This window comes from Mycobacterium sp. ITM-2016-00318 (assembly GCF_002968285.2).
GTDB lineage: Bacteria > Actinomycetota > Actinomycetes > Mycobacteriales > Mycobacteriaceae > Mycobacterium.
In genome coordinates, this window is record NZ_CP134400.1 from 518,636 (window position 1) to 574,467 (window position 55,832).

Consider the following 55,832-nt stretch of genomic DNA (forward strand, 5'->3'; position numbering starts at 1 on the left):
GTCGCGCCGACCGGTGGCGAGCCGGGCGACTTCAACTCCGCCGGTGGGCATTTCCAGGTTCCCGGCCACAGCGGGCATCCGGCCAGCGGCGACCTCACGTCGCTGCAGGTGCGTGAAGACGGCACCGCGCAGGTGGTCACGACCACCGACGCTTTCACCGCGGAGGATCTGCAGGCGGGCGCCAAGACGTCGATCATCATTCACGAGAAGGCCGACAACTTCGCCAACATCCCGGCGGAGCGTTACCAGCAGACCAACGGCACCCCGCCCCCTGACCAGACGACGCTCGCCACCGGCGATGCCGGAAAGCGGGTCGCGTGCGGTGTTATCGGCACCGGTTAGCAGTCGAATAGATTTCGCCGGGTCACCCCGGCCGACCGTTGGCGTCGAATGGGAGTTCGCTCTCGTCGACGCCGTCACCCGCGACCTGAGCAACGAGGCGGCCGCGGTGATCGCCGAGATCGGCGAAAACCCGCGCGTGCACAAGGAATTGCTGCGCAACACCGTCGAGATCGTCACCGGGATCTGCGACAACGCAGGGCAGGCGATGGAGGACCTGCGGACCACGCTCCTGCCTGCGAGAGACGTCGTGCGCGGCCGCGGCATGGAATTGTTCTGCGCGGGCACCCACCCGTTCGCGAAATGGTCTGCCCAGAAGCTCACCGACGCACCGCGCTACGCCGAACTGATCAAGCGCACTCAGTGGTGGGGTCGCCAGATGCTGATCTGGGGCGTGCACGTGCATGTCGGGATCTCGTCGGCACACAAGGTGATGCCGATCGTCACCTCGTTGCTCAACCACTACCCGCACCTGCTGGCACTGTCCTCGTCGTCGCCTTACTGGGACGGCGAGGACACCGGGTACGCGAGCAACCGCGCGATGATGTTCCAGCAGCTGCCGACCGCAGGGCTGCCGTTCCACTTCCAGAATTGGGCGCAGTGGGAGGGCTTCGTCCACGACCAGAAGAAGACCGGCATCATCGACCACATGAACGAGATCCGGTGGGACATCAGGCCTTCGCCCCACCTCGGCACCGTGGAGGTGCGCATCTTCGACGGTGTGTCCAACCTGCGCGAGCTCGGTGCGCTGACCGCGCTGACGCACTGCCTCATTGTCGATCTGGACCGCAAGCTCGACGCAGGCGAACAGCTGCCGACGATGCCGCCGTGGCACGTGCAGGAGAACAAGTGGCGCGCTGCGCGCTATGGACTCGACGCGGTGATCATCCTCGACGCCGACAGCAACGAGCGGCTGGTCACCGACGACCTCGACGAGCTGCTGAACCGGCTCGAACCGGTCGCCGAATCGTTGGGCTGCAGCGACGAATTGGCCAATGTCGCCGACATCTATGGTCACGGTGCGTCATATCAGCGGCAGCGGCGTGTCGCCGAGGACAACGACGGCGATCTGCGTGCCGTCGTCGACGCGTTGATCGGCGAGTTGGACATCTGATCGTGGCGACCATTCCGATGTTTCCGCTCGAGCGGGCGATGCTGCCCGGCGAGGAACTGCCGCTGCGGATCTTCGAACCCAGGTACGCCGAACTGGTGGCCGACTGCCTCGCGATGGACGACCCGGCCTTCGGGGTCGTGCTGATCGAAGCGGGCCGTGAGGTGGGCGGCGGCGACGCGCGCAGCGATGTCGGGACATTGGCCCACATCACCGAGGTCGCCGACTTCGGGGACGGCCGCTACCGCCTGAACTGCGTTATGGCCGAACGCATCCAGGTGCTGGAATGGCAACCCGACAACCCGTATCCGCGAGCCGCGATCGAGGTATGGCCCGACGAGCCGGGCGAAGACGTCGGCGCCGACGCCATCCGCGATATCGAGGACCGCATGATCGCCCTGTTCGAGCGGATCGCTGGCGCCCGCGGCGCGGAGGTCAACGGGCGCGACATCGTGGCAGGCGCGGACGCGGCACCCGACGCGGCAATGTGGTTGTACGCGTTGACCGCCCGGCTACCGATGGGCCAGGCCGACCGGTACTCGGTGCTGGCCGCGCCGACCGTCGCCGCGCGGCTTGCGGCACTGCGCGAGGCCGTCGAGACCGTCAGGGCGCTCGTCGAATTCCAGCTGTCCGGCGACTAGCCGGGTCAGCCAGGCGCCGCACCGGCGGCGACATTGAGCGTTGCCTCTACGAAAGCCGTTCGCGGCGTTGTGTCGTCGTCGGTCGTGCGGTTGTATCGGCCCATCAGATCGGCGGCGGGAATGCTCATCGCATCCCAGCCGTGATCGGTGAACCAGTCGATCGCCTCGGTGCGGTCCTCGATGAACCACAGATCGGCCACATCCGGTGTGTCGTCTTCAACGCTGGCTTCCTGCCGTACCTGCCGCATCCGTTCGCGGCGGCTGGCCAGATACTCAGGGTCGAAGAAGCCGGCGCCGAAGGCCTCGATGCCGATTCGACTGCCCTTGGCGCTCAGACCGGTGATGCGCTCGAACAACAGGTCCTGTCCGGCGGCAGAAAGATAGGGCAGCAGACCCTCTGCGGCCCATGCCGTCGGCTCATCCGGGTCGAAACCCGCTTCCAGCAACGCCTTCGGCCAGTCCTGCCGGAGGTCGACGGGCACCGGCACATACCGGGCCGCGGGTTTCACGTTGCGGCTCCGCAGCGTCTCGGTCTTGAACGCGAGCACCTTCGGCTGATCGATCTCGTAGACCGTGGTGCCGTCGTTCCACGGCAGCCGCCACGCCCTGGCGTCGAGTCCGGCCGCGAGGATGACGGCCTGCTCGATACCCCGCGCCCCCGCCGCGATGAAGAATTCGTCGAACCATTTGGTGCGCGATGCGGCGTAACCGGCGATCGAACGGATCCGCTCGGCGATATGACGTTGCGGCAACTGCCATCCGCGCGCGATGGCCGCCTCGACGAACATCTCGGCGAAGGGGTCGGTGAACAACGGGCACTCCGACGTCGACTCCTGGGACCGCGCCCACGCCACGCCGAGGGCCGTCGCACCGGCACCTTCGGTGATGTCCCAGGAATCGTTGTCAGTTCTGGTCATTCGGTCCTCGCCTTCGGTGTCTTTTTGCTCGGCTCGCACTAGCTCCGGTCCTCGCTCGTTCCTCGTCCCCTGCCCTGCGGGCGTGGGCCCAGCGCACCTCACTCGCGCTCGCCTTCGGCGTAGGTCTGCAGTTCGTCTTTGGTCAGCATGTCTCTCAGGTTCTGTTCCCGGTATGCCAACTGTCCCACCCGATTGGCGACCACCGGCGCGGTGATCACGGCGAACATGCCGGTGAGGATCAGCATGCCGACATCCACATTGCCACGCAGCCGGACGGCGGCGCCGACCAACACCAACAGCAGTCCGAGCACCTGCGGTTTGGTGGCCGCATGCATGCGCGACAGGGTGTCCGGGAAGCGCACCACGCCGATCGCAGCGGTGAGCGCCAGCGCCGACCCGCTCAGCACGAGCACGGCGGCAGCGACGTCGGAGATGCTCATCGCGGATACCTGCTCTTGGGCCTGCTTATGTCGGGAACGCGGAACCGCGCGACGCTCACAGAGCCGACGAAGCCGATCAATGCCAGTGCGGTGAGGCCGTAGGTGACCGTGGTGTCCAAACTGAACGCCGCCCAGGTTCCTATCGCGCACATCGCCACCGCCACCAGAGTGTCCAGCGCAACGAGGCGATCCAGTGTGCTCGGTCCGGCGAGGATCCGGAACATCACGATCGCCGCGGCCGCGGTCAGCATCACCGCGGCGATGATCCAAACGGTGTTCACGCCTCGCCTCCCGCTCGTCTTCGGGTAATCACGTCGTCTCCTTGCTCACTGACGGCTGCCAGTCCTCGTCACGCTCGAACGCCGCCACGAGCAGTCGCTGGGTCAGCATGACCTGGCGGTAGAAGCGGGCCACGGCCTTCTCGCTGCCGACATCGAGGACGTGCATGTAGATCAGCCGTCGCTCCTGGTCGATCTCGAGGACGATCGATCCGGGCACCAGGTTGAAGATGTTGACGGCCAGCACGAGAACCAGATCCGACTTGATCGCCAGATGGGCGCGCAGCACCGCGGTGAGGGGCGGCGGCCCCGGCTTGATGGACAGCCACGCCACCTGAATGGACGACAGCACCAACTGCGAGGCGACGACGAGCAACAGCCACAGCAACGACAGCGGATGAAGCCGGCCCTCGACGGGCACCACAGGAAGGGGCAACATCAACGTGATCATCACGGCGATCGCCAGCCCGCCGACGATGTTGGCAAGAGAAAGGCTGCCCCACAACAGCACCCACACCAGCATCAGCCAGCAGAGCACCCACAGCCGAAGTGCGTGACGTCTCACGGCTTCACCTCTGACAGCACCGCGGAGATGTACCGGTCGCGGTCGATCACTTCGGCGGCGGTGCGATCGGTATAGCCGATGATGGGTCCCGCGAGCACGGTCAGCATGAGCCCGACCGCGATGAGCGCGCCCGTCGGCAACAGCATGCCGACCGGCATCCGCCCGACATCGTGGCGGTCGATCACGGCGATGTCGGTGTTCTCATCGAGCAACGCCGAGGGAGCGGACGCCGCGAGATCGCCTTCCGGGGCGTCGGCGCGGGCCCGCCAGAACGCCAGCGTCCAGACGCGGGCCATCACGTACAGCGTCAGCAGACTGGTCACCACGCTGCCGCCCACCAGCAACCACGCCAGCACTCCGCCGTCGGTGGCGCCCGCCTCCAAGAGCGCGACCTTCCCGATGAACCCCGAAAACGGTGGAATACCACCGAGGTTGAGGGCGGGGACCACGAAGACGAACGCGAGAAGCGGGCTTGCGGCGGCCAGACCACCCAGGCGCTGCAGTGTGGCGGCACCCGCCTGTCGTTCGATCAGGCCTACCACCAGGAACAGGGTCGTCTGCACCAGGATGTGGTGGGCCACATAGTAGATCGCACCCGACAACCCGAGTTCGTTGGACAGCGCGACGCCGAACACCATGTAGCCGATGTGACTGACGAGCGTGAAGGACAACAGCCTCTTGATATCGCTCTGGGCGATGGCGCCGAGAATGCCGACGAGCATGGTGAGCAGGGCGGCGACCATCATGATGCGATCCAGCCCGGCGCCGGGGAACAGCAACGTGTGCGCCCGGATGATCGCGTACACACCGACTTTCGTCAGCAGCCCGGCGAACACCGCGGTGACCGGGGCGGGCGCGGTCGGATACGAGTCGGGCAGCCAGGCCGACAGTGGGAACACCGCCGCCTTGATGCCGAAGGCGACGAGCAGCACCGCGAACAGGGCGCTGCGAGTGCCGTCCGGCACGCCGTCCAGCCGGGTGGCCAGCTCGGCCATGTTGAGCGTGCCGGTTGCGGCGTACACCAGCGCGATGCCAATCAAGAAGATCATCGACGACACCATCGAGACCATCACGTAGCCGATGCCTGCGCGAACCCGCTCGGTGCTGGCGCCGATGGTCAGCAGTACGAAGCTCGCCGCCAGCAGCACTTCGAAACCGACGAACAGGTTGAACAGGTCGCCTGCCAGAAACGCGTTACAGACGCCCGCGGACAGGACGAGATACGTGGGCAGGAAGATCGACACGGGTTGGCGTTCGTCGCCGTCCCTTATGCCCTGGCCGATGGCGTAGCACACGACGGCCAGCAACACGATCGACGAGACGACCATCATCATCGCCGAAAGTCCGTCCACCACAAGGGTGATGCCCAGCGGGCCCATGCCGGGCACACTCTGCGCCCACCCGCCGACGTGCACGGCGATGGTGCCGTCGCGGTCGGTCAGGTACAGCAGCGCCGCGCACACCGCCACGACCGCCACCAGCACGGCGAGCGTGATGGCCCGCTGCAGGCGTGGGCGACGCCCGGCGAACATGGTCGCCGCCGCGCCCAGCAGTGGGATCAGGACGGGCAGCGGCGTCAACACCGCAGCCGGGGTCACCGCGACCCCTCAAGCCCGGGCAGCGCATCCAGCTCATCGGGCTCCTCGGTGTCGCGCGCCGCGACCGGCTGTGGGCGCGGTTCGTCGAAGGCGACGGCCTCTTCGTCGGACATCTGCGAGACGCGGGTGTCCTCCGCGTCGTTGCCGACGTCCTCCTGGGTGGTCAGCCGGTATGTCCGGTAGATCAACGACAGCACGAACGCCGCGATGCCCATGCTGATCACAATCGCGGTGAGGATCATCCCCTGCGCCAACGGGTCGGCCGTTCCGGTCTGGCCGTCACTGACCCGGCCTCGCACCGGTGGATTACCCGTCGGTCCGCCGACGGCGAGGATCAACAAGTTGACGGCGTTGCCGATGAGCAACAGGCCGAGCAACATTCGGGTCAGGTTGCGCTCCAGAAGCAGATAGACACCGACGCTGGTCAGCCCGCCGATCAGCAGCAGTGGAACGAGGTAGGCGGTCATCGTGACGCCACCGCCAGCGGTCGCTGTTCGGCTATGTTCACGTCGACCCGGGCGCCGAGGCTACGCAGCACGTCGAGTACGAGGCCGACGACGATCAGGTACACACCGAGGTCGAAGAACAGCGCCGTCACCAGCTTGACGGTGCCCAGCGCCGGAATGTCGAACTGCAGCACCGCCGACGACAGCACGGGCGCACCGAGCAACAGCGAGGCCACCGCGGTACCGGCGGAGAGGCCCAGCCCTACGCCGAGGATCTTGCCCGCGTCGAGGGGCAGTGTCTCGCCGAGTTCATAGCGTCCGCCCGCGAGATAGCGCAGGACGAGGGCGAGTCCGGCGGTCAACCCGCCCGCGAAGCCGCCGCCTGGTGTGTTGTGTCCTGCGAAGAAGAAGTACGCCGACAACACCATGATGAGCGGGAAGATCATCCGCGTCGCGACCTCGAGCACCAACGACCGGTGCCGCGGATCACGCAGTTGGCTGCCGCGCAGCCAGGTGATGTCACCGGCCACCGGGCTCGTGGCTATCACCTGCACCGGTCCGATGTCGGGCTGGCCGGCGTCCGCGACACGAGGCGCCGTGCCGAAGCGTCTGTGCCGGAACACCATTGACGCCACCCCGGTCGCCGCGACCATCAGCACCGAGATCTCGCCGAGGGTGTCCCATGCCCGGATGTCGACCAGCAGCACATTGACGGTGTTGGCGCCTTGTCCGCGGTAGTAGGCGGCGTCGGGCAGCAGTGTGGCGATGGGCACGCCGGTGCGGGCGGCCATCGCGAACACCGCCACTGTGGTGACGCTGGCGCCGACGGCCAGCGCGAGCGCAACCCGGGGCAGCCGGTGCTTTTCGACGTTGGTGCGATCGGACTCCGCGGGCAGCGTCCGCAGCACCAGCACGAAGATGACCAACGTCAGCGTTTCGACCAGGAATTGCGTCAGCGCGAGGTCGGGTGCGCCGTGGAACGCGAAGATGGTGCCGCAGCCGTAGCCCGTGACGCCGACCAGCAGCACCGCCGCGAGCCGGTTGCGCATCACCGTCGTACCCACTGCGGCGGTCAGCGTCAGCACCCCGACGATGACTTGCAGCGGCGAACCCCATAGCGCGAACTCCGGCCGGTCGCGGGCACCGAGCATCAGCGCCGCCGCAGGCACCACAGCGAGTGTCGCGAGAATCACCGATTGGGTAGCCGGGATCGAACCGCGCTGCGTGGCGCCCGTCAGCCGGACCGAAAGCACGTCTAAGCCCCGAATCACCGCGTCGTAGATGCGGTCGGCGTTGCCGAGAGGTAGGTACACCAGCGGGGTTCGCCGAAGCCGGGACCGGCCGAAGAACGCCGCGGTGCCGATCGCGAGAACGAGCGCCGACAGCAGCAACGGCAGGTTGAAGCCGTGCCAGAGCGCCAGCTGGTAGTCCGCGTCGCCGCCGACGGTGTCGGCGTAGGGGTCCAGCACGCTGTCCAGCGGCGCGGGCCACAGTCCGAGGAACAGGCCCACCGCGGCCAGAATGGCCGGTGGCGCAAGGAATGTCGCGGGGGCGGCGTGCATCTCCGCGACACGCCTACTCGGCTCGGATCTGCCCTTCTTGGCGAAGGCGCCCCAGAGGAACCTGAGGCTGTAGACCGTGGTGAAGACCGAGCCCGCGACTATCGCCGCCAACACGAACGGCGCGGTATGACCGAGAGATTGACTGTGCAAGAGCGTTTCGAAATCGGCTTCCTTTGCGACGAAGCCGAGGAACGGGGGTAGGGACGCCATGCTGGCCGTCGCGCCGACGGCGATGATTCCCAGCGGCTTGTTGGCGTGGCCGAGCCAGGCCAGCCTGCGGATGTCACGGGTGCCGGTGGTGTGGTCGATGATGCCGACGACCATGAACAGCGCGGCCTTGAACATGGCGTGCGCACAGAGCAGCGCGAGCCCGGCGAGCATCAGGTCGCTTCCGCCCGCGCCGACCATCACCGTGATGAAGCCCAGCTGGCTCACGGTGCCGAACGCGAGAATCAGCTTCAGGTCGTATTCGCGTATCGCCCGCCAGCCGGCCAGCAGGACGGTAACCACGCCGAGCGTCACCACCATCGGCCGCCAGGGCGGCGAGTCCGCGAAGCCGGGAGCCATCCGCGCGACGAGGTAGACGCCCGCCTTGACCATCGCCGCGGCGTGCAGGTACGCGCTGACGGGGGTCGGGGCGGCCATCGCGCCCGGCAGCCAGAAGTGCATCGGCACGATCGCCGACTTGGCCAGCGCACCGACCAGAACCAGCACGACGGCAACCGACACTGCAACCCCGCTCGGCGGTGCCGCGATGAGTTCACTCAACAGGTACGTGCCCGAGACGGTGCCGAGTATGACGATTCCGACGAGCATCGCGAGCCCGCCTGTGGTGGTGACCAGCAGCGCCTGTATCGCCGCCTTGCGGCTGCTCGTGCGTTCGGCGTAGTGCCCGACCAACAGGAAGGACAGCACGGTGGTGAGCTCCCAGAACACGTAGAGCACCAGCATGTTGTCGCTGACCACCAGGCCGAACATGGCGCCGGAGAACGCGACCAACTCAGCGGCGAAGCTCGGAAGCCGCTTCTCCGTTCTCCCGTCGTGGTGACCGAAGTAGTCGGCGCAGTAGAAAAGCACCAGCGCGCCGATGCCGAGCACCAGCACGCTCATGATCGCCGCGAGCGCGTCGAAGCGCAGCGTGATGTCCATCGACAGTTCAGGCACCCACGACACGTCGACGCTGTGGGCGTGCCCGCGAGCCGGCCAGTTCAGCGCCATCCACACCAGCGAGCCCAGCGGCACGAGCGCCAGCGGATAGAACGCCCGTCTGTCCCATCGGTACACCAACAGGGGAGCCGACGCGGCGGCGACCGCATGGGCGAACAAGACGACGAGCAAGGCACTCCGATCGAGATTTTGGTCGGGGTGTCAGCCGGGGACGGCTTTGGTTGAACCCCAGTCTACGTGGGCGGATATCGCTACCATCCCGCGTCGTGGACGCATGCGATGTGGTAGTGGTCGGCGCGGGGCCGACCGGCCTGATGCTCGCCACCGAACTCGCATTGGGAGGCGCGACGGTTCGGCTGCTCGACGAGCGCACCGACATGCCGAACATCACCAGGGCGTTCGCCGTGCACGCCCGCACGCTGGAGCTGCTCGATGCGCGCGGAATGGCCGACGATCTGCTGATGCGCGGGGTGCCCGTCTACGAAATAGCGCCGCCGGGCGGGGTCGCGATGAACCTGCGCGAACTGCCGACACGGTTCGGGATGCTGCTCGTCGTCCCGCAGAGCGGCACCGAGCACGTGCTGGGAGCCAGGGTCGACGACATGGGCGTACTGGTGACGCGCGGCGCCGAGGTGATCGGGCTGACGCAGGACGATGACGGGATCACCGTGGCGTGCGCCGACGGCTCATCCGTGCGAACGCGCTACGTCGTCGGATGCGACGGAGCGCACAGCACCGTCCGGCGGCTGGCCGGAATCGGGTTCGAAGGCAAGCAGTACCAGACCCACATCCTGCTCGCCGACGTGCAACTGACCCGGGCGCCGGAGGGGACGCTGACCGGTGTCACCAACGAGCGCGGTGCCGTGCTGATGATCCCGTTCGGCGACGGCTGGTTCCGCGCGATCGCGTGGGACCGGCTGCGCGAGCAGGCGCCGCTGACCGAGCCGGTCACCGTCGACGAGATCCGCGACTCGTTTCACCGCATCGCGGGCGAGGACTACGGCATGACGGACACGCGATGGAGCTCGCGGTTCCTGTCCGAGCGCAAGCAGGCTGAGCGCTATCGCGCGGGCCGGGTCTTCATCGCGGGCGACGCCGCGCACGTGCACTCCCCGCTGGGTGGGCAGGGCATGAACACCGGCATCGGCGACGCGATGAACCTCGGCTGGAAGCTGGCTGCCGAGGTCCGCGACGTTGCGCCGCCCTGGCTGCTGGACAGCTATCAGACAGAACGCCTTCCGGTCGGTGCCGCGGTGTTACGGCTGACCGACGCGTTCAACCAGCTGGTGTTGGGCCGGTCGAGGGTGCAACGGATGGTGCAGGGCCTGGCGATCGGAACCATCACCCGGGTACCGGCGGGCCGCAGGTTCATGGCGGGCCGGCTGAGCCAGATCGGCATCAACTATCCGCGGGCTTCCCGCGACGACCACCCGATGGTCGGCAGGCGGATGCCCGACGTCGACTGCGGCGGCAGCCGGCTCTACGAGCTGCTGCGTGAGGGCCGGTTCGTGCTGGCGACGACCGACGAGGTCGACGTCGACCGCGCCGACGTCGTGCATGCCACCCCTCACGACGGTGCGCTGCCCGCGGCAGTTCTGGTGCGGCCCGACGGCTATGTCGCGTGGGCCGATGACCAGCCGCCGACGGCGTCGCACGCCGCGGCCGCGATCGCGCACTGGCGGCTACCGGCTCAGAAGTGACTGACGCGCCGGGCAGGCAGTCGCGAACCGGATCGGCAGCGCGTGGCCGACGACGCCGATGCCCGCGCCGAGGATCGGCCACACCGGCCAGAAGTACCACGCCCCAGCGGTCAGGCCGACGGCCAGCCACACCGTCAGCACGATGACGACCATCGCCAGGTAGCCGGCCAGGTGGAGGTGGACACCGCGGCGCGCGGCGGCGCGGCGTGCCTCGCGGCGGCGGGGGTCGTCGCGGCGAAGCTGTGCCAGCGGGAGGTCGGCGACGATGGCGCGAAGTTCGGCGGTGGTGTGCGCGGCGAACGCGGCCTGCAGCCGGCTCTCGAATTCGGCCATCTCGAGGTAGCCCTGCGCGAGGGCGGAGCCGAGTTGGTCTGCCGTCCTCTCCCGTTCGCGGTCTCCTGCGCGGACGGCTGGAGCGAATGGGGCGGTCATGCGGTGCTCCCGATGATCTAGACACTGACTAGTTCCGCTTTCGACTATGCGCTCTCAACTTGTCACTGTCAAGATATTTCGCGTTGTCGGTTTCGGCGCGCTGATCGACGCTGAGCGTGTACCAGCGCGCCGAAATCGCAGTCAGCGGCCGGCAGAGAATGCGCGCAGCGCCTCGACCTGAACAGGGTCCAGTGACGGGCGCACGGTGTCGCGCGCCTTCGCCACATCGGCTGCCGTCACGTCGGCGGCGTCGATCGAGCGTCGCATCGCCGTCAACGCCGCTTCCCGAAGAAGCGCGACGCAGTCGGCGGCGCTGTAGCCGTCCAGCTCGTCCGCGAGCGCGTCGAGGTCGACGTCGTCGCTCAGCGGAATCGACTTACCCGCCGTGCGCAGGATGTCGCGGCGCGCGTCCGCGTCGGGCGGCTCCACGAACACCAGCTTCTCCAGCCGGCCTGGCCGCAGCAGCGCCGGGTCGATCAGGTCCGGCCGGTTCGTCGCGCCGACAACGACGACATTGCGCAGCGGCTCGATACCGTCGAGCTCCGTCAGCAGCGACGCCACCACCCGGTCTGTGACACCCGAATCGAAGCTCTGCCCGCGCCGAGGCGCGAGCGCATCGAGCTCGTCGAGGAACACCAGAGACGGCGCCGAGTCGCGGGCCCGGCGGAACAGGTCGCGCACCGCCTTCTCCGACGAGCCGACCCACTTGTCCATCAACTCGGCGCCCTTGACCGCGTGCACAGACAGCCGGCCCGAACTGGCCAGCGCCCGCACCACGAACGTCTTACCGCAACCGGGTGGCCCGTACAGCAGCACGCCGCGCGGCGGCTCGACACCGAGCCGCTCGAACGTCTCGGGATGCTGCAGCGGCCACAGCACGGCCTCGGTCAGGGCCTGCTTGGTGTCGGCCATGTCGCCGACGTCGTCGAGCGTGATCGAACCGACGGCCACCTCTTCGGTGGCCGAGCGCGACAGCGGCCGGATAACGCCAAGCGCGCCGGTCAGGTCCACCTGGGTCAGCGTCGGCGGTTTGTCATCCTCACTGGCTCGCGCTGCCGCCCGCAAGGCCGCCTCCCGCACCAGGGCGGCAAGGTCGGCGATGACGAAACCCGGTGTGCGTTCGGCGATTTCGTCGAGGGCAAGATCGTCGACGGGCACGTTGCGCAGCAACACCTCTAGCAGCTGTTTGCGGGTCGCGGCGTCGGGCAGGCTCAGGCCGAGTTCGCGGTCGCACAGGTCGGGCGCCCGCAACCGGACATCGGCGGCCTCGGGCACCGCCGACGTCGCGACGAACGCGACGCCGGGTGTCGCGACCGCGTTGCGCAGTTCGGTGAGGATGAGTGTGGCGACCGGCTCCGCCGTCTCGGGCAGCAGCGCGTCGATGTCGGTGATCAGCAGCACGCCGCCGCCGTCGCGCACGCTCGCCACCGCCGACGCCACACTGCTGAGCCGGTCCTCAGCGCGCAGCGCACCCACCTCGGGTCCGTCCAACTCGACGAGTCGGCGGCCCGCGCACACGGTACGGACCATGGTCGCCTTGCCGACACCGGCAGGCCCGGACACCAGCACGCCGAGATTGGCTGTGGCGCCGAGGGTCTTCAACAGGTCGGGTTCGTCGAGAGCGAGCTTGAGCCATTCGGTGAGGCGGCTCGCCTGCGCGTGTGCCCCCTTGAGGTCGTCGAAACTGATAGCGGGCGCGGGAGCCTGCTCGGGGGTGATCATGACGTGTTGGCCCGACGTCGGCTGCGGTGACGGAGTCACTCCGTCGCCCCAGCTGACAACCGAATTCGGCTGCACGCTAACAGGTCCGACCGGATCAACACCGGTCACCGTCAGCAGCTCGGACGTCCAGGTGATGCCGACCGCCGACGCAAGAGCGCTGCTCGCCGCGGACGACGGGATGTCGGGGCCGAGTTCGCGCGGAAGAAGCGACACCGTGTCGCCGACCGTCATCACCTTCCCCAGCAGCGCCTGCCGCAAGGTCGCCGACGAGATCGACCGGGTGGCCAGGTTCGACCCGCGCACCGTCACCGAGCGCGCGCCGTACACCGTGACAGGAGCGACGAGCACCGTGGTGTTCTCCCGCAGCCCGGCGTTGGACAGCGTGACGTCGTCGAGCAGTGCGGTGCCCGCGGGCGTGCCATCCGGTGCGACGGCCGCGACCGCCGCGGTGGTCCGCGAACCCGTCAGCGCGATGGCATCCCACTCCCTGATGCCCAGCGCAGCAATGGCTTCCGGGTGTAAGCGGACCACCCCGCGCCGCGCATCGAGCGCAGAGGTGTTCAGTCGCGCGGTGAGGGTGAGATGGTGTCGGGGCGCCCGGCGGTCGGCGACGTCCAGCCCGGTCACGTCAGGGGCCCGGCGGTCTGCGGAGGCCGAGTCGGGCCATCGATCGACGCTGTCCGCGCGGCTGGGACCGGCGAATGGCCCGTCGGGCCTGGCGCTGCGCCTTGGGCTTGTCGTCCCATACCTCGGGGTGTTTGGACAACCATGCGGTCGTGCGCACCGCGAACGGGATATGGATGAGGTAGGCGAGGATGATCAGCAGGATCACGATGTAGCCGTAAAGAATTGACGCGGCGACGAGGACAGCCAGCAGCGCCAGCAGCGGAACCACCATGTTCTGCGAGATCGAGAACGTGTGGATCTTGCGCATCGGGATCGTGCTGACAGCCAGCAGCGACACACCGATCATCCAGATCACCACGGCGGGCTCCGACGTCCACCAGCCGTCGCCGAACTGCATCTTGGCCGCCAGCGGGCCGATCGCGCCGATAGCGCCCGCCGGCGCGGGCATGCCAACGAAGAACTGGTTGGTGTAGGCGGGTTTGTCCTCGGCGAGCATGGTGTTGTAGCGCGCGAGCCGCAGCACGATACAGACCGCGTAGAGCAGGACGACGATCCAGCCGATCCGCGAATGCGACAGCAGCGTGCCGTAGATGATGAAGGCCGGTGCGACACCGAAATTCACCGCGTCGGCCAGCGAGTCGATCTCCTCGCCCATCTTCGAGGTTGCCTTGAGCAGCCGCGCGATGCGGCCGTCGAGGGCATCGAGAATGGCGGCCACCGCGAGGAACGCCATCGCCTCGGTCGGCCGGTCGTCGAGCGCGAACTTCACCGCGGAAAGGCCGAGGCAGATCGCCGCGACGGTCATCGCGCTCGGCAGCATGCGCACGCTCAGGACGGGGCGCTTGACGCGTGGCTTCATCGCGGCAACTCCGCAAGGATCGTCTCGCCGCCGACGGCCCGCTGGCCGGGCAGCACAAGCACCTCGGAACCCTCGGGCAGGTAGGTGTCCAGCCGCGACCCGTATCGAATCAGGCCATAGGTTTTTCCGATCGTCACTTTCTCGCCGGGCTTGATGTCGCAGACGATGCGCCGGGCCACCAGGCCCGCGATCTGCACGGCTATCACCTCACGACCCTCGGGCGTGCGGATCAGCACGCTGTTGCGCTCGTTGTCCTGGCTGGCCGCCGCGAGCTCGGCGGACTTGTACAGACCTGGCCGGTGCACGACGGACACCACCTCGCCGCTGATCGGGATGCGCTGCACATGGGCGTCGAAGATGGAGAGGAAGATGCTGATCCGCTGCAGCGGACGTTCGGGCAGGTTCAGCTCTGCGGGCGGCACCGCTTCCTCGACAAGGCAGATCAGCCCGTCGGCGGGCGCGACGATGACGCCGGGGCGGGTGGGCGGCACCCTCGGCGGGTGGCGGAAGAACGCGGCGTTGACGCCCGCGGCCACCAGACCGGCGCGGCGCAGCCACCGGTTGCGGCGACCCGCCGCGGCAACCGCCAGACCTGCGCCGACGAACGGCAGTCCGGCGGGGTGCATCGGGGGAATCGTGGTCTTCGCGAGGGCCACCAGTCGCGCGGGGCCTGATCGGAGGTCGGGGCGTCTGGCCATCGTGTCGCGATTCTACGGGTGGCTGGCTATCCCGTGGCTAGGTCCCAAACCTGCACAGGGGAGCCGGACGCCAGCTCGGCGACCTCCTCGCCGATCTCCAGCAGGCAGTTCGCCGAGGCCAGCCAGCGCAGGTGATGCGACGCGGGCGGCCCGTAGCTGGTGACCTCGCCCTTGGCGACGTCGAGCACGCCGCGGCGGAACTGACGCTTGCCGCGCGGCGAGGTCAGGTCCTCCTTGAGTTCGGCGGTCAGCCGTCGACGCGCAGGCGCAGGCAGCCCCATCGCGGCGCGCAGGGGGGTCCTGATGAAGACCTCGAACGACACCAGGGCGCTCACCGGATTGCCCGGCAGCGTGATGATCGGGGTCTCCCCGATCCGTCCGGCGCCCTGCGGCATGCCGGGTTGCATCGCCACCTTGACGAACTCCACCTCCCCGCCTAGTGCGTCCTTGACCACCTCGTAGGCACCCGCGCTCACCCCGCCGGTGGTGACGATCAGGTCCGCCTCGCCGGCATGGCCATCCAGTACCGCGCGGAATTCCTCGACGTCGTCGCTGGACATCGGTGCCGTGGTCACCGATGCGCCCGCGTCCGTGGCGGCGGCGGCCAGCATCACGGCGTTCGACTCGTAGATCTGTCCCGGTTTCAGCGCAGTGCCGGGTGCGACGAGTTCCGACCCCGTCGACAGCACCAGAACCCGTTGCCGCGGAACGACGGTCAGCTCGCCGAAGCCGAGTGCGGCGGCAAGCCCGAGCGCGGCCGGTGTCACGACCTGACCGGCCCGCAGCACGGTGGTGCCCGCTTCGACGTCCTCACCCGCGTGCCGGATGTGTTGTCCGGTCCTGGCCGCCGCTCGGATCGACACGGTGTCCGTCGCGCCGTCGGTGGCCTCGACGGGGACGACGGCGGTGGCTCCCGCCGGTAGCGGCGCGCCGGTCATGATCCGGTGTGCGGTACCGCCTTTCAGCGTCAGCGCATCAGTTCGGCCGGCAGGGATGTCCTCGGCGACGGGAAGCTGCACGGGGTGGTCGTCACTGGCTTCCGCGATGTCCTCGGCGACCACGGCGTAGCCGTCCATCGCCGAGTTGTCGAAGTTTGGCAGCGACAGCGGGGCCACCACATCCTCGGCGAGGACCAGTCCGAGCGTGTCGGCGAGCGGCACCGACACCGGCGAGCGCGACGTGATCAGAGCGGCCACGACGCTCTGGTGCTCTTCGACCGATCGCATCAGACGGGATAGGTGACGCCGGTCAACTCTTCCGACATCGTCCACAGCCGCCGCTGCAGTTCCTCGTTGCGCGATTGTGCGCTCGAGGCAACCACTTTCGGGCTGCCCTTGACCTCGCCGAGGCCGTCGGGGCCGTAGTACTGGCCGCCTTGCGCACCGGGATCCGTAGCGGCGCGCAGCGTAGGAAGCGCGCCCTTGTCGGCGGGCTGGGTGCCGATCTTCCACACGAAGTTCGGGATGAAGTCGGGCAGGTAGCGCATCAACTCGGTGTCGGAGAAGCCGGGATGGGCGGCGAGTGCGACGGTCGGCACGCCCTTGAGCTTCAGCCGCCGCTGCAGGTCGTAGGTGAACATCAGGTTGGCGAGCTTGCTCTGGCCGTACGCCTCGACACGGTTGTACTTGCGCTGAAGATGCGGGTCTTCGAAGTGGATGCGGGCCATTAGGCGGTGTCCGACGCTGCTGACCGTGACCACGCGGGACCCGTCGACCGACAGCATGTTGTCCAGAAGCAGGCCCGTCAGCGCGAAGTGGCCGAGGTGGTTGGTGCCGAACTGCATCTCGAAGCCGTCTTTGGTGGTCTCGCGCGTCGGCACGTACATCACGCCTGCGTTGTTGATCAGCAGGTCGATGCGGGGGTGTGCGGCGCGCAGTTCATCCGCCGCCTTGCGGACGCTGTCGAGCGACGACAGATCCAGCTCCTGGAGGGCGACGACGGCATTCGGGCTGGCGGCCTTGATCCGGTCGACGGCTTCTTTGCCTTTGTCGAGGTTGCGCACGGCGAGCACGACGTGCGCGCCCTTGTCGGCGAGGATGGCTGCGGTGTCGTAGCCGAGGCCGGAGTTGGCGCCGGTGACGATGGCGATCCGGCCGGACTGGTCTGGTACATCGGCGGCGGTCCACTTCTGGCTCATGATCAGCACACTACTGCGGGACGGTTACCGTCGTTCTCAGTGTCAGGGTGAGGTTGCCGCTTCTGGCGGTGGTTGGATCCTGATCACCTGGTGTCTGGCTCGTAGCGTCGGTGCCGCCTTCTGGTTGGCGTTCATGCGTTTTGTCGGCATCAGGTGTGAAGGACCGGCCGGCGTGACTTGATAGGAGCGTGGCGTCGCCCCCACTGAGATGTGTCCGCCGACCGGCCCAACCGTCACCTCTCAATGAAGGAGGCAACCACCATGGTTGTTGTTGGAGCCGATGTTCACAAGCGAACCCATACGTTCGTCGCGGTCGATGAAGTGGGACGCAAACTGTGCGAGAAGGTCGTCGATGCCACGACCGAGGGGCATCGTCAAGCGGTGCGCTGGGCTCGCGCTCAGTTTGGTGCCGAGTTGGTCTGGGCGGTCGAGGACTGTCGGCATCTGTCGGCCCGCCTTGAGCGGGATCTGTTGGCTTCGGGCCAGAAGGTGGTTCGGGTGCCGCCGAAGTTGATGGCCTTGACACGTAAGTCTGCGCGGACTCGGGGCAAGTCCGATCCGATTGATGCGTTGGCGGTGGCGCGTGCCTACCTGCGGGAACCGGATTTGCCGGTCGCCTCTCATGATGAGGTTTCACGGGAGCTGAAGTTGCTTGTTGATCGTCGGGAAGACCTGGTGGCGCAACGAACTGCGACGATCAACCGGTTGTTATGGCGCATTCACGAACTCGATCCGTCACGGGCACCGAAACGGGCGTCGCTCGACCGCGCCAAACATCGCCAGCTGCTCGGCAACTGGCTGGACAGCCAGCCCGGCCTGGTCGCCGAGCTGGCCCGCGATGAGCTCGCCGACATCACTCGCCTGACTCAGAGCATCAACACGTTAGCCAAGCGGATCGGCGAACGCATCCGTGTCGCCGCTGCGGCGCTGCTGGCGATGCCCGGTTGCGGGGAGCTGACTGCAGCCAAAATCATCGGTGAAACCGCCGGCGTCATGCGCTTTAAGAGCGAGGCGGCTTTCGCCCGACACAGCGGCGTGGCACCCATCCCGGTGTGGTCGGGAAACACTGCAGGACGAGTCCGGATGACCCGTTCGGGCAACCGCCAACTCAACGCCGCCCTCCACCGCATCGCCGTGACTCAGATCCGCCTCGAGGGCTTGGGCCAGACCTACTACCGCCACCGCCTCGCCCACGGCGATTCCAGCACCGAGGCTCTGCGATGCCTTAAACGCCGACTCGCCCGCGTGGTGTTTCACCACCTCCACACCGACCACAACAACCGACATCAGCCATGCCAACCGGCAGCGGCTTGACATAGGAGAAACCCATGTCGGACTTGGTTGATCCCGCCAACCCGCCGAGCCGCAAGGCACCGCTGGTGTGGGCGATCGGTGCGGCGATCCCGTGGCTGGTGCTCGCTGTCGCCCAGGCGGTGTGGTTCGCGATCGAGAGCAGCCCGGCCTGGGCGCACATTCTCGCGGGTGCGGTCACCCTGCTGGGTGTGGTGGTGTTCGTCGGCGTGGTCCCGCTCTGGCGCTACCGGGTGCACCGCTGGGACATCAGTCCGCAGGCGGTCTACACCCGGACGGGCTGGCTGGTGCAGGAGCGCAGGATCGCACCGGTCTCCCGGGTGCAGACCGTTGACACGTACCGCGGTCCGCTGGACCGGCTGTTCGGGTTGGCCAACGTCACGGTGACGACGGCGTCGTCGGCCGGCGCGGTTCGCATCGTGGCTCTTGACGCGCCGGTGGCCGACCGGGTGGTGTCGCAGCTCACCGACATCGCCGCGATCGGCGCCGAGGACGCGACGTGACCTCACCGGAGCTGCTGTGGCATCGGCTCAGCCCGCGAATGTTGTTGGTACACCCAGTACATGAGGTGCTGCGGCAGATTCCGCTGCTCGTCGGCGCGGTGGTGCTCGGCTCGGCGACGGGCAACTCGTGGTGGACCTTCGCCGCGCTCGCGGTGACGATAGGTGTCGGCGTGCTGCGGTGGTTCACCACCACCTACCGCATCGAGCCCGACGAGGTGCAGCTGCGCACCGGCGTCCTGCAGCGCAAGGTGGTGTCGGTGCCGCGCAACAGGATTCGCTCGGTGCAGACCGACGCCCGGCTCCTGCACCAGCTACTGGGGTTGACGGTGCTCCGGGTCAGCACCGGGCAGCAGGCGACGGCTGGAGAGTTCGCGCTGGACGCGGTGCGCGCCGAGGAGGTGCCTCGGCTTCGGTCCATCCTGCTCGCCGACTCGCTGGCACCCGCCGACGAGGCGGCCGGTCCGCAGCAATCACCGGGTCAACTGCTGGCCCGCTGGCACCCGTCCTGGCTGCGCTACAGCCCGCTGAGCTTCACCGGGCTGGCGATGATCCTCGCCGCAGTGGGCGTGGTCTACCAGGCGGGCCTCGGTGCGGTGCTCGAGCATTCGCGCCTCGCCGAGTCAGGGCGCGACGCTGCACAGCGGTTCGGTGTGGTCGCAAGCGTCGCCGCCGTCGTCGCGGTCGTGGTATTCGCCTCGGTGGCGCTGTCGGTGCTGCGGTCGCTGCTGACCTTCGGGAACCTGATGCTGCGACGCGACGCGGAAGTCCTGCACCTGACCCACGGTCTGCTGCGCAAGCGTGAGCACACCTTCGACATGCGCAGGCTGCGTGGTGGCACCCTGCGCCAGCCGCTGCTCGTCCGGCTGCTCGGCGGGGCACGGCTGGACGCGGTGATGACAGGTGTCGCCGGAGCGGGCGAAGCGTCGCTTCTCCTGCCGCCATGCCCCGCGCGCACAGCCGAATCCGTGCTGACCGATCTGATCTGCGACGCGAACGCGGTAGGCGGACCTGTGCGCGGCCACGGGCGGGCGGCAGCGCGCAGACGCTGGACGCGCGGACTGGCGCTGCCTGCTGCCCTCGCCGTCGGCGTGGCAATCGCATCGGTGTTCGTTGCGGTGCCGGCATGGGTGTGGCTCTTGGTGGCGGCGCTGGCGGTGTGCTGCGCACTGCTGGCAGCCGACCGGGTGCGCGCGCTGGGGCACCGGGTCGACGGACGGTGGCTGGTCGCGCGGACCGGTAGCTTGGAACGCCGTCGCGACTGTATCGCCGCAGAAGGCATCATCGGATGGACCGTTCGGCAGACGTTCCTCCAGCGCCGGGCACACGTGGCGACCCTCATCGCGGCGACCGCGGCGGGCACCAAGCACTATCAGGTCATCGACGTGCCTGCCGAACTCAGCTGGACGATTGCGGGCACCGCCTCACCGTGGGTCGCCGACAGTCAGTGGGCGCGCCGCTAGCAAGGCGTTTATCGTCGCACCATGGCGGTCGGTGGCGTGCTCTTCGACATCGATGGCGTCCTGGTGACCTCATGGCAGCCGATCGAGGGCGCAGCCGAGACGCTTCGCGTGCTGGCGGACAACCAGATCGCCCGTTCGTATCTGACCAACACCACCACGCGCACGCGTAAGCAGATCGCCCGACTGCTGACCGACGCGGGGATGGACGTGGCCGCCGACGAGGTGATCACCGCCGCCGCGCTGACCGCGGAGTATGTCCGCGGCCAGTATCCCGACGCCCGGTGCTTCCTCGTCAACAGCGGTCAGATCGCCGAGGACATGCCGGGCATCGACATCGTCTACGCAAGCGACCACGGCCAGGGCGAACCCGCGCCGGAAACCCCCGACGTGATCCTGCTCGGGGGCGCGGGCCCCGAGTACAACCACCTGACGCTGAGCCGGGTCTACGACTGGATGGCTCAGGGCATACCCGTCGTCGCCATGCACCGCAGCACGTCGTGGAACACCACGGAGGGGCTGCGCATCGACACCGGCATGTACCTGATCGGGATGGAGGAGACATCGGGGCGCAAGGCCAACGCCGTCGGTAAACCCGCACCCGCCGGTTTCCTCGCTGCCGCAACGCGTCTCGGTGTCGATCCCGACGAGATGTACATGATCGGCGACGACCTCAACAACGACGTGCTGGCCGCCCAGGTGGTCGGCATGACCGGCGTGCTCGTACGCACCGGCAAGTTCCGGCAGGACACCCTCGACCGGTGGGCCGCCGACGAGTTCGCGATGCAGCCAAGCCACGTCATCGACTCGGTGGCCGACCTGCCTGGGGTGCTGGGTCTCTGATCCACCGAGTCTGCTGACAGATCGCGATGTCGCCTCAGATGACGATCTCCCCGCAGACTCGATGAGTTTGGCGGCCGCGGACGGTCTGCACTGTCATGAACGAAGACAAGCTGAGTGTCCGCGCCACCGTCAATGCACCCGCCGGCACCGTGTTCGAGGTGCTGGCCGACCCGGCCACGCATGCAGCGATCGACGGCACCGGTTGGGTGCGCGAATCGCTCGACGGCAAGCCCGTCACCGAAGCCGGCCAGATCTTCCGGATGGGCATGCATCACGACAACCACCCGGAGGGCTACTACGAGATGGCCAACCGGGTCGAGGTGTTCGACCCGCCGCGCGTGATCGCATGGCAGCCTGGTCAGGGCCCCGACGACGCCGACCTCGATTTCGGCGGCTGGTTCTGGCGCTACGACCTGAAACCGGTCGGCGACGGCCGCACCGATGTCACGCTGACCTATGACTGGTCGGCGGTGCCGTCGCAGGTGCGCGAGCACATCTCGTTCCCGCCGTTCGAGCCGTCGCATCTCCACAACTCGCTACGCCACCTGGCCGATATCGCAGAAGCGCGTTAGGTCCGCAGCTCCCGCACGGCCTCGATGCGGGCCTTGAGCTGTTCGCTCGTCGCGGCCGCGATCGGCGGGCCGCCGCAGATGCGGCGCAGTTCCTTGTGGATCCAGCCGTGCGGCTTACCGGTCCGATGGTGGGCGACCGAGACGAGCGCGTTGAGCTGGCTGCGCAGCTCGCGCAGCTGGCCGTGTGTCGAGACCCGCGGCACCTCACCCGAAGCGGTGCGCTTGGAGATCTGGTCTTCCTGCCTGCGCCGCAACAGGTCTCGCATCGCGTCGGCGTCCAGCAGGCCGGGTATGCCGAGATAGTCGGCCTCCTCGTCGCTTCCCGCTGGTGTCGCCGTCCCGAACGATGACCCGTCGAAGATGACCTGATCCAGTTCGGCGTCGGCGCCAAGCGATTCGAACCCGGCGTCCTCGTCGGCCTCGGACTTCTCCCGCTTCGCATCGGCGAGCGCCTCATCGTCGAAACCATGCCCCTCGCGGTGCGGCTTGCCGAGGACGTGGTCGCGCTGGGCCTCCATCTCGCTGGCCAGATCCAGCAGCGCAGGCACCGACGGCAGGAAGATGCTCGCCGTCTCGCCGGGTCGCCGCGACCGCACGTAACGGCCGATCGCCTGCGCGAAGAACAGCGGTGTCGACGCGCTGGTGGCGTAGACGCCGACCGCCAGTCGCGGCACGTCGACGCCTTCGGACACCATCCGGACCGCCACCAGCCACCGGCCGGTTCCCGCGGCGTACTCCGCGATCCGCGCCGAGGAGCCGGGATCGTCGGACAGCACGAGCGTCGGTTTCTCGCCGGTCAACTCGGTGAGCACGGTGGCGTAGGCGCGCGCGGCCCTCTGGTCGGAGGCGATGACCATCGCGCCCGCGTCGGGCACACCGCCGTTGCGTTTCTGCGTCAGCCGCGTGTCGGCGGCCTGCAGCACTGCGGGGATCCACTCGCCCTTCGCGTCGAGAACCGTGCGCCAGGCCCGCGCCGTCTGCTCGGCGTTCAGCGGTTCGCCCAGCCGGGCTGCGTGTTCCTCGCCCGCGCTCGTCCGCCACCGCGCCTCGCCGGAGTAGGCGAGAAAGACCACGGGGCGGACCACGCCGTCGGCGAGCGCCTCGGCGTAGCCGTAGGTGTGGTCGGCCTGCGAGCGCATCAGGCCTTGCGATGAGCCGCTTGCGCGAAGAGCATCGGGGGAAGTGTCGGGTTCGTATCTGACGAACGGGATCGGGGAGTCGTCGCTGCGGAACGGGGTGCCGGTGAGCGCGAGGCGCCGGGTCGCGTCGCCGAATGCTTCGCGGATGGCCTCCCCCCAACTCTTGGCGTCGCCGCCGTGGTGGATCTCGTCGAACACCACGAGCGTGCGGCGGTTCTCCGTGCGCACCCGGTGCCGGGTCGGGTGGCTGGCGACCTGGGCGTAGGTGACGACGACGCCGTGGTACTCCTTCGACGTGTGCGCGGCCGAGTTGCTGAACTTCGGATCGAGTGCGATGCCCAGCCGGGCGGCGGCCATCGCCCACTGGATTTTGAGGTGTTCGGTCGGTACGACCACGGTGATCTGCTCGACGGCACCGTCGGCCAGCAGCTCGCCGGCGATGCGCAGGGCAAAGGCCGTCTTACCCGAGCCTGGCGTCGCGACGGCAAGGAAATCTCGAGGCTGGGCGGCAAGATACCGCACCAATGCCCGACGCTGCCAGCTCCGCAAAGCCTGGGTGTCGGGCGCTGCATCAACCCGCACCCAGAACTCCTCAACTGATCGGACAGCAGCCTAACGCAACGGATTACGGGTGTGCATCTCCGCAGGGACGCCGTGTCGCGGTCAGTCGACGGAGAAGTTGTCGTTCTTGATGAACCATTCGCGGCGCTCATCGTCGGTCAGGTCGCCGAGTCGGGCCAGCCCCTCGAAATAATGCTCGCGAGGTGCGCCGGGAGCAAACAGCATGAGGATCGATGTCGGCTGGTCGGATTCGTTGCGGAAGCCGTGGATGCCGCCCGGCGGAACGTAGAGGAAGTCGTTCTGTGTGCCGTCGGTCCACTCGTTGCCATCGTAGAGCTTCACCGTTCCCGAGAGCACGAAGAAGGCCTCCGACATCGCACGGTGGAAGTGCGGCCCCGGGCCGCCGCCGTTGGGCGCGATCTCGACGCGGTACAGGCCGTAGTCGCCGTCGGTGGCCTGCTGGTTGGCCAGATAGTGGTACTTGACCAGACCGAAGGATTCGTAGTCCGCAGGCTCGCTGCCGCGTCGGACCCAGGCGCTGACTTCCGGATCGTCGCGGGTGTATCGGGGCGGCGGGTAGGGCGGAACAATCAGTGACATCAACGCTCCATTGCGGTCGTAGCATCTACAGAAATGGACGAGCGTCTGCGGGCCCAGAAGCTCCTCGATGCCCAGGGTAAGGCCGCGCAGTTGTTCGACGAGATCGAGCGCAGGGGGATGATCCGCGCGGGTGTCGGTGAACGCGAACTGTCCGACGAGATCCGAGATCTGGCCGCTGAGATGTTCGGCGTCGAGCGCCATTGGCACAAGCGGATCGTGCGTGCGGGAGAGAACACGCTGCAGCCGTACCGGGAGAATCCACCCGACCGGATGATCGCCGACGACGACATCCTCTTCTGCGATTTCGGTCCGATCTTCGACCACTGGGAGGCCGACTTCGGGCGGACGTTCGTGCTCGGCGACGATCCGGTAAAGAACGCCCTGCGCGACGACCTGCCGCGGGTCTGGGCGAAGGGACGCGAGTACTTCGACTCCCATCGCGACGTCACCGGCGCCGAACTGTTCGATCACGTCGTGCAATTGAGTCGTGACGCGGGTTGGGAGTTCGGCGGGACGATCGCGGGCCATCTGGTCGGCGAGTTCCCGCATGAGCTGATTGACGGCGACCGCAGCGAGTCCTACATCGCGCCTGGGTCGAACACTCCGATGCGGGGCACGGACCGCGCGGGGCACATCTGCCACTGGATCCTCGAGGTGCATCTCACCGATCCCGAGCGAGCGTTCGGCGGCTTTCACGAAGAGTTGCTCGACCTGTCGTAGCAGGGGAGTGTAACGCCGGTCTGCTCCGATTCGCCCTCCGTTTCAAACTTCGCAAACCGGAGGGGCGAACGACGATCTGTGTGCGAGCCTCAGGCCATGGTCAACTGGAGCAAACGGTTGGTTCCCGTCATCGCCACATCCTCGCTGCTGTTGGCGTCGGGGGCGCTGGCGGAGGGAATCGGCCAAGCCGAAGAAGCGATCCTGATTCCAGGCGCCATGCCCTTCAAGGCGATCAACCCGCTCTATCCGACCGTCGCCGCCACCTACCCGAGGATCGGTGAGCACTTCCACGGCGATCTGTCTTCGCAGATCGTCGGCTACTCGCAGGATCCGCTCGTCGCGAACAGAGCCCTCGCGGAAGGCGTGACGCAAACGACCGCCGCTGTTCTCGACACCAACGGCGAAGTCGTGGTCATCGGCGAGTCGATGGGGTCCATGGTTGCCTGGCGAGTCGCGGAGGAGCTGGCGAAGAACGGTAGCCCGCGGACAGAGGACATCAGCTTCGTGTTGATCGCCTCACCGGACGTCGGCATCTCCGAGTACTTCAAGGAGGGCACCTACATCCCCATCTTGAACTACCGCATCCGTCGCGTCGCGGATTCTCCCTACGACACAACGATCGTGGTCGGTGAGTACGACGGCTGGTCTGATCCGCCCGATCGTCCGTGGAACGCGGTGTCCTCCGCCAACGCGATATTGGGCATCGCCTACGTCCACGGACCGCCGAGTTTCACTGCGGACGTCAGCGGCCTGACACCCACGGAGGACGGGAACGTCAAGACGTATCTCGTGCCGACGGAGCACCTGCCTCTGACGCAGGTGTTCCGTGATGTCGGCGTGCCAAATGCGTTGGTGGACACAGCGGACAAGGTTCTGCGTCCCGTCGTCGACGCCGGCTACGTGCGACACGACGAACCGGGGGACACCCGCCCGTATCTGTACGACGGGGAAATCCGCCGCAACGTGCAGAGTCAGCAGCAGGCCAGAGAACCGGTGCGGGCGCTCACCGGCACCGCGACCGATCTCGGTCGGCAGCGCCGTGAGCACCGCAGCGAGTTGCGCCAGGCCGTCCAGGCCGCCGGCAGAGATATCCGCGACCGCGTCGAGGCCGGCGTCGGGCAGTTGAAGAAGACGATCGCGGCGATCAGACCAGCGCGGGAACCGGGAATGTGACGCCCGTCAGGTCCTCCGACACCGCCCACAACCGCTTCTGCGCGTCGACGTCGTGCGACACCCTGGTGGAACTCACCACGACGGGATAACCCCGCTGTTCGGCGAATCCGTCGGGGCCGAAGTAATGACCGCCGATGACGCCCGGATCGGTAGCGGCCCGCAGGCTGGGAAGCGCGCCCATTTCGGGCCCCTGGAAGAGCGGTTGCAGCACGCCTTCGACGACACGCACGGCGGTCGGCAGGTTGCGTGACAGCTCCGTGCGCGAGCCGCCGGGGTGTGCGGCCGCGGCGATGGTGCGGGTGCCTTGCAGCCGGCGCTGCAGTTCGTAGGTGAACATCAGGTTGGCGAGCTTGGACTGGCCGTACGCCGCGACGCGGCCGTAATCCTTCTCCCACTGGAGGTCGTCGAAGCGGATGCCGTTGCGGGCGAACCGATGCCCGACGCTGCTGACGGTGACGACGCGGGATCCCGGCGCTGCCAAAATGTGGTCGAGGAGCAGGCCGGTGAACGCGAAGTGCCCGAGATGGTTTGTGCCGAACTGCAATTCGAAGCCGTCCTTGGTGGTCGACTTCGGCGTCATCATCACGCCTGCGTTGTTGATCAGCAGGTCGATGGTCTCGTGCGTGGCCCGCAGTTCCTCGGCGGCCCGGCGGATCGAGTCGAGCGACGTGAGGTCGAGTTCCTGGACCACGACGCTGGCGCCGGCGGCGGCGTTGCCGATGCGCGCGGCGGCGTCGTTGCCCTTGTCGGCGTTGCGCACCGCGAGCACGACGTGCGCGCCCTTTTCTGCGAGCGCCTTGGCCGTTTCATAGCCCAGCCCGGTGTTGGCGCCGGTGACGACGGCGGTACGGCCCGTCTGGTCCGGCATGTCGGTTGTGGTCCAGTTTGTCATGGCGGTCTCCTGCAATCGGCTTAAACGGGGCGGACGCTCCGTTTGGTATGACTATACGGAACGCACGCCCCGCTTATTTGTTCCCGTTCACGGTCCCGTCAGGGTGATGTGGCCGGGACCCTACAGCGGGCCGTCGACGTTCCATCCTGGGCCATATCCCTGCGACCACGCCAGTTATGTGAAGCGTACAAGTTCGAGCACCCGGCGCCCATGGGATATTAAGCGGAGCAAGTGCCCCGGTTACTCGATTTGAGGAGTGTGTTCTGACTCAGCCGGATCGGCCGTTGCGGGCGGACGCGGCACGCAACCGCGCCCGAGTGCTGGAGGTGGCCTACGAGACCTTCGCCGCCGACGGCCTTTCGGTGCCGATCGACGAGATCGCGCGTCGCGCGGGCGTCGGCGCAGGCACCGTCTACCGGCACTTCCCGACAAAGGACGACCTATACCGTGCGGTCGTCGAGAATCGCATCACCACCATCATCGACGGCGGTCGCGCGCTTCTCGACTCGGGTGATCCCGGCGATGCCCTGTTCGCCTTCCTCCGGTCGATGGTGTTGCAGTGGGGTGCCACCGACCAAGGTCTGACCGAGGCACTGGCCGGTGTCGGGATCGACATCGCCACCGCGATGCCCGAGGTGGAGGCGGGTTTCCTGCAGATGCTCGATGACCTGCTGCGGGCCGGCCAGAAGGCGGGCACCGTGCGATCCGATCTCTCCGTGCGCGATGTCAAGGCACTGCTGACCGGCGCCAGTGCGATGCAGGCCGCGTATCCCGACACCGCAGAACGGGCGACGGAAGTCTTCCTCGACGGCCTTCGCGCGCGGTGAACGACCTTGCACTCTCCCTGGTCGAGTGCTAGAAATGCAATTGGCACTCGCGACCAGTGAGTGCTAGGTCGGGACGGTGAGGCCGGGGCCGCACTCGCGGAGCACATCCCCAGCCGTCCGTCGCGGGCACTGATCCCGGCCATAGACGTGCCATCCCCAATCCGGAGGAATCACTTCGCAATGGCCAAGACAATTGCGTATGACGAAGAGGCCCGTCGCGGCCTAGAGCGGGGCCTCAACAGCCTCGCCGACGCGGTAAAGGTGACGCTGGGCCCCAAGGGCCGCAACGTCGTCCTGGAGAAGAAGTGGGGCGCCCCCACGATCACCAACGATGGTGTGTCCATCGCCAAGGAGATCGAGCTGGAGGACCCCTACGAGAAGATCGGCGCTGAGCTGGTCAAGGAAGTCGCCAAGAAGACCGACGATGTTGCAGGCGACGGCACCACCACCGCCACCGTGCTGGCCCAGGCGCTGGTGCGCGAGGGTCTGCGCAACGTCGCGGCAGGCGCCAACCCGCTCGGTCTGAAGCGCGGCATCGAGAAGGCCGTCGAGAAGATCACCGAGACGCTGCTGAAGTCGGCCAAGGAGGTCGAGACCAAGGAGCAGATCGCTGCCACCGCGGGCATCTCGGCGGGCGACCCGTCCATCGGCGAGCTGATCGCCGAGGCCATGGACAAGGTCGGCAACGAGGGCGTCATCACCGTCGAGGAGTCGAACACCTTCGGCCTCCAGCTGGAGCTCACCGAGGGCATGCGCTTCGACAAGGGCTACATCTCGGGCTACTTCGTCACCGACGCCGAGCGTCAGGAAGCGGTCCTGGAGGATCCGTACATCCTGCTGGTGTCGTCGAAGGTCTCGACCGTCAAGGACCTGCTTCCGTTGCTGGAGAAGGTCATTCAGTCGGGTAAGCCGCTGCTGATCATCGCCGAGGACGTCGAGGGCGAGGCCCTGTCGACCCTGGTCGTGAACAAGATCCGCGGCACCTTCAAGTCCGTCGCCGTCAAGGCGCCCGGCTTCGGCGACCGTCGCAAGGCGATGCTGCAGGACATGGCGATCCTCACCGGTGGCCAGGTCATCAGCGAAGAGGTCGGCCTCTCCCTGGAGACCGCAGGCGTCGAGCTGCTCGGCAAGGCGCGCAAGGTTGTCGTGACCAAGGACGAGACCACGATCATCGAGGGCGCCGGCGACGGCGATGCCATCGCGGGCCGGGTTTCGCAGATCCGCGCCGAGATCGAGAACAGCGACTCCGATTACGACCGCGAGAAGCTGCAGGAGCGCCTGGCCAAGCTGGCAGGCGGTGTTGCGGTGATCAAGGCGGGCGCCGCCACCGAGGTGGAGCTCAAGGAGCGCAAGCACCGCATCGAGGACGCCGTTCGCAACGCGAAGGCGGCCGTCGAGGAGGGCATCGTCGCCGGCGGTGGCGTGGCCCTGCTGCAGAGCGCGCCCGCGCTGGACGAGCTGAAGCTCGAGGGCGACGAGGCCACTGGCGCCAACATCGTCCGCGTGGCGCTGTCGGCTCCGCTGAAGCAGATCGCGTTCAACGGTGGGCTGGAGCCCGGCGTCGTCGCGGAGAAGGTCACCAACTCCCCGGCGGGCACCGGCCTCAACGCCGCCACCGGCGAGTACGAGGACCTGCTCAAGGCGGGCGTCGCCGACCCGGTCAAGGTGACCCGTTCGGCGCTGCAGAACGCTGCGTCCATCGCGGCGCTGTTCCTGACGACCGAAGCGGTCGTCGCAGACAAGCCGGAGAAGGCCGCCGCACCCGTCGGCGACCCGACCGGTGGTATGGGCGGAATGGACTTCTAAGTCGGTCCTTCGCTTACGAAAAGGCCCGGCCCCCACAAGGGGTCGGGCCTTTTTGTGTCTGCCAGGTTCACGCCTTCCTGTCCAGCGGCACGCAGTCGTCGTCGCAGCCGGATGCGGTCGGCACGCCCGGTGCCGCGGGGCGATGCAGCACGGCGCGGTCGGGCGACACGGTCAGCGCCTCGTCGGTGAGCTCGGCGTGACCGTCGACGATGAGCGTGTAGCCGCCAGGGCCGCGCGGCGGCCAGACGAGGGTGACAGCCGGATGCGCGGATGCGTTGCGCCGCGTGCTGTTGCCGACGGCCCCGACATCGAAGACGCCGTCAGCGAGGACAGGGTCGACGGCGACGGTGTGGGCGCGATAGTCGTCGCCGACCGTGATCAGGTAGGCGAACGCGAAATCGGCCACCGCCCCGGCAAGTTGATCGAGGTCCACCTTGACGCTCATGGACTGAGCGTAACCCCCGCCGAGCGCTCACTCTTGTACGGTTTCGGCGCTCAATTCTGTACGTGGATGAGCGCTCGGGCCGTCAGGGTTTCTCGCGCCGGGCCCCAAGTCCGGCCGGATGACCGGCAAAGTCGTCGTGAGTCGCGACAGCTAGGTTCGAGCCATGCCTCTACCAACCCCATCGCCGACCTCCACTGCCGTCGTCACCGGTGCCTCGTCGGGTATCGGCGCCGACATCGCGCGCGAACTCGCCGCCCGCGGCCACGGCGTCACACTGGTGGCCCGCCGGGAGGACAAACTCCGCGAACTCGCAGAAGAACTCGGAAAGACGGTGCGTGTCGAGGCGATCGCCGGTGACGTCGCCGACCCCGACGCCCGCGCGGGCCTTTTCGACGCCGTCGCCGACCGCGGTCTGACACTCGACATCCTCGTGAACAACGCGGGCATCGGCACGATCGGCTCAGTCACCAGGACCCCGGTCGCCGATGAGATCGCCCAGGTGCGCGTCAACGTCGAGGCCGTCATCGACCTGACCACCCGCGCCGTTCAGCAGATGGTGCCGCGCGGTCGCGGCGCGATCCTCAACGTCGGGTCGACGGCGGGCTATCACCCGTTTCCGGGGCAGGCCGGCTACGCGGCCACCAAGGCGTTCGTGAAGACCTACACCGACGGCGTCCGCGGCGAACTCGCGGGCACCGGCGTGACCGTCGCCATGCTCGCGCCCGGCCCGGTTCGCACCGAGTTCCTGCAAGCCGCGGGCATGGACGAGGACAAGTTCGCCGAGGCGTTCCCGAAGTTCTTGTGGATGTCCTCGCGCGAAGTCGCCCGCATCGGCGTCGAAGCGCTGGAGAAGGACCGCGGCATGGTGATCGCGGGCCTGCGTAATGTGGTGAGTACCCGCTTCATGCAGGCACTTCCACGGCCGATCCTGCTCAAGACGCTGGCCAGGCAGCACCCAGGGCTGCGCCGCGACCGCCGCTCATTCGGCTGAGAGGGGCCAGCGCCGCATCCAGCCCTCGACGGGCAACGCCAGTCCGTTACACAGCGTGCAGATGGTGCGATACCAGCCGACCGCGATCAGCAGTTCCATCCGCTGCTCGTCGTCAAGGTTCCCGCCGAGCGCGCGCCACGTCGCCTCCGTCCACGACCCGGTGTGTTCGATTTCGTCGACCGCATCGATCAGCACACGCTCGGCCGACGACCAGTCGGCGTCCGCACCGGTCACCAGCGCGTCGCACTCGTCGTCGCTGACGCCGGCGATCGGACCCCAGAACGCCGCCTGTCCACCCCACTCGTATGCGCATCGCAGCAGCGCGCAGATCCGCAGGATCGCGATCGTCCGCACACGGGCGGGAAGCCGGGCCTCGGTGTACAGCGCCGCGCCCAGCTTGCGCAGCCGCGCAGCCAGCGCCGGATGCCGTTGCACGCACCGCACCAGCAGCAGCGGTTCATAAGTGCGGTCCGGATGGCCCCAGCTGTTGATCTCGGCCGCATCCGCCTCGCTCCACGGCGGAGCAAGAGGGGCGACGCGCGTCACGGCGTCGCGGGCGCGGCCTGACGACCGCGGACCAGCTTGCCCGGGCGGGCGTCGGTCGGCACGCCGTTGCGGGCGATGATCTCGCCCGACACGATCGTCGCGACGTAGCCCTCCGCGGTCTGGTCGAGCCTGCGGCCGCCCGCCGGCAGGTCGTAGCGGACCGTCGGCCTGTGCAGGCGAAGCGCGGCGGGATCGACGACGTTGACGTCGGCCTTGTATCCGACGGCGATGCGGCCGCGGTCGGCCAGCCCGCCGACCCGTGCGGGCACCGACGTCAGCTGGCGAACCGCCTCGGCCACGGTCAGCCTGCCCGTCGCGCGGTCGCGCACCCAGTGCGTGAGCATGTAGGTGGGAAAGCTTGCGTCGCAGATCATTCCGTAATGCGCACCGCCGTCGCCGAGGCCGAGCACCACGTCCTCGCGACGGACCAGCTCGGCCACGGTGTCCAGCGAAGCGTCGCGGAAGTTGGCCAGCGTGACGAGCAGCATCGCGTGGCCGTCGTCGTCGAGCAGCTGGTCATAGGCCTCCTCCAACGGGCTGACGCCGCGGGCCTTCGCCCTGGCGGCGATGCTGTCTGACGGGTCCGGTTCGTAGTTCGGCGGGTCGCCGAGCGGGAAGATCCAGTCGAACGCCTGCACCGCGAACATCAGCGGGTGACCGTCAGACGCCGGCTTGTCGTTCAGAATGCGTTCCCGCACTTCGGGTTTACGCATCTCGGCCACCCGCTCGGCCAACGGAAGCCCCGCGATCTCGCGGTAGCTGGGATACATCACGAACGGGTTCCCCGACAGTTCGAGCCCGATGACCAATCCGATCGGTCGTGGGAAGATCTGCGCGGTGATATCGCCGCCGTCCGCATTGAACTTCTCCACCAACCGCAGCGCATCCAGATGCAACGGGGGACCCGCGTTCCCGATCGCCAAGGTGAAGGTCACCGGCAGTCCCACCTCGGTCGCCGCCTCGAACACTGTTTGCAGCGCCTGCTCGTAGTCCGTGGCGAGCAGGTCGGGAACGAACTGGATCAGGCCGCCGCCTGCATCGTCGACTCCTGCGACGATGGCCTCGATCTCGGTCTGCGCGGCGTCGTAACTCGGTATCGGCTGGCCGCTCTCGGTCTTGTGGATCGTCAGCCGCGACGACGCAAAGCCGAGCGCCCCAACCTCGATCGCCTCGGCTGCCAACTTGCGCATCAGCGAAAGATCCTCTGCCGTAGCGGTTTCGCGCTCCACACCGCGCCGGCCCATCACATAGACCCGCAGCGGGGAGTGGGGCAGAAACGCAGCCACGTCGATGTCACGCTCGCGCGCATCGAGCGCATCCATGAACTCCGGGAACGTCTCCCAGTTCCATGGCAACCCATCGACCATCACGACGCCGGGGATGTCCTCGACGCCGGCCATCACGTCGACCAGAACCTCGTGGTCCTCTGCGCGGCATGGGGCGAAACCCACGCCGCAGTTGCCCATCACGGCGGTCGTCACACCGTGGGCCGACGACGGCGACATCCGGTCGCTCCAGATGGCTTGCCCGTCGTAGTGGGTGTGCAGATCGACGAAACCCGGGGTGACCAGAAGCCCGGTCGCGTCGATCTCCCGCGCGCCCTCGCCATCGACGGATCCGACGGCGGTCCTGTCTGCGCGGTTCACCGCGGTGCTGTCTGCGCGGTTCACCGCGGCGATCACGCCGTTGGAGATCGCGACATCGCCGACGAACGGCTCGCCGCCCAGGCCGTCGACGATCGTGCCGTTGCGGATGATCAGGTCCATGGCCAAGAATCTACGTCCGCGTCGCCGCGCCATGCCAGGATGGGGCCGTGATCGACCACCTGGGCATCAACTGTGCGGACTGGGAGAAATCGAAGACCTTCTACGACGAGGTCCTCGGCGTGCTGGGCTACACCCGGCAACTGGACTACCACGTGGCCATCGGATACGGCAGGGACGGCAAACCCGACTTCTGGATCGCCGACATGAGTGCCGGCGAGGCGGGCGGCCCTAACCGCGAGGTGCACGTCGCCTTCCACGCCACGGATCACGACGCCGTGCACGCATTCCACGACGCCGCAATCCGGTTGGGCGCCGAATCCCTGCATGAACCTCGGTATTGGCCGGAGTATCACCCGGGCTACTACGGGGCCTTCGTGCGCGATCCCGATGGCAACAACGTGGAGGCCGTCTTCCACGGTTCGCCGCCGCAGCAGTGACGCTCGGCGTTAGCGTTCTCCAGATGAACATCGGCACGGGCACGCCGTTCTCGTGGGATGCGGTCGGTACGTCGAACAACTATCACTGCTTTCTCAACTTCCCGTCGGTCCCCGAAGGCAAGCTGTTGGTGATTCACCATGTCGGTGCGCTGGTCCGGCCGAAGGTGAACACCACGGTGGTGGAGGTTGCCGAACTGGTCACCAGCACCCCGACCGACACCTCCGTCGGCGTGCGGTTCCACTTCGGCATGAGCCGGACCGGATTGGCGGGCACCGCAATTCCCTACGACAGCTGGACCATGAGTCAGCCTGTGCTGGCGTACGTCGTCACCGGTCAGCTCGCGCGCATGACGATCAACATGCGCAATCCCGGCGAGATCCTGTTCTGTCAGGCATCGCTGTCCGGAGTGATGGTCGACGCCGAGGAGCAAACAGCGGCAGCGGGGTAGCGTCGGTCCCATGGCTGACTCCGACGACCAACCGGTGCGCGAACTACTGCGCGACGCCTTCACCCGCCAGATCGAGCACGTCCACGACCTCACCGACGGCCTGACCGACGAGGTCTCGTTCTTTCGGCCGACCGCGGAAGCCAACAGCATCGCGTGGTTGATCTGGCACAGCGCGCGCCAACAGGACCTGCAACTCTGCCACCTCGCAGGCGTCGAACAGGTGTGGACGCGCGACGGGTGGGCGGACCGGCTGGGCCTCGACCTCGGGGGAAATGACCACGGCTACGGGCACACCGCCGACGACGTCGGCAAGGTGCGGATGCCCGCGGACCTGCTGGCCGGCTACTACCACGCCGTGCACAAGGTGACGCTGGAATACATCGCGTCGGTGACCGCGCAGGAGTTGAGCCGCGTCGTCGACACCCACTGGACACCGCCGGTCACCGCGAGCGCGAGGCTGGTCAGCATCATCGACGACGCCGCGCAGCACCTCGGGCAGGCCGCCTACATCCGCGGCATCGCCCGCTGACGTGACATGCGTCGCCTGCCGCAGGGCGCTGCTGCTGTGGTCGGGGATCGCCGTCACTGCGGTATGCGTGCTGGGCTGGGCGGTCGGTAAACGCTCGACCCCGCTGGACTCCTGGTTCCATGATTTTCGGAACACGCCACTGCCCTGGCTGTTGATCTTCACCGATCCGTGGCTGCTGACGATCGCGCTGCTGTTCGGTGTCTTCATCGCCCTCTATCTCGGTCGACACAGGCTGGCCATGCTGATGGTGGCGGCCCCGCTGGTCGGGATCGCGCTCGCCCAACTGCTCAAGCGGTGGTTCGGGCGCCTATCGGGGTCATCGCTCGCCTACCCGAGCGGCCACACAACCGCGGCCGTCGTGGTGATGGGCATGCTGGTACTGCTCGCGGGCGCTGCGTGGTGGGCCGTGGTGGTCGCGTCGGTCGTGAGCGTGCTCGGCGCCATCGGCCAGGGCGTCACGTACCACTACATCACCGACAGCGTCGGTGCGTTGCTGCTTGGCAGCGCGGTGGTGTGCATCGCCGCCGTGGTGACCGAACTTGACACGCGTCAACCCGGCTGCGACGCAGATCACACCGCTGGTTAAGCTGGGGGCATGACCGCGACGCCAGAAGTTGACACGTCCTCGTCGGCGACCACCATCCGCAACCCCGCGACCGGCGACGTGGCGGGGCAGGTGCGCTGGACCGATCCCGCCGATGTGCCGCGTATCGCGGCGGGATTGCGCGAGGCGCAGAAGGCATGGGAAGCGCGCGGCGCCAAGGGCCGCGCCAAAGTGCTTGCCCGTTACACCGTTTGGCTCGGCGAGCATCGCGACGAGATCGAGGCGTTGCTGATCAAGGAAACCGGCAAGTCGGCCGTCGACGCGGCACAGGAGGTGCCGCTGCTGATCATGATCTTGTCGTACTACATCAAGACGATGGAAAAGGCGCTCGCGCCGGAGTCACGCCCCGCGTCGCTGCCGTTCCTGTCGATCAAGAAGGTCACCGTGCATTACCGGCCGCGCCCGGTCGTCGGCATCATCGCGCCATGGAACTACCCGGTGGCCAACGCCCTGATGGACGCCATCGGCGCCCTGGCCGCGGGCTGCTCGGTGCTGCTCAAACCGTCCGAGCGGACGCCGCTGACCGCGGAGGTGCTGCTGCGCGGCTGGCACGACTCGGGTGCCCCCGAGGTGCTTGCGCTCGCGCAGGGCGCGCGCGAGGTGTCCGAGGCCGTCATCGACAACGCCGACTTCGTCCAGTTCACCGGGTCGTGTGCGACCGGAGCGAAGGTGATGGAACGCGCCGCGCGAACGCTCACCCCGGTGAGCCTCGAGCTCGGCGGTAAGGATCCGATGATCGTGCTCGAGGACGCCGACATCGAGCTCGCCGCGCACGCCGCGGTGTGGGGCGCGATGTTCAACGCAGGCCAGACGTGCGTCTCGGTCGAGCGGGTCTACGTGCTGGATTCCGTGTACGACCAATTCGTTGACGCCGTCGTGCGCGCTGTCGAGAAGCTGAAGGTCGGCGCGGGTGCGGGCTACGACGTCGGCTCGATGATCGACGAGAGCCAGGTGGCCGTGACCGAACGCCACGTCAGCGAGGCGGTGGCCGCAGGCGCGAGGGCGCTGACCGGCGGCGAGCGCCCCGCGGGAACGGGCAGCTTCTACCCGCCAACGGTGCTCGTCGACGTCGATCACACGATGACGTGCATGACCGAGGAGACCTTCGGCCCGACGCTGCCGATCATGAAGGTCTCGACGGTGGGCGAGGCGGTCCGGCTCGCCAACGATAGCCCCTACGGCCTGTCGGCATCGGTCTTCTCCTCCGACATCGAACGCGCCAAAGAGGTTGCCGTCCAGCTCGATTGCGGCGCTGTCAACATCAACGACGTGATCTCCAACCTGATGTGCACCACCGCCCCGATGGGCGGCTGGAAGACGTCGGGGATGGGCGCGCGGTTCGGCGGCGCAGAGGGGCTGCGCAAGTACTGCAGGCAGGAGGCCGTCGTCGCGCCTCGCATCAGTGTCGGGGCGGGCGGCAACTACTACAACAACTCGCACAGGGCCCTGACGCGGATGAACAAGCTGATGACCAAGCTCGCCCTGATCCGGCCCAAGCGCACCGCGAAGTAGCCGCCGCCGGTTCACCCGACACGTACTGAGTAAGTTCGTCTACGACAACAGGGATCACGAGGCGGTCGGTCGGCCGGATCCCCTGAGCGTGGGGCGCGCACTGGCCGACTGACGCGCCCGCGTCCCGTTCGGCGTAGGAGGGCAGCGTGCGGTTTCTTGCGGCGCTGCTGTGCTGGCTCACGGCAACGGTGCTGCTCGCGGTCGCCGTTCCCGCGTCATGGGCGGCGTACACCGTGGTGAGTGAGGACGGGTACGCCGCGCTCGCGGCCGACGCCGCCGAGGAGCCCGAACTGCAGGAGGCGATGGCCTCGGAGCTGTCGACGCAGATCACCGCGCTGGCCGCCGACAGCGGGTATCAGCTCAACAACTCCGAACTGGTTCGCGGCGTCACCTCCGCCTACACCGCCAATTCCGGATTCCCCGGGCAGTTCGCGCAGGCCAACCGGATCGCCCACCGGTGGATGTTCACCGACTCGGTTCAGCACGACCAGAGCAACGGCGATCGATGGCTCGTCGACATCGCGCCGATGCTCTCCGACGACTCGCTGCGGCAGACGCTGGGCAACCTCAACCTCGATGTTCCGGAGACGCTGACGGTGCCGATCACAGTGCCCGAGTCGTCGTCGTTGCGCCCCGGTCAGCTGAAGACGCTGTCGAGGTGGGGCCCGTGGGTCAGCATCGGCGCCTGCGTGCTCACGGCCATCTTCGCCCTGCTGACACTGGCGCTGGCCCGCTCTCGTGGCAAAGCGCTTGCCGCTCTGGGTGTTTCGGCCCTCATCGTCGGCGCGGCAGGGTGGGCGGGGCTGGAGGTCGGCAGGCGCTACATCGACGACGCGCTGAACAACACGACCGGCGACATCCGCACGGTGGCCGACGTCATGGTCGACACCGCCGAGGCCGACCTGCACCATTGGCTGAACCTGACGCTGGCGGCCGGCGGCCTGCTGGCCGTGTTCGGCATCCTCGTCTCCGTGCTCGGCGTGCTGCGAAGAAGCGAATAGCGATTTCGGCGCGATTTCCGTCGCGCAGCGATGGTTTTCGCGCCCAAATCGCCAAGGCATAGAGTCCGTTCATGCCATTCGTCACGGACATCGCGGGCCCGCAGCTGCCCGTTCAGGCGTGGCCGTCGCTGACCGCGGGCGTACTGCGCCGCACCAGCACCATCGACACCCATCCGGCCGGAACCGGTAGCTCCAACCGCACCGGAGGAGGACAGAGGGCAATCGTCGACCTGCGGGCCTGCGACGTCGTCGGCCTGGAGGAAGGCGGGGCCCACGTGCTCGGCGAGGTCCGGGTGCGTGCGCATCTCGGCGAGCGCGTCATCGACGAGATCGCCGCAGACCCGCACGACGCACGGCTGGCCCGACTACTCGGCAGCCGCGTCGGGCCGGGATTCCGCTCGGCGGTGACCAAGCTGCTGCCCGACGAGATTGCGCGGGCCGGGCTGCTCAACCTCCTGCTCGACGACTGGGTCGGCGCGGCGCTCGTCTCCGGCTATTCGACGCAGCACGAAGCGATCACGCTCGGTATCGAGGAGAAGCTGCCCGCAGGCACCGCCGACCACATGGCAGACATCTGCGCGGGCTTCGCCGAGGATGCCTCGCTCGTTCCCTATGCCAAACGCAACGGCACCATCCCGTCGGTGCACGGGCCGGTCGCCCCGCCGTTGGATCTCGCAGGCATCCACACCGTCGAACCGCTGCGCCCGCACGGTATGCGGCGGTTCCGCAGGCTCGACCTGCGGCCTGAAAACGATTTCGACGCCCACTTCCGCGACTCGCACGTCGACGGTGACGGCGTCGAGACGATCGTGCACGAGTACACGGTCGAGGGCTCGGTCGACACCGAGACGAGAACGATCGCCTCCGTCGTGGCGACTGTCCGGGTGCTGCCGTGGCAGGAATGCCCGGGCGCCATCGGCAGCGCGGCGCGGACACAGGGCATGAGGCTGTCGCAGATGCGAGACCGCGTTCGTGCAGATTTCGTCGGCACCAGCACCTGCACGCACCTCAACGACACACTGCGCGCGCTCGCCGATCTCGATGCGCTGCTTGACCTCCGGGCCGCGCGTTAGGGCTCGATGACGTGTGTCGGGTCGGGCCGCCGCTCCTGCGGCGCCTGGCTGTAATCGGCCCACGGACCGTCGCGCTGCTCGACGGCGCTTCGCACGCTCTCAGTGGCGGTGTCGACGAAATTCTTCGCCTCGGGAGTGTTGCGCATCAGCCCGTCGAGAACGGCGCCGAGTGTCTGCGTCGACGCCAGGCCCATGTTCTCGTAGGCTTGGTTGACGATCAGCTTCTGTGCCTGCAACTGCGACAACGGGATTCGGCTCAGCATCGCGGCCACTTCGGCGACACGCGCCTCGAGCCGTTCGAACGGCACCGACTCGTTGACCAGCTCCACGTCGGCGGCCTCGCGGCCGGTGAGGGGTTCGCCGGTCAGCGAATGCCACTTCACCTTCGCGAAGCTCATCCGGTACAGCCACATCCCGCTCAGGTAGGCGCCCCACATCCGCGAGTACGGTGTGCCGATGACGGCGTCGTCGCTGGCGATCACGATGTCGGCGGCCAGCGCGTAGTCGCTTCCGCCGCCGACGCACCAGCCGTGCACCTGGGCGATGACAGGCTTGGACGATCGCCAGATCGCCAGGAACTTCTGGTGCGGGCTGGTGGCGCGCGCGGTCGTGAACGCGAAATCCTTTCCCGGATCCCATGTCCCGCCGGTGTTCATCGACTCGTCCCAGTGCGCGAAGCCGCCGCCGAAGTTGTAGCCCGCACAGAACGCACGGCCCGCCCCGCGCAGCACGATGACCTTGATCGCCGGATCGCGTTCGGCGAGGCCGACCGCCGCCTCCACCTCATCGGGCCTCGGCGGGACGATGGTGTTCAAGTCGTCCGGCCGATTGAGGGTGATGGTCGCGACGGGCGCTTCCGTCGTGTACAGGAGGGTCTCGAAGCTGGGCATGCCTGCTCCTATCGCGTCAGCGGGCGAGCGCGGCGACGGCTTCGGTGACCGCCGTCCCGCCCGAGATGAGGTCGAAGCTCCGGCCCGCGGTGCGCGGCTCGTCGAGCACGGCGACGAGAACCGCCGCGACGTCTTCGCGGGGGACGCTGCCACGAGCCGTCGACTCGGCGACCGTCACCCGACCTGTGCCGGCGTCGTTGGTCAGCGCGCCCGGTCGCACGATGGTCCATTTCAATCCGGCTCGGCCCCGAATCGCCTCGTCCGCAGCACCTTTCGCGCGTAGATACACCTGAAACACCTGCTCCTCGGCGGTGGCCCGGGGATCGGCGGCCATCGCGGAGACCATCACGTACCGTTCGACTCCCGCTGCTTCGGCCGCGTCGGCCAGCAGGATCGCCGCGTCGCGGTCGACGGTGTCCTTGCGCGCGGCTCCGCTGCCCGGGCCTGCGCCTGCGGCGAAGACGACGGCGTCTGCGCCACGCAAATGCCCGGCCACCTCGTCGACCGACGCCTTCTCGAGGTCCACGACCAGCGCTTCGGCGCCGGCGTCTGCCAGATCGCCTGCTTGGGCCGGGTTCCTGATGAAACCGGCGACCGAGTCGCCGCGTGCCGACAACAGCCGCTCGAGGATCAACGCGATCTGTCCGTGTCCGCCTGCGATCACTATGCGCATCTGTAGAGGCTCGCCGATATCGGGGAGTACGGCAATGTCCTGCGGGCGTGCCGGTCGTCGTAGGCGGATCTGTCGTCAGTCATCGGTGCGCGCCAGCGCCGGGGGCGGATCGGGCCGATTGGGGTCGCGCATGTACTCGTAGATCCGGCCGCCGAGCTTGATGTGGGACGTGAACCGGTAGGCGCTCAGCACAAGGACGAACAGCGACGCGAAAGCGACGAACAGTCCGGATCGCCAATCAGGCCACTGGGAGGCGAACATCAACAGCGTGCCACCGATGGCACCGGCCCAATAGCAGCGCCGCTGGATGGAAGCCGGAGACAGCGTTCTCGATCTCCACAGCGGGAACATGCCGCCGACGGCGCCGAGCAGGATCGCGGTCAGCCCGGCGTAGAACACCATTCTCGAGGGGTCCAATCGCGTCCCCCTACCAGCTTCCGCCGCCGCCGCCGGCCGAGTACAGCTTCGGGTCGAACAGCTTGCCGAAACGGCCGCCGAGATCGGAGCCCGCGAAGCCGCAGAGAAGCCCACCGATCACCGCTGCGGCGGCAGCGGTGTAGGGACCCCCATAGGAGCCGACCGCGGCGCCCGTCGCCATTCCGCCGAGGACGCTGCCGCCGACACCCCCGACAGCCTCGCCGAGCTCCTCGTTGCGGTTCATCCCGCCGGCAGACCATTCGTTGAGCGCGACGGCGAGTTGGGCGAGGTTGCCCGCCCAGCCCACTCGGCCGCCCCACTTCGAGAGGAGCTCGGCATCGACCTTCGACAGACCCGCTAACGCGTGTTCGCCGGTCTCCACCGACTTCCCGTATTGGCCGACGCCGGTGCCGATGCTGTCGGACAGCGAACCCATGCCCGAGATCAGCTTGCCGATGCCCTCCTCGGACACGCCGACGTTTCTGAGCTGCTGCTCGACCCGGTCGATGGCGATCGCGCGAGCCTGCGTATCGCAGCTGTCCAGGAACGCGGTCGCCGCGTCCGGTGACATCGGCGGACCGAACATGCCCGCTTCGAGCTTCTGTTGATAGTCCAATCGCACCTTCGCCTGCTGGCGCGCGTCGGTGCCGAGGATCGGGTCGACGGGCAGCGGTCCGACGAACCGGGACATGTTGTAGTCGCCGAGCCGCTCGCCCGCGTACTGCTTGGCATACGGGTTGGCGTTCGGATCGTTGACGATCCCGACGTCCCGCAAACGCGCTGCGGCAGCCTGCTTTTCCGGAGTCATCGGACCGTCGCTGTTCACGAGCGCCTCGTCGGCGGCGTGCTGGGTCTCGTCGTACCGCTTGGCGGCGCTGCCCGCCTCGTCCTGCGCGGACTGCTCGCCCTGGCCTTCGCCGCCCTCGATGGCGTCGGTGTCATAACCGTCGGCGGCCATGTCGATCTCGGCTTCGCGCAGTTTCGTGCCGTATGCCTCGCGGACGGCTGTCACCTCCCCGAGAGACCCTTTGGTGGCGTCGATCGCGGCCGCCTTCAGTGCCGACCAGTCGAGCTGCACGCCGTCGGCCTTGGCCTTGGCGATCTCGGCGGCGATGACGTTGTCGATCTGGACGAGGCGAGCGTTGAGGTTTCCGATCGAAACATGCCCGCTGCGTTGGGCTTCGGCGAGGGTAGCCGCGATGTTCTGCAGGTCTGCAGAGACTTTGGCCATCTGCTCCTTGCCGAGTTTCAGCCACTGCGTGGCGCGCCGGACTTCTTCTGCGTCGTTGATGGGGTGGGCGGGGTCGTCGCGGTCCCACGCCGCGTCGAATCGCTTCTTGGCCGCGTCGAACTCCTCGTCGGTCTCGGTCATGCATACGCCCGCGTTGCGGAACGACATGGCCAGCTCGCTGATCTCGCCGGGCGATCCGGCCTGGACGGTCTCGTCGGTGCGCCAGGGATCCCCTCCGGCTGCGCCGATGAGTTCTGGCACGCTCAGGTGGATCAGCTGCGGATACTCAGGCATCCGTGACGTTGGCGCCCTGCCCCGGCACCGCGTCGATCGCAGACCTGTTGCGGGCTTCGGTCTCGGAGAACGACACCGCGGCCTTGTGCGCCTTATCTCCGACGCCGGTGAGGGTCCGATGGTTGCCGCGCATCGCCTGCACGTGCGTTCGATGCCCGGCGGCCAGCGTGTTGTGGAAGGTGTGGGCGGCGTCGAAATCACCGAAGATCCCGGCGCGGATCGGGGCTTGAGCCAGCGCATCTGCACCGCTGCCCACAATTTGTCCGGCGTTGCGCGAGACATCGGCACCGTCCTTGAGGACGTCGGGTTCCACTCTCATTCGGCACTCCGGCAATTAGCTGACATCTTTGCTGCAAGCCTACCCCGGCCGCAGCGGTGCTCGGTGCGTCAACTGTGCAGGGTCCGGTGCAGGAACTCGAAGATCAGGGCTGACCGGAACGCTGTCTGCTTGTTGTCCGCCGCTCCGGCATGTCCGCCCTCGATGTTCTCGTAGTAGCGCACCTCGTGTCCGGCCGCCTCGAGTGCGGCGGTCATCTTGCGTGCGTGGCCGGGGTGCACCCGGTCGTCCCGCGTCGACGTGGTCATCAGCAGCGGTGGGTAGCTCCGGTCCGCCGAAATGTTCTGATAAGGCGAGTACTTCGAGATGAACTCCCAGTCGTCGGGGTCGTCGGGGTCGCCGTACTCGGCCACCCACGACGCGCCGGCCAACAGCAGGTGGAAGCGCCGCATGTCCAGCAGCGGCACACTGCAGACCAGCGCGCCGAACAACTCCGGGTACTGCGTCAGCATGATGCCCATCAGCAGGCCGCCGTTGCTGCCGCCCTGGGCGCCCAACTGTTCGACGGTGGTGATCCCGCTATGTACCAGATCCGCTGCGACCGCCGCGAAGTCCTCGGCGACCAGGTGGCGCCCCTCGCGCATCGCCTGGGTGTGCCAGCCTGGCCCGTACTCGCCTCCACCGCGGATGTTGGCCAGCACGTAGGTTCCGCCGCGCGCCAACCACAACCGCCCCGTGACGCCGTCGTATCCCGGCGTCCGCGAGACCTCGAACCCGCCATAGCCGCTCAGCAGCGTCGGTCCAGGCCCTTTGTCCTGTTGTCCCACAACGAAATAGGGAATCGCAGTGCCGTCCTTTGACGTGGCGAAATGCTGCGCGACCGCGATGCTGTCGGCGTCGAAGAACGACGGCGCGGATTTGATCAGCTCTAGCGGTCCCTCGACGGGACCGTGCAGTAGCCGTGACGGCGTGGTGAAACCACTGAAGTCCAGAAAGATCTCGTCGCCGAGGTCATCGGTGTCGACGATGACGGCGTTGGAGTTGTCCGGGATGCCGGGCACCGGCTCGATCGCCCAGCTACCGGGCGTCACCGTCTCGACGCGGCTCACGACGTCGGCGAGCGTGACGATGACCAGCTTGTCCTTTGTCCACGCGTAGTGGTTGAGGCTGGTGTGGTCGTCGGCTTCGAAGACCACCTGCAGATCCGCTGTGCCGGCGAGGAATTCGTCGTAGTCGGCGGCGATCAGCGAGCCGGCGCGGTAAGTGTCCGAGCCGGTGTACCAGTCGGTGCGCAGCTCGATGAGAAGCCAGTTGCGATGGGCCGACACGGTGGCGTCGGTCGGTGCGTCGATGCGAATGAGCTCACCGTCGCGGATCTCGTACACCTCGTCGTTGAAGAAGTCGACGGCGCGGTTGAGGAAGGTCCGCTCGAAGCCAGGCGTGTGGTCCCGCGTCGCCGCGACGAGCACATCGGTGCGCGAACCACTGAACAGCGTCTCGGCGTCGTCGAGCGGTGTTCCTCGGCGCCAGCGCTTGACCAGCCGCGGATAGCCGGACTCCGTCAGCGAGTCATCGCCCCAATCCGTGCCGATCAACACCGCGTTCTCGTCTTCCCAGCTGATCTGGGTCTTCGCCTCGGGCACCCGGAAGCCGTCGACAACGAATTGCTTTGTCCGCATGTCGAATTCACGAACGACAGCGGCGTCAGAGCCACCTCGCGACAACGTGACCAGCGCGAGGGAATGGTCGGGCTCGATGACGCGCGCGCCCGCCCACACCCAGTTCTCGTCCTCGGCGGAAGCCAACGCGTCGAGATCGATCACCCTCTCCCAGTCGGGTGCGTCGGTGCGGTAGCTGTCCAGCGTGGTGCGCCGCCACAGCCCGCGGGGATTCTCGGCGTCGCGCCAGTAGTTGTAGAGCCAGTCGCCACGGCGGCGGACGTACGGGATACGCGCGTCGGTGTCGAGCACCTCGAGCGCCTCGGTCTGCATCTGCTCGAAGCGTTCACCGCACAATTCCGCGAGCGTCGGCTCGTTGCGGCTGCGGACCCAGTCCAGCGCGTCCTCGCCGGTGATGTCTTCGAGCCAGAGGTACGGATCGGTCACCCCCACATTGTGCGTTCCCCCACGCCGAAACCGACATTTGGGCGCAGAAGTGCGAGTGCAGCCCACCATTTCGTCGATCTGGACTGGGTGAAGTCAGCTCGGGAGCCCTTTCTGGCATCCCTGTGTGATCGGGGGCACAATCGGCGTTGGGGCGCGCCCGTTCGACCGTCGAAGGAGTCAGTCATGACCGTTTTCTCACGCCCAGGTTCCGCCGACGCACTGATGGCCTACGAGTCTCGCTACGGCAACTTCATCGGCGGTGAGTGGGTGCCGCCTGCCGGCGGTGAGTACTTCGAGAACCCGACGCCGGTCACGGGTCAGGCGTTCTGCGAGGTCGCCCGTTCCACCGAGGCCGACATCGACAAGGCTCTCGACGCGGCGCACGGCGCGGCGACCGCATGGGGCAAGACCTCCGCGGGGGAGCGCGCCGTCATCCTCAACAAGATCGCCGACCGCATCGAGGAGAACCTCGACTCGATCGCGCTGGCCGAGGCGTGGGACAACGGCAAGCCGATCCGTGAGACGCTGGCCGCCGATATCCCGTTGGCGGTGGACCACTTTCGCTACTTTGCGGGCGCCATCCGCGCGCAGGAGGGCTCGCTGAGCCAGATCGACGACGACACCGTCGCCTACCACTTCCACGAACCGCTCGGGGTGGTCGGCCAGATCATCCCGTGGAACTTCCCGATCCTGATGGCCACCTGGAAACTCGCGCCCGCACTCGCGGCGGGCAACGCCGTGGTGCTCAAGCCCGCCGAGCAGACACCCGCGTCGATCCTGTACCTGATGTCGCTAATCGGCGACCTGCTGCCGCCGGGTGTCGTCAACGTGGTCAACGGTTTCGGAGCCGAGGCGGGCAAGCCGCTGGCATCGAGCAACCGCATCGCCAAGATCGCCTTCACCGGCGAGACGACGACGGGCCGGCTGATCATGCAGTACGCCAGCCAGAACCTCATCCCGGTCACGCTGGAACTCGGCGGCAAGAGCCCCAACATCTTCTTCTCCGACGTGATGGCCGCGGGGGACGACTTCCAGGACAAGGCGCTGGAAGGCTTCACGATGTTCGCGCTGAACCAGGGCGAGGTGTGCACCTGTCCGTCGCGCAGCCTGATCCAGTCCGACATCTACGACGAGTTCCTCGAGCTCGCCGCCATCCGCACCAAGGCCGTCCGGCAGGGCGACCCGCTGGACACCGAGACGATGATCGGCTCGCAGGCCTCCAACGACCAGCTGGAGAAGGTGTTGTCCTACATCGAGATCGGCAAGGACGAAGGCGCACGCGTGGTCACCGGCGGCGAGCGCGCCGAACTCGGCGGCGACCTCAACGGCGGCTACTACGTGCAGCCCACCATCTTCGAGGGCAACAACAAGATGCGGATCTTCCAGGAGGAGATCTTCGGTCCGGTGGTGGCGGTGACGTCATTCACCGACTACGACGACGCGATCTCGATCGCGAACAACACGCTCTACGGCCTCGGCGCCGGAGTGTGGAGCCGCGACGGCAACACCGCCTACCGCGCAGGCCGCGACATCAAGGCGGGCCGCGTCTGGACCAACTGCTATCACGCGTACCCCGCCCATGCGGCGTTCGGCGGCTACAAGCAGTCCGGCATCGGCCGCGAGAACCACAAGATGATGCTCGACCACTACCAGCAGACCAAGAACCTGCTGGTGAGCTACAGCAACAAGGCTCAGGGTTTCTTCTGATGACACAGCGAATTCGGCGCGCTAACGTGCGCTCAGCGTCGGTGAGCGCGCCGAAATCGCCAGACGGTCCGCCACCCAGAGCGCTCATCACCCGCGCGGCGGCCGACCTGCTGACCAAGCTGCAGGGCAGGCACGGCGCGCTGATGTTCCACCAGTCCGGCGGCTGCTGCGACGGGTCGTCGCCGATGTGCTATCCAGACGGCGACTTCATCGTCGGCGACCGCGACGTGCTGCTGGCCGTGCTCGACGTTGGCGATCCCGGGGTGCCGGTCTGGATCTCCGGCCCGCAGTTCGAGGCATGGAAGCACACGCAGCTGGTGATCGACGTGGTGCCCGGCCGCGGCGGCGGGTTCAGCGTCGAGGCGCCCGAGGGCATGCGGTTCCTGTCGCGGGGCCGGGCGTTCACCGAGGCCGAGAATCGTGCCCTGACCGCCACCCCGCCGGTGACCGGTGCCGAATACGAAAAAGGCATGCGGCCGGTCGAGAATGGAACACACATCGTCGCGCAAGCGATCGATGCCTGCCCGTTACCTGCCACGCCGAGTCGGTAAAGCCGCTACGCCTCCATCCGGCGTTATCGTCGAAAACGTGATACCCGTACCACGGGCTTGGATTCTCGCAAGCGCGATGCTTGTCGGCACCGCGGCGGGGCTGCTCGGCGGAATCGCGGCGATGAAGCTGGTCGACGCGACCGTCCGCCCCGATTTCGTCATCGCTCTCGTCGTCGGGGTGCCGAGCATCTTCGGCATGGTGCTGATCCTGTTCTCGCACCGCGCCTGGATGACGGCTCTTGGCGCATTCGTCCTCGCGATCGCGCCCGCATGGTTCGGCGCGCTCGCCGTGATCCAGGTGGTGCACGGTGCCTGAGCAGACCTACCGGGGAACCCACCGACACCGCGCACCGCTGGGCTGGCATCCGCCCCGGATGCAGCCGGAGTCGACCAACGGCTCGAACGGCCCTGACGGTGCCGAATCCGAACCGAAGACGGAGCCGACTGCGCCGTTCACGCCGACGTTCACCGGTGCGCTGCCCGCGCTCACCGAGGAAGCGCAGTCCGAGCCGCGGCCGGCGCTCGTCGAGGAGCCGGTCGCGCCGAGCCAGGACCAGTACCTCAAACGCTGGAGGCTCGTTCTCGTCGTCGCCGTGTCGTGGGTGCCGGCCGCGGCGGTCGGGCTCGGACTCTTCTACTGGTGGTTCAACTCGATCAACAAGACGCCCGCCGTGTTCATGGTGCTGGTCTACGTGGTCATGTGCATCGTTGCGGCGCTGATTGCGGCGATGGTGCCGGACAAGCCGGTGATGTCCGCGCTGAGCGTCGCATTGATGTCGGCGCCGTTCGCGTCGACTGCTGCGGCGGGGGTGCTGTACGGCGTCTACTTCTGCGATCACGCAAGCCGCTGTCTGATGGGCGTCATCCCCTACTAGGGTTGGCCGGGTGAGCCACTATGACGTCGTTGTTCTCGGAGCAGGCCCAGGCGGGTACGTCGCAGCGATCCGCGCCGCCCAGCTAGGGCTTAAGACCGCAGTCGTCGAACCCAAATACTGGGGCGGGGTGTGCCTTAACGTGGGCTGTATCCCGTCGAAGGCATTGCTGCGCAACGCCGAACTCGCGCACATCTTCACCAAGGAAGCCAAGCAGTTCGGCATCAGCGGGGAGGCCACGTTCGACTTCGGGGTCGCCTTCGACCGCAGCCGCAAGGTCGCCGACGGCCGGGTCGCCGGTGTGCACTTCCTGATGAAGAAGAACAAGATCACCGAGATCGGTGGCTACGGCAAGTTCACAGACGACCACACGCTCGAAGTCGACCTCAATGAAGGCGGCACCGAGACGGTGACCTTCGACAACGTCATCATCGCCACAGGCAGCAGCACCCGACTGGTACCCGGCACGTCGCTGTCGGAGAACGTGGTCACCTACGAGAAGCTGATCATGACGCGGGAACTGCCGAAGTCGATCGTCATCGCCGGGGCGGGCGCGATCGGTATGGAGTTCGGCTACGTGATGAAGAACTACGGAGTCGACGTCACCATCGTGGAGTTCCTCCCGCGCGCACTGCCCAACGAGGACGCCGAGGTGTCCAAGGAGATCGAGAAGCAGTTCAAGAAACTCGGCGTGAAGATCCTTACGGGCACCAAGGTCGAGGGAATCAAAGACGACGACGGCGGCGAGGTCCTTGTCACGGTGAGCAAGGACGGCAAGTCCGAGGAGATCAAGACCGAGAAGGTGCTGCAGGCGATCGGGTTCGCGCCCAACATCGAGGGCTACGGACTGGATAAGGCCGGTGTGCAGACCACCGAGCGCAAGGCCATCGGCATCGACGACTACATGCGCACCAACGTCCCGCACATCTATGCGATCGGCGACGTCACGGGCATGCTTCAGCTCGCTCACGTCGCCGAGGCGCAGGGCGTCGTCGCGGCCGAAACCATCGGCGGCGCAGACACATTGCCGCTGGGCGACTACCGGATGCTGCCGCGCGCCACGTTCTGCCAGCCCCAAGTGGCCAGCTTCGGACTCACCGAGGAGCAGGCCCGCGAAGAGGGCTACGACGTCAAGGTCGCCAAGTTCCCCTTCGCCGCGAACGCCAAGGCGCACGGTATGGGCGACCCGAGCGGTTTCGTGAAGCTGATCGCCGACGGGAAATACGGCGAGCTGATCGGCGGGCACCTCATCGGCCATGACGTCTCCGAGCTGCTGCCCGAGCTGACGCTGGCCCAGAAGTGGGACCTGACCGCCACCGAGCTGGCACGCAACGTGCACACCCACCCGACGATGTCCGAGGCGCTGCAGGAGTGCTTCCACGGGCTTGCCGGCCACATGATCAATTTCTGAACGTGGTTCAGACAGTCAGCACAGCGAGAGCGATCTGGGTCGCCGGTATTGGCGGGTTGATCGTCGGCCACATGCTGTGGCTTGCGGGTATCTCCATTGCCATCGCGACGCGCACGGTCAGCATCTGGGTTTTGGTGGTGGCGGCGGTGTCGTTCCTCGTCGGTATCGTCGCGGGCCTGCTGGGCTGGCGCGCCTATCAGCGGAAAAGCGAAGTGCTGGCGGCATTCCTGTGCGCGCTGCCGATATCGCCGGTGCTGCTGTCGCTGGTCGTCCTCGGCGTGACATACCTCTAGTCCGGGAAGTCCAGCGGCACGTTCAGCGTCGTGATGGTGGCCGCCAGCCCGTCATATTGCGCTGCCAGCATGCAGAATTCGATCAGCTGGGACTTGTTCAGGTGGCTGGCCAACGTCGCCCAGGTCTCCGGTGACACACCCCGGGTGACGACGAACTCGTCGGTGGCGGTGATCAGCGCCCGCTGCCGGTCGGTCAGCCCGTCGGCGTCGGGTCCCTCGAAGATCTTCGCCTGAAGTTCGGGCCCGAGCCCGCGCGTCCTCGCCAACCTGCGGTGCTGTTGCAGCTCGTACTCGCAGTCGCGCAGGTGGCCGACGCGCAGGATGACCACCTCGGCGTCGCGCACCGGAAGCTTGCTCAGCATGCCGAGCAACATCGCGCTGTAGGGTGCCCACGCGAGGAACAGCAGCTTGTGCTGACCCAGCACGGTGACGAGGCTGAACCGCGGCGCCCGGATAGCACGCGCGCCGAGCTTCGCGATCGCCCAGTTGACCGGCCCGAGTTCGCGGAAGCCGCCCGGTTCGATGCGTGCAGGCACGTTCATGACTGCCTCGCCAAGTACGGCGAGACCGTGCTGCGGTGCTCATCGATATCCAGTGCACGGCCGAGTGCCGGGAACGCGCGCTGCGGACAGTTGTCCCGTTCGCATACCCGGCAGCCCGCCCCGATCGGTGTGGCGATGTCGCCCGACAAGTCGAGTCCCTCCGAGTAGACGAGCCGGTGTGCGTGCCGAAGTTCGCAGCCGAGCCCGATGGCAAATGTCTTGCCTGGCTGACCATATCGCGATGCGCGGCGTTCGACTGTGCGCGCCACCCACAGGTAGCTGCGGCCGTCGGGCATCTGCGCGATCTGCACCAGGATCTTGCCCGGGTTGGCAAAGGTCTCGTAGACGTTCCACAGCGGACAGGTGCCGCCGCTGGACGAGAAGTGAAAACCCGTGGCGGACTGGCGCTTCGACATGTTGCCCGCCTTGTCCACGCGGACGAACGAGAACGGCACCCCGCGCATCGAGGGCCGCTGCAGCGTCGACAGCCGGTGCGCGATCGTCTCATAGCTGACCGCATAGAACGCCGAGAGCCGCTCGGCGTCGTAGCGGAACTTCTCGGCGACCTCGTGAAACTGCGCGTACGGCAGCACGGTCGCCGCGGCGAAGTAGTTGGCGAGGCCGAGCCTGGCCAGCCTCGTCGACTCCTCGCTGGTGAACTTGCCTTCGGTGACCAGCTTGTCGATCAGCCCGCCGAACTCGAGGTAGGCCAGCTCGGCGGCCATTTTGAAGACCTGCTGGCCCGACGAGAGGTGGCTGCCCATCTCGAGCCTGCGCGTCGCAGGGTCGTAGCGGTGCAGCACGGTGTCGCCGAGGTCGCTTCGGGCCACGATGCGCACACCGTGCACGGCCTTGAGTCGATCCGATAGATCTCGGGCGAGGTCGCCGCGGTGCATGCGCAGGTCGATCGTCAGATCCTCGGCGGCGGTATCGAGCTCGTGCAGATAGTTCTGCCGCTGATAGAAGTAGTCGCGCACCTCCTCGTGCGGCATCGTGATCGAGCCCGAGCCGCTGCCGTCGGAGAACCGGTCCTCGGTCGCGGCGGCCAGCTGCGTGGTGGTGAGCTGATAGCGCCGATGCAGGTTCACCATCGCCCGCGCCAGCGTGGGGTGAGCGTTGACGATGTCGGCGATCTCGGCGGGGTCGACGTCGATGTCGCGGTCCATCGTCACCTCGCGCAGCTCGGCGACCAGACGGGTGTCGTCCTGTGAGGCGAAGAAGGTGGCGTCCACGCCGAACACCTCGGTGATCCGCAACAGCACCGCGACCGTCAGCGGCCGCACCTCGTGCTCGATCTGGTTGAGGTAGCTCGGCGAGATGTCCAGCGTCTGGGCCAGCGCGGCCTGGCTGAAGCCCCGCTCGTTGCGCAGCTGCCTGACCCGTGAACCGACGAAGGTTTTGGCCACGTCAGAAAGCATAACCAGAATGTGAAGAACGCCTTCGCAGTCTTGGCAGTCAGGCGGGTTGTGGCAGTATCTGCAACCGTGAGTGCCAAGGAAGCGGCCGCCAGCGGTTTGGCGAAGGCTCTGATGCCCGTGCCGGACCCGCATCCCGACGTTTTCGATGTGCAATGGCCACTGCGGGTCGGCGACATCGACCGGTACGGACGTCTGCGGTTCGACGCAGCGACCCGCCACATCCAGGACATCGGCTCAGACCACCTGCGGGAACTCGGTTTCGAGGAGACACACCCGCTGTGGATCGTCCGGCGCACGATGATCGACATGATCGAGCCGATCGAATTCCAGGACATGCTGCGCCTGCGTCGATGGTGTTCCGGAACGTCGAATCGCTGGTGTGAGATGCGGGTGCGCATCGACGGCCGCAAGGGCGGTCTCGTCGAGTCCGAGGCGTTCTGGATCAACATCAACCGGGAGACCCAGGGCCCCGCGCGCATCGCCGACGACTTCATCGAGGGCCTGCGGCGCACGACGGGCGAGGGCCGGCTGAGGTGGAAAGCGTATCTGACGGCCGGTAGCCGCGAAGATGCGGCGGAGATTCGTGATTACCCGGTGCGCGTCAGCGACATCGACATTTTCGATCACATGAACAACTCGGTCTACTGGACGGTCATCGAGGATTACCTCTACAGCCATCTGGAACTGGTGAAGTCTCCGCTGCGGGTGACCATCGAACACGACGCAGCGGTTGCGCTCGGCGACAAGCTCGAGATCGTCAAGCATGTCCATCCCGCGGGATCGACCCAGCAGTTCGGCCCAGAACTGACCGATCGCACTGTTACAACGCTCACATACCTGGTCGGTGACGAGACGAAAGCCGTCGCCGCCATCTTCTCGCTGTAGCTCCCGCCGTTTAACAGTACGACCGTACTGACCTGCGGAAATCGGCTACCGGTCGGTAACTACTGAACCGGTTAAGCCGTTTCTTTTCTTCGCAACCTTTGCAAGTTATAGACGGCCGTTAACGAAAATTGGCAAGGAGCGCGGCTGGACCTGCACATATAGCGCGGTGCATTATCGGATTAACACAACAGCAAAGTTGCTTGAGCGTTAACAAGCTGGGAACTCCAGCGACGCCGCAGCGATGATTACGAAAGAAGTGAAGGAGCACCCGATGTCCGCCGTTGGCACACCGAAATCAGCTGAGCAGATACAGCACGACTGGGACACCAACCCGCGCTGGAAGGGCATCGAACGCACCTATACCCCCGCCGACGTGGTGGCGCTGCAGGGTTCCGTCGTCGAGGAGGCCACCCTGGCCCGCCGCGGCGCCGAAGTGCTCTGGGAGCAGCTGCACGACCTGGAGTTCGTCAACGCGCTCGGCGCGCTGACCGGAAACATGGCCGTCCAGCAGGTCCGCGCCGGCCTGAAAGCCATCTACCTGTCGGGTTGGCAGGTCGCCGGTGACGCGAACCTGTCCGGCCACACCTATCCCGACCAGAGCCTGTACCCGGCCAACTCGGTGCCGCAGGTCGTGCGCCGCATCAACAACGCGCTGCTGCGCGCCGACGAGATCGCCAAGGTCGAGGCCGACACCTCGGTGGAGAACTGGCTGGCGCCGATCGTCGCCGACGGCGAGGCCGGCTTCGGCGGTGCCCTCAACGTCTACGAGCTGCAGAAGGCGATGATCGCCGCAGGCGTCGCGGGCTCGCACTGGGAGGACCAGCTGGCCTCGGAGAAGAAGTGCGGCCACCTCGGCGGCAAGGTGCTCATCCCGACCCAGCAGCACATCCGCACGCTGACCTCGGCCCGGTTGGCCGCCGACGTCGCCGACGTGCCGACGGTCGTCATCGCCCGCACCGACGCCGAAGCGGCCACGCTGATAACGAGCGACGTGGACGAGCGCGATCAGCCGTTCATCACCGGGGAGCGCACCAAGGAAGGGTTCTACCGGGTCAAGAACGGCCTGGAGCCCTGCATCGCGCGAGCCAAGGCCTACGCGCCGTACTCCGACCTGATCTGGATGGAGACCGGCACGCCGGACCTGGAGCTGGCGGCGAAGTTCGCCGAGGGCGTCAAGTCTGAGTTCCCAGACCAGCTGCTGGCCTACAACTGCTCGCCGTCGTTCAACTGGAAGAAGCACTTGGACGACTCGACGATCGCGAAGTTCCAGAAGGAGCTCGGGTCGATGGGCTTCAAGTTCCAGTTCATCACGCTGGCCGGCTTCCACGCACTCAACTACTCGATGTTCGATCTGGCCTACGGGTACGCCCGCAACCAGATGAGCGCCTACGTCGAGCTGCAGGAGCGCGAATTCGCGGCCGAGGAGCGCGGTTACACCGCAACCAAGCACCAGCGCGAGGTCGGTGCCGGTTACTTCGACCGGATCGCCACCACGGTCGACCCGACGTCGTCGACGACCGCGCTGACGGGTTCGACCGAAGAAGGCCAGTTCCACTGAGCCGATAGCTGCGCGAGCAGACGTAAAAGTCCCCCACGTCTCGGCGTGTCGGGGACTTTTGCGACTGCTCGCCAGTGGGGTAGAAAGTGTGACTTGTGAGCATTGAACGGGTAGGCGTCGTCGGCGGTGGCCAAATGGGCTCGGGCATCGCGGAGGTGTCGGCGAAGGCCGGCGCTCACGTGATCGTCTTCGAGCCGACCGAGGAGCTCGCCGAGGCCGGAAGCAAGCGCGTCACCGGATCATTGGAGCGCGCGACGAGCAAGGGCAAACTCTCGGAGAGCGATCGCGACGCCGCGCTGGGCCGGCTGTCGTTCACCACCAGCCTCGCCGACATGTCCGATCGTCAGCTCGTGATCGAAGCCGTCGTCGAGGACGAGGCCGTCAAGGGCAAGATCTTCGCCCAGCTCGACGAGCTGATCACCGATCCCGATGCGGTGCTCGCGTCGAACACCTCCAGCATCCCGATCATGAAAATTGCTGCGGCGACGAAGAATCCGGGCCGCGTGCTCGGTCTGCACTTCTTCAATCCGGTGCCGGTGCTGCCGCTGGTCGAGCTGGTCAGCACACTGGTCACCTCCGAAGAGGCGTTGGCGCGCACAGAAGAGTTCGCGAGCGGCCTGCTCGGCAAGAAGGTGGTGCGCTGCGGCGACCGCTCCGGCTTCATCGTCAACGCCTTGTTGGTGCCCTATCTGCTCTCCGCCATCCGGATGGCCGAAGCAGGCGTGGCGACGGTGGAGGACATCGACACGGCGGTGGTGGCCGGGCTGTCCCATCCGATGGGCCCGCTGCGGTTGTCGGACCTCATCGGCCTCGACACGATGAAGCTCATCGCGGACTCGATGTACGACGAGTACAAGGAGCCCGGCTACGCTCCGCCGCCTCTGCTGCTGCGGATGGTCGAGGCGGGTCAACTCGGCAAGAAGTCCGGCAAAGGCTTCTACTCCTACTGAGCAGCGGACCGTCTCGCGCGCTAAGCCTTGGCCAGACGCTTCTTCTCCGCCTCGACATCGAAATCTGCAGGCGGCCATGACAAATCGAGCCCTTCGAGCGCCTCTATCAGCAACTCCAGAATCGCCAGCCTGCTGTACCACTTGTGGTCACACGGCACGACGTGCCACGGTGCGTAGTCGGTCGACGTCTTTTCGAGCATCTCCTGGTAGGCATCCACGTACTGCGGCCACAACAAGCGCTCGTCGACGTCGCCGGGGTTGTACTTCCAGTACTTGTCGGGCCGCCCGAGTCGCTTGGTCAGCCGCTTCTTCTGCTCCTCCAGCGAGACGAACATCGCGACCTTGATGATGTTCGTACCTTCGTCGACGAGAGTCTTCTCGAACCGGTTGATCTCCTCGTAGCGCTTACCCCACACCTCGGGCGGCACCATGTTATGCACGCGCACCACCAGCACGTCCTCGTAGTGGGACCGGTCGAACACGCCGATGTTGCCGGCCGGTGGCAGCGCACGCCTGATCCGCCACAGGTATTTGTGTTTGCGTTCCTCTTTGGTAGGCACCCCGAACGCGGTGTACCTGATGCCCTGCGGATTGGCCGCGCCAACAACATATTTGACGATCCCGCCCTTGCCGGCAGTGTCCATGCCCTGCAGTACTAGCAGCAGTGACCTGTTGTCGCCTGCGCCCTTGCTGTTGGCGTAGAGCATTTCCTGCAATTCGGCGAATCGCTTGTTGCGCTTCGGTTGCACCGCCTCGGCATCG

The 55,832-nt window shown here is 67.1% G+C and carries 58 protein-coding genes (2 of these 58 running past the window's edge); 30 read left to right on the forward strand and 28 right to left on the reverse strand.

All coding sequences use genetic code 11. The features are described 5' to 3' along the window. The 3 genes in view from sodC to C6A82_RS02425 are tightly spaced (at most 2 nt apart) and all read left to right on the forward strand, a layout consistent with a single transcriptional unit that may run on beyond the window. Window positions 1-342 carry the 3' end of a superoxide dismutase[Cu-Zn] gene (sodC, locus tag C6A82_RS02415; protein ID WP_199193812.1) on the forward strand. It extends 372 nt beyond the left edge of the window, so 342 of the gene's 714 nt are visible here — the last part of the coding sequence; its start codon lies off the left edge, out of view; its stop codon occupies window positions 340-342. Next, window positions 299-1,453: a glutamate--cysteine ligase gene (locus tag C6A82_RS02420; RefSeq protein WP_105346125.1), complete on the forward strand. Its 1,155-nt coding sequence runs from the start codon at window positions 299-301 to the stop codon at window positions 1,451-1,453. The genes sodC and C6A82_RS02420 overlap by 44 nt, the downstream gene beginning before the upstream one ends. A gap of 2 nt (window positions 1,454-1,455) precedes the next feature. Continuing rightward, window positions 1,456-2,091, forward strand: coding sequence for an LON peptidase substrate-binding domain-containing protein (locus tag C6A82_RS02425; protein ID WP_105346127.1), 636 nt, complete (start codon window positions 1,456-1,458; stop codon window positions 2,089-2,091). A gap of 5 nt (window positions 2,092-2,096) precedes the next feature. Here the strand turns inward: C6A82_RS02425 and C6A82_RS02430 are convergent, their stop codons facing one another. The 7 genes from C6A82_RS02430 to C6A82_RS02460 all read right to left on the reverse strand — a co-directional run bounded on the left by C6A82_RS02430 (window position 2,097) and on the right by C6A82_RS02460 (window position 9,235). After that, window positions 2,097-3,008: an SAM-dependent methyltransferase gene (locus C6A82_RS02430; protein ID WP_105346146.1), complete on the reverse strand. Its 912-nt coding sequence runs from the start codon at window positions 3,006-3,008 to the stop codon at window positions 2,097-2,099. 98 nt (window positions 3,009-3,106) lie between these two features. Continuing rightward, the gene (gene mnhG / locus C6A82_RS02435) at window positions 3,107-3,448 is read right to left on the reverse strand and encodes a monovalent cation/H(+) antiporter subunit G (RefSeq protein ID WP_105346129.1); all 342 of its coding nucleotides are present in this window, start codon (window positions 3,446-3,448) and stop codon (window positions 3,107-3,109) included. Further along, window positions 3,445-3,729, reverse strand: a complete 285-nt coding sequence (locus C6A82_RS02440; RefSeq protein WP_105346131.1) for a monovalent cation/H+ antiporter complex subunit F — start codon at window positions 3,727-3,729, stop codon at window positions 3,445-3,447. Before C6A82_RS02440 ends, mnhG begins: the two co-directional genes overlap by 4 nt. A gap of 28 nt (window positions 3,730-3,757) precedes the next feature. Further along, the gene (locus tag C6A82_RS02445) at window positions 3,758-4,291 is read right to left on the reverse strand and encodes a Na+/H+ antiporter subunit E (protein WP_105346133.1); all 534 of its coding nucleotides are present in this window, start codon (window positions 4,289-4,291) and stop codon (window positions 3,758-3,760) included. After that, window positions 4,288-5,889, reverse strand: coding sequence for a Na+/H+ antiporter subunit D (locus C6A82_RS02450; RefSeq protein WP_105346134.1), 1,602 nt, complete (start codon window positions 5,887-5,889; stop codon window positions 4,288-4,290). Before C6A82_RS02450 ends, C6A82_RS02445 begins: the two co-directional genes overlap by 4 nt. Beyond that, window positions 5,886-6,356, reverse strand: coding sequence for a Na(+)/H(+) antiporter subunit C (locus C6A82_RS02455; protein ID WP_105346136.1), 471 nt, complete (start codon window positions 6,354-6,356; stop codon window positions 5,886-5,888). The genes C6A82_RS02450 and C6A82_RS02455 overlap by 4 nt, the downstream gene beginning before the upstream one ends. Then, the gene (locus C6A82_RS02460) at window positions 6,353-9,235 is read right to left on the reverse strand and encodes a Na+/H+ antiporter subunit A (RefSeq protein ID WP_105346138.1); all 2,883 of its coding nucleotides are present in this window, start codon (window positions 9,233-9,235) and stop codon (window positions 6,353-6,355) included. Before C6A82_RS02460 ends, C6A82_RS02455 begins: the two co-directional genes overlap by 4 nt. A 95-nt stretch (window positions 9,236-9,330) precedes the next feature. Here C6A82_RS02460 and C6A82_RS02465 point away from each other — a divergent pair, with 95 nt between their 5' ends. Continuing rightward, the gene (locus tag C6A82_RS02465; protein ID WP_105346140.1) at window positions 9,331-10,764 is read left to right on the forward strand and encodes an FAD-dependent monooxygenase; all 1,434 of its coding nucleotides are present in this window, start codon (window positions 9,331-9,333) and stop codon (window positions 10,762-10,764) included. Here C6A82_RS02465 and C6A82_RS02470 read toward each other — a convergent pair. The 6 genes from C6A82_RS02470 to C6A82_RS02495 form a co-directional block, all read right to left on the reverse strand. Beyond that, window positions 10,747-11,196, reverse strand: coding sequence for a DUF1707 domain-containing protein (locus C6A82_RS02470; RefSeq protein WP_105346142.1), 450 nt, complete (start codon window positions 11,194-11,196; stop codon window positions 10,747-10,749). The two genes, C6A82_RS02465 and C6A82_RS02470, sit on opposite strands and share 18 nt — an antisense overlap. Window positions 11,197-11,337: 141 nt before the next feature. Further along, window positions 11,338-13,536: an AAA family ATPase gene (locus tag C6A82_RS02475; protein ID WP_311101838.1), complete on the reverse strand. Its 2,199-nt coding sequence runs from the start codon at window positions 13,534-13,536 to the stop codon at window positions 11,338-11,340. A 10-nt stretch (window positions 13,537-13,546) separates the two neighbouring features. Further along, window positions 13,547-14,404, reverse strand: a complete 858-nt coding sequence (gene pssA / locus C6A82_RS02480; RefSeq protein ID WP_311101632.1) for a CDP-diacylglycerol--serine O-phosphatidyltransferase — start codon at window positions 14,402-14,404, stop codon at window positions 13,547-13,549. Continuing rightward, window positions 14,401-15,102 carry a phosphatidylserine decarboxylase gene (locus tag C6A82_RS02485; RefSeq protein ID WP_105341278.1) on the reverse strand — a complete coding sequence of 234 codons (702 nt, stop codon included), beginning with the start codon at window positions 15,100-15,102 and terminating at the stop codon, window positions 14,401-14,403. The genes pssA and C6A82_RS02485 overlap by 4 nt, the downstream gene beginning before the upstream one ends. Before the next feature lie 26 nt (window positions 15,103-15,128). Next, entirely contained in the window at window positions 15,129-16,328 is a 1,200-nt protein-coding gene (glp, locus tag C6A82_RS02490; protein ID WP_311101633.1) for a gephyrin-like molybdotransferase Glp, read from the reverse strand. Beyond that, entirely contained in the window at window positions 16,328-17,239 is a 912-nt protein-coding gene (locus C6A82_RS02495; RefSeq protein WP_105342147.1) for an SDR family NAD(P)-dependent oxidoreductase, read from the reverse strand. The genes glp and C6A82_RS02495 overlap by 1 nt, the downstream gene beginning before the upstream one ends. A 243-nt stretch (window positions 17,240-17,482) precedes the next feature. On the opposite strand from C6A82_RS02495, the gene C6A82_RS02500 reads away from it, so the two are divergent. From C6A82_RS02500 to C6A82_RS02520, 5 genes are all read left to right on the forward strand, one after another. Then, window positions 17,483-18,553 carry an IS110 family transposase gene (locus C6A82_RS02500; protein WP_199193604.1) on the forward strand — a complete coding sequence of 357 codons (1,071 nt, stop codon included), beginning with the start codon at window positions 17,483-17,485 and terminating at the stop codon, window positions 18,551-18,553. Window positions 18,554-18,567: 14 nt separating this feature from the next. Then, window positions 18,568-19,053 (forward strand): PH domain-containing protein, encoded by a 486-nt coding sequence (locus C6A82_RS02505; protein ID WP_105342143.1) that lies wholly within the window; start codon window positions 18,568-18,570, stop codon window positions 19,051-19,053. Between the two features lie 38 nt (window positions 19,054-19,091). Next, window positions 19,092-20,513: a PH domain-containing protein gene (locus C6A82_RS02510; RefSeq protein WP_105342144.1), complete on the forward strand. Its 1,422-nt coding sequence runs from the start codon at window positions 19,092-19,094 to the stop codon at window positions 20,511-20,513. A gap of 21 nt (window positions 20,514-20,534) precedes the next feature. Continuing rightward, the gene (locus C6A82_RS02515; RefSeq protein ID WP_105342141.1) at window positions 20,535-21,353 is read left to right on the forward strand and encodes an HAD-IIA family hydrolase; all 819 of its coding nucleotides are present in this window, start codon (window positions 20,535-20,537) and stop codon (window positions 21,351-21,353) included. A 95-nt stretch (window positions 21,354-21,448) separates the two neighbouring features. After that, entirely contained in the window at window positions 21,449-21,925 is a 477-nt protein-coding gene (locus C6A82_RS02520; protein ID WP_105342139.1) for an SRPBCC family protein, read from the forward strand. Here C6A82_RS02520 and C6A82_RS02525 read toward each other — a convergent pair. Both C6A82_RS02525 and C6A82_RS02530 read right to left on the reverse strand, forming a co-directional pair. Next, window positions 21,922-23,646 (reverse strand): DEAD/DEAH box helicase, encoded by a 1,725-nt coding sequence (locus C6A82_RS02525; RefSeq protein WP_311101634.1) that lies wholly within the window; start codon window positions 23,644-23,646, stop codon window positions 21,922-21,924. The genes C6A82_RS02520 and C6A82_RS02525 overlap by 4 nt on opposite strands. An 81-nt stretch (window positions 23,647-23,727) precedes the next feature. After that, entirely contained in the window at window positions 23,728-24,225 is a 498-nt protein-coding gene (locus tag C6A82_RS02530; protein ID WP_105346254.1) for a cupin domain-containing protein, read from the reverse strand. A gap of 33 nt (window positions 24,226-24,258) precedes the next feature. On the opposite strand from C6A82_RS02530, the gene C6A82_RS02535 reads away from it, so the two are divergent. Continuing rightward, a complete protein-coding gene (locus C6A82_RS02535) occupies window positions 24,259-24,945 on the forward strand; it encodes a M24 family metallopeptidase (RefSeq protein WP_105346255.1) in 687 nt (228 codons plus the stop codon). 96 nt (window positions 24,946-25,041) lie between these two features. After that, entirely contained in the window at window positions 25,042-26,118 is a 1,077-nt protein-coding gene (locus tag C6A82_RS02540; RefSeq protein ID WP_105346257.1) for a PE-PPE domain-containing protein, read from the forward strand. On the opposite strand, the gene C6A82_RS02545 is transcribed toward C6A82_RS02540, so the two are convergent. Then, window positions 26,090-27,010: an SDR family NAD(P)-dependent oxidoreductase gene (locus tag C6A82_RS02545; protein ID WP_105346259.1), complete on the reverse strand. Its 921-nt coding sequence runs from the start codon at window positions 27,008-27,010 to the stop codon at window positions 26,090-26,092. The genes C6A82_RS02540 and C6A82_RS02545 overlap by 29 nt on opposite strands. A gap of 263 nt (window positions 27,011-27,273) precedes the next feature. On the opposite strand from C6A82_RS02545, the gene C6A82_RS02550 reads away from it, so the two are divergent. Both C6A82_RS02550 and groL read left to right on the forward strand, forming a co-directional pair. Further along, complete coding sequence (locus C6A82_RS02550) at window positions 27,274-27,837, forward strand: TetR/AcrR family transcriptional regulator (protein ID WP_105346261.1); 564 nt, start codon at window positions 27,274-27,276, stop codon at window positions 27,835-27,837. 180 nt (window positions 27,838-28,017) lie between these two features. After that, window positions 28,018-29,643, forward strand: coding sequence for a chaperonin GroEL (gene groL, locus C6A82_RS02555; protein WP_105346263.1), 1,626 nt, complete (start codon window positions 28,018-28,020; stop codon window positions 29,641-29,643). Window positions 29,644-29,710: 67 nt separating this feature from the next. Here groL and C6A82_RS02560 read toward each other — a convergent pair whose 3' ends face one another. Beyond that, complete coding sequence (locus C6A82_RS02560) at window positions 29,711-30,088, reverse strand: hypothetical protein (RefSeq protein WP_105346264.1); 378 nt, start codon at window positions 30,086-30,088, stop codon at window positions 29,711-29,713. A gap of 163 nt (window positions 30,089-30,251) precedes the next feature. On the opposite strand from C6A82_RS02560, the gene C6A82_RS02565 reads away from it, so the two are divergent. Next, window positions 30,252-31,079 (forward strand): SDR family oxidoreductase, encoded by an 828-nt coding sequence (locus tag C6A82_RS02565; RefSeq protein ID WP_105346265.1) that lies wholly within the window; start codon window positions 30,252-30,254, stop codon window positions 31,077-31,079. Here C6A82_RS02565 and C6A82_RS02570 read toward each other — a convergent pair. After that, window positions 31,068-31,625, reverse strand: coding sequence for a carboxymuconolactone decarboxylase family protein (locus tag C6A82_RS02570; protein WP_105346266.1), 558 nt, complete (start codon window positions 31,623-31,625; stop codon window positions 31,068-31,070). The two genes, C6A82_RS02565 and C6A82_RS02570, sit on opposite strands and share 12 nt — an antisense overlap. Further along, window positions 31,622-33,397: an amidohydrolase family protein gene (locus C6A82_RS02575; RefSeq protein ID WP_105346290.1), complete on the reverse strand. Its 1,776-nt coding sequence runs from the start codon at window positions 33,395-33,397 to the stop codon at window positions 31,622-31,624. The genes C6A82_RS02570 and C6A82_RS02575 overlap by 4 nt, the downstream gene beginning before the upstream one ends. Window positions 33,398-33,438: 41 nt before the next feature. Between C6A82_RS02575 and C6A82_RS02580 the strand changes: the two genes are divergently transcribed. The 7 genes from C6A82_RS02580 (at window position 33,439) to C6A82_RS02615 (ending at window position 38,996) form a co-directional block, all read left to right on the forward strand. Beyond that, complete coding sequence (locus C6A82_RS02580; protein ID WP_105346268.1) at window positions 33,439-33,828, forward strand: VOC family protein; 390 nt, start codon at window positions 33,439-33,441, stop codon at window positions 33,826-33,828. A gap of 23 nt (window positions 33,829-33,851) precedes the next feature. Beyond that, window positions 33,852-34,277 carry a hypothetical protein gene (locus tag C6A82_RS02585; protein WP_142405985.1) on the forward strand — a complete coding sequence of 142 codons (426 nt, stop codon included), beginning with the start codon at window positions 33,852-33,854 and terminating at the stop codon, window positions 34,275-34,277. A gap of 10 nt (window positions 34,278-34,287) precedes the next feature. Beyond that, window positions 34,288-34,806: a mycothiol transferase gene (locus C6A82_RS02590; RefSeq protein ID WP_105346272.1), complete on the forward strand. Its 519-nt coding sequence runs from the start codon at window positions 34,288-34,290 to the stop codon at window positions 34,804-34,806. Window position 34,807: 1 nt separating this feature from the next. After that, entirely contained in the window at window positions 34,808-35,392 is a 585-nt protein-coding gene (locus C6A82_RS02595) for a phosphoesterase PA-phosphatase (RefSeq protein WP_233216991.1), read from the forward strand. A 9-nt stretch (window positions 35,393-35,401) separates the two neighbouring features. After that, the gene (locus C6A82_RS02600) at window positions 35,402-36,922 is read left to right on the forward strand and encodes an aldehyde dehydrogenase family protein (protein WP_105346274.1); all 1,521 of its coding nucleotides are present in this window, start codon (window positions 35,402-35,404) and stop codon (window positions 36,920-36,922) included. 146 nt (window positions 36,923-37,068) lie between these two features. After that, window positions 37,069-37,923: a hypothetical protein gene (locus C6A82_RS02610; RefSeq protein WP_105346276.1), complete on the forward strand. Its 855-nt coding sequence runs from the start codon at window positions 37,069-37,071 to the stop codon at window positions 37,921-37,923. A 71-nt stretch (window positions 37,924-37,994) separates the two neighbouring features. Beyond that, window positions 37,995-38,996, forward strand: a complete 1,002-nt coding sequence (locus tag C6A82_RS02615) for a DUF2889 domain-containing protein (protein WP_105346278.1) — start codon at window positions 37,995-37,997, stop codon at window positions 38,994-38,996. On the opposite strand, the gene C6A82_RS02620 is transcribed toward C6A82_RS02615, so the two are convergent. The 6 genes from C6A82_RS02620 to C6A82_RS02645 form a co-directional block, all read right to left on the reverse strand. Next, entirely contained in the window at window positions 38,993-39,886 is an 894-nt protein-coding gene (locus tag C6A82_RS02620; RefSeq protein ID WP_105346279.1) for a crotonase/enoyl-CoA hydratase family protein, read from the reverse strand. The two genes, C6A82_RS02615 and C6A82_RS02620, sit on opposite strands and share 4 nt — an antisense overlap. 16 nt (window positions 39,887-39,902) lie before the next feature. After that, window positions 39,903-40,559, reverse strand: a complete 657-nt coding sequence (locus tag C6A82_RS02625) for an NAD(P)H-binding protein (RefSeq protein ID WP_105346281.1) — start codon at window positions 40,557-40,559, stop codon at window positions 39,903-39,905. A 75-nt stretch (window positions 40,560-40,634) separates the two neighbouring features. Next, window positions 40,635-40,976, reverse strand: a complete 342-nt coding sequence (locus C6A82_RS02630; protein WP_142405986.1) for a hypothetical protein — start codon at window positions 40,974-40,976, stop codon at window positions 40,635-40,637. A 10-nt stretch (window positions 40,977-40,986) separates the two neighbouring features. Then, window positions 40,987-42,501 carry a hypothetical protein gene (locus tag C6A82_RS02635; RefSeq protein WP_105346284.1) on the reverse strand — a complete coding sequence of 505 codons (1,515 nt, stop codon included), beginning with the start codon at window positions 42,499-42,501 and terminating at the stop codon, window positions 40,987-40,989. After that, on the reverse strand, window positions 42,494-42,820 hold the full coding sequence (locus tag C6A82_RS02640) for a DUF2563 family protein (RefSeq protein ID WP_105346285.1): 327 nt from the start codon (window positions 42,818-42,820) through the stop codon (window positions 42,494-42,496). The genes C6A82_RS02635 and C6A82_RS02640 overlap by 8 nt, the downstream gene beginning before the upstream one ends. A gap of 68 nt (window positions 42,821-42,888) precedes the next feature. After that, on the reverse strand, window positions 42,889-44,883 hold the full coding sequence (locus C6A82_RS02645) for a prolyl oligopeptidase family protein (RefSeq protein WP_396836770.1): 1,995 nt from the start codon (window positions 44,881-44,883) through the stop codon (window positions 42,889-42,891). Between the two features lie 183 nt (window positions 44,884-45,066). On the opposite strand from C6A82_RS02645, the gene adh reads away from it, so the two are divergent. Genes adh through C6A82_RS02675 form a run of 6 tightly spaced genes read left to right on the forward strand, consistent with a single transcriptional unit; the run spans window position 45,067 to window position 49,717 of the window. Next, entirely contained in the window at window positions 45,067-46,590 is a 1,524-nt protein-coding gene (adh, locus tag C6A82_RS02650) for an aldehyde dehydrogenase (protein WP_105346288.1), read from the forward strand. A gap of 41 nt (window positions 46,591-46,631) precedes the next feature. Next, a complete protein-coding gene (locus C6A82_RS02655; protein ID WP_105346431.1) occupies window positions 46,632-47,141 on the forward strand; it encodes a DUF779 domain-containing protein in 510 nt (169 codons plus the stop codon). Between the two features lie 37 nt (window positions 47,142-47,178). After that, window positions 47,179-47,457, forward strand: coding sequence for a putative holin (locus C6A82_RS02660; protein ID WP_199193825.1), 279 nt, complete (start codon window positions 47,179-47,181; stop codon window positions 47,455-47,457). Continuing rightward, on the forward strand, window positions 47,450-48,016 hold the full coding sequence (locus C6A82_RS02665) for a hypothetical protein (protein ID WP_233216995.1): 567 nt from the start codon (window positions 47,450-47,452) through the stop codon (window positions 48,014-48,016). The genes C6A82_RS02660 and C6A82_RS02665 overlap by 8 nt, the downstream gene beginning before the upstream one ends. A 10-nt stretch (window positions 48,017-48,026) precedes the next feature. Then, the gene (lpdA, locus tag C6A82_RS02670; RefSeq protein WP_105346399.1) at window positions 48,027-49,424 is read left to right on the forward strand and encodes a dihydrolipoyl dehydrogenase; all 1,398 of its coding nucleotides are present in this window, start codon (window positions 48,027-48,029) and stop codon (window positions 49,422-49,424) included. 2 nt (window positions 49,425-49,426) lie between these two features. Then, a complete protein-coding gene (locus C6A82_RS02675) occupies window positions 49,427-49,717 on the forward strand; it encodes a hypothetical protein (protein ID WP_105346400.1) in 291 nt (96 codons plus the stop codon). On the opposite strand, the gene C6A82_RS02680 is transcribed toward C6A82_RS02675, so the two are convergent. Next, the gene (locus C6A82_RS02680; protein WP_105346402.1) at window positions 49,714-50,259 is read right to left on the reverse strand and encodes a carboxymuconolactone decarboxylase family protein; all 546 of its coding nucleotides are present in this window, start codon (window positions 50,257-50,259) and stop codon (window positions 49,714-49,716) included. The genes C6A82_RS02675 and C6A82_RS02680 overlap by 4 nt on opposite strands. Continuing rightward, on the reverse strand, window positions 50,256-51,665 hold the full coding sequence (ramB, locus tag C6A82_RS02685; RefSeq protein ID WP_105346403.1) for an acetate metabolism transcriptional regulator RamB: 1,410 nt from the start codon (window positions 51,663-51,665) through the stop codon (window positions 50,256-50,258). The genes C6A82_RS02680 and ramB overlap by 4 nt, the downstream gene beginning before the upstream one ends. 123 nt (window positions 51,666-51,788) lie before the next feature. Here ramB and C6A82_RS02690 point away from each other — a divergent pair, with 123 nt between their 5' ends. The 3 genes from C6A82_RS02690 to C6A82_RS02700 all read left to right on the forward strand — a co-directional run bounded on the left by C6A82_RS02690 (window position 51,789) and on the right by C6A82_RS02700 (window position 55,070). Next, window positions 51,789-52,562 carry an acyl-[acyl-carrier-protein] thioesterase gene (locus C6A82_RS02690; protein WP_105346433.1) on the forward strand — a complete coding sequence of 258 codons (774 nt, stop codon included), beginning with the start codon at window positions 51,789-51,791 and terminating at the stop codon, window positions 52,560-52,562. A 271-nt stretch (window positions 52,563-52,833) separates the two neighbouring features. Then, window positions 52,834-54,120 (forward strand): isocitrate lyase, encoded by a 1,287-nt coding sequence (gene aceA, locus C6A82_RS02695; RefSeq protein ID WP_105346435.1) that lies wholly within the window; start codon window positions 52,834-52,836, stop codon window positions 54,118-54,120. A gap of 95 nt (window positions 54,121-54,215) precedes the next feature. Next, entirely contained in the window at window positions 54,216-55,070 is an 855-nt protein-coding gene (locus C6A82_RS02700; RefSeq protein ID WP_105346405.1) for a 3-hydroxybutyryl-CoA dehydrogenase, read from the forward strand. Between the two features lie 20 nt (window positions 55,071-55,090). Here C6A82_RS02700 and C6A82_RS02705 read toward each other — a convergent pair whose 3' ends face one another. Then, window positions 55,091-55,832: the 3' portion of a polyphosphate kinase 2 family protein gene (locus C6A82_RS02705; protein ID WP_105346407.1), read on the reverse strand. It continues 128 nt past the right edge of the window; only the last 742 of its 870 coding nucleotides appear in the window; its start codon lies beyond the right edge, outside the window; its stop codon occupies window positions 55,091-55,093.

What these genes read in the sequence shown, in the direction of transcription:
- C6A82_RS02420 (WP_105346125.1), top strand. Translation starts at nt 299, where the DNA reads ATGCCGGAAAGCGGGTCGCGTGCGGTGTTATCGGCACCGGTTAGCAGT.
- C6A82_RS02430 (WP_105346146.1), bottom strand. Translation starts at nt 3,008, where the DNA reads ATGACCAGAACTGACAACGATTCCTGGGACATCACCGAAGGTGCCGGT.
- mnhG (WP_105346129.1), bottom strand. Translation starts at nt 3,448, where the DNA reads ATGAGCATCTCCGACGTCGCTGCCGCCGTGCTCGTGCTGAGCGGGTCG.
- C6A82_RS02455 (WP_105346136.1), bottom strand. Translation starts at nt 6,356, where the DNA reads ATGACCGCCTACCTCGTTCCACTGCTGCTGATCGGCGGGCTGACCAGC.
- C6A82_RS02470 (WP_105346142.1), bottom strand. Translation starts at nt 11,196, where the DNA reads ATGACCGCCCCATTCGCTCCAGCCGTCCGCGCAGGAGACCGCGAACGG.
- pssA (WP_311101632.1), bottom strand. Translation starts at nt 14,404, where the DNA reads ATGAAGCCACGCGTCAAGCGCCCCGTCCTGAGCGTGCGCATGCTGCCG.
- C6A82_RS02485 (WP_105341278.1), bottom strand. Translation starts at nt 15,102, where the DNA reads ATGGCCAGACGCCCCGACCTCCGATCAGGCCCCGCGCGACTGGTGGCC.
- glp (WP_311101633.1), bottom strand. Translation starts at nt 16,328, where the DNA reads ATGCGATCGGTCGAAGAGCACCAGAGCGTCGTGGCCGCTCTGATCACG.
- C6A82_RS02495 (WP_105342147.1), bottom strand. Translation starts at nt 17,239, where the DNA reads ATGAGCCAGAAGTGGACCGCCGCCGATGTACCAGACCAGTCCGGCCGG.
- C6A82_RS02500 (WP_199193604.1), top strand. Translation starts at nt 17,483, where the DNA reads ATGAAGGAGGCAACCACCATGGTTGTTGTTGGAGCCGATGTTCACAAG.
- C6A82_RS02505 (WP_105342143.1), top strand. Translation starts at nt 18,568, where the DNA reads ATGTCGGACTTGGTTGATCCCGCCAACCCGCCGAGCCGCAAGGCACCG.
- C6A82_RS02510 (WP_105342144.1), top strand. Translation starts at nt 19,092, where the DNA reads ATGTTGTTGGTACACCCAGTACATGAGGTGCTGCGGCAGATTCCGCTG.
- C6A82_RS02515 (WP_105342141.1), top strand. Translation starts at nt 20,535, where the DNA reads ATGGCGGTCGGTGGCGTGCTCTTCGACATCGATGGCGTCCTGGTGACC.
- C6A82_RS02520 (WP_105342139.1), top strand. Translation starts at nt 21,449, where the DNA reads ATGAACGAAGACAAGCTGAGTGTCCGCGCCACCGTCAATGCACCCGCC.
- C6A82_RS02530 (WP_105346254.1), bottom strand. Translation starts at nt 24,225, where the DNA reads ATGTCACTGATTGTTCCGCCCTACCCGCCGCCCCGATACACCCGCGAC.
- C6A82_RS02535 (WP_105346255.1), top strand. Translation starts at nt 24,259, where the DNA reads ATGGACGAGCGTCTGCGGGCCCAGAAGCTCCTCGATGCCCAGGGTAAG.
- C6A82_RS02540 (WP_105346257.1), top strand. Translation starts at nt 25,042, where the DNA reads ATGGTCAACTGGAGCAAACGGTTGGTTCCCGTCATCGCCACATCCTCG.
- C6A82_RS02545 (WP_105346259.1), bottom strand. Translation starts at nt 27,010, where the DNA reads ATGACAAACTGGACCACAACCGACATGCCGGACCAGACGGGCCGTACC.
- groL (WP_105346263.1), top strand. Translation starts at nt 28,018, where the DNA reads ATGGCCAAGACAATTGCGTATGACGAAGAGGCCCGTCGCGGCCTAGAG.
- C6A82_RS02560 (WP_105346264.1), bottom strand. Translation starts at nt 30,088, where the DNA reads ATGAGCGTCAAGGTGGACCTCGATCAACTTGCCGGGGCGGTGGCCGAT.
- C6A82_RS02565 (WP_105346265.1), top strand. Translation starts at nt 30,252, where the DNA reads ATGCCTCTACCAACCCCATCGCCGACCTCCACTGCCGTCGTCACCGGT.
- C6A82_RS02585 (WP_142405985.1), top strand. Translation starts at nt 33,852, where the DNA reads ATGAACATCGGCACGGGCACGCCGTTCTCGTGGGATGCGGTCGGTACG.
- C6A82_RS02590 (WP_105346272.1), top strand. Translation starts at nt 34,288, where the DNA reads ATGGCTGACTCCGACGACCAACCGGTGCGCGAACTACTGCGCGACGCC.
- C6A82_RS02600 (WP_105346274.1), top strand. Translation starts at nt 35,402, where the DNA reads ATGACCGCGACGCCAGAAGTTGACACGTCCTCGTCGGCGACCACCATC.
- C6A82_RS02615 (WP_105346278.1), top strand. Translation starts at nt 37,995, where the DNA reads ATGCCATTCGTCACGGACATCGCGGGCCCGCAGCTGCCCGTTCAGGCG.
- C6A82_RS02620 (WP_105346279.1), bottom strand. Translation starts at nt 39,886, where the DNA reads ATGCCCAGCTTCGAGACCCTCCTGTACACGACGGAAGCGCCCGTCGCG.
- C6A82_RS02625 (WP_105346281.1), bottom strand. Translation starts at nt 40,559, where the DNA reads ATGCGCATAGTGATCGCAGGCGGACACGGACAGATCGCGTTGATCCTC.
- C6A82_RS02635 (WP_105346284.1), bottom strand. Translation starts at nt 42,501, where the DNA reads ATGCCTGAGTATCCGCAGCTGATCCACCTGAGCGTGCCAGAACTCATC.
- C6A82_RS02640 (WP_105346285.1), bottom strand. Translation starts at nt 42,820, where the DNA reads ATGAGAGTGGAACCCGACGTCCTCAAGGACGGTGCCGATGTCTCGCGC.
- adh (WP_105346288.1), top strand. Translation starts at nt 45,067, where the DNA reads ATGACCGTTTTCTCACGCCCAGGTTCCGCCGACGCACTGATGGCCTAC.
- C6A82_RS02680 (WP_105346402.1), bottom strand. Translation starts at nt 50,259, where the DNA reads ATGAACGTGCCTGCACGCATCGAACCGGGCGGCTTCCGCGAACTCGGG.
- C6A82_RS02690 (WP_105346433.1), top strand. Translation starts at nt 51,789, where the DNA reads ATGCCCGTGCCGGACCCGCATCCCGACGTTTTCGATGTGCAATGGCCA.
- aceA (WP_105346435.1), top strand. Translation starts at nt 52,834, where the DNA reads ATGTCCGCCGTTGGCACACCGAAATCAGCTGAGCAGATACAGCACGAC.